At 67.6% G+C, this 57418-nt stretch carries 49 protein-coding genes (2 of these 49 cut by a window edge); 17 read left to right on the plus strand and 32 right to left on the minus strand.

What is annotated here, in order from left to right; all coding sequences use genetic code 11:
• A protein-coding gene (locus B2585_RS11000) for a GMC oxidoreductase (protein ID WP_292022986.1) crosses the window boundary here: on the minus strand, positions 1 to 335 show its beginning. 1438 nt of this gene lie to the left of the window's left edge; 335 of the gene's 1773 nt are visible here — the first part of the coding sequence; its start codon is at positions 333 to 335; its stop codon lies off the left edge, out of view.
• Positions 336 to 472: 137 nt separating this feature from the next.
• Between B2585_RS11000 and B2585_RS11005 the strand changes: the two genes are divergently transcribed.
• Complete coding sequence (locus B2585_RS11005) at positions 473 to 1606, plus strand: DegT/DnrJ/EryC1/StrS family aminotransferase (RefSeq protein WP_292022988.1); 1134 nt, start codon at positions 473 to 475, stop codon at positions 1604 to 1606.
• Positions 1607 to 1613: 7 nt separating this feature from the next.
• On the opposite strand, the gene B2585_RS11010 is transcribed toward B2585_RS11005, so the two are convergent.
• The 9 genes from B2585_RS11010 to B2585_RS11050 all read right to left on the minus strand — a co-directional run bounded on the left by B2585_RS11010 (position 1614) and on the right by B2585_RS11050 (position 9982).
• Positions 1614 to 2606 carry a type II secretion system F family protein gene (locus B2585_RS11010; protein ID WP_292022991.1) on the minus strand — a complete coding sequence of 331 codons (993 nt, stop codon included), beginning with the start codon at positions 2604 to 2606 and terminating at the stop codon, positions 1614 to 1616.
• Between the two features lie 9 nt (positions 2607 to 2615).
• Positions 2616 to 3569 (minus strand): type II secretion system F family protein, encoded by a 954-nt coding sequence (locus tag B2585_RS11015; RefSeq protein ID WP_292022993.1) that lies wholly within the window; start codon positions 3567 to 3569, stop codon positions 2616 to 2618.
• The gene (locus B2585_RS11020) at positions 3569 to 4981 is read right to left on the minus strand and encodes a CpaF family protein (RefSeq protein WP_292022995.1); all 1413 of its coding nucleotides are present in this window, start codon (positions 4979 to 4981) and stop codon (positions 3569 to 3571) included. Before B2585_RS11020 ends, B2585_RS11015 begins: the two co-directional genes overlap by 1 nt.
• A gap of 1 nt (position 4982) precedes the next feature.
• The gene (locus B2585_RS11025) at positions 4983 to 6248 is read right to left on the minus strand and encodes an AAA family ATPase (RefSeq protein ID WP_292022997.1); all 1266 of its coding nucleotides are present in this window, start codon (positions 6246 to 6248) and stop codon (positions 4983 to 4985) included.
• Complete coding sequence (locus B2585_RS11030) at positions 6245 to 6880, minus strand: TadE/TadG family type IV pilus assembly protein (protein WP_292022999.1); 636 nt, start codon at positions 6878 to 6880, stop codon at positions 6245 to 6247. Before B2585_RS11030 ends, B2585_RS11025 begins: the two co-directional genes overlap by 4 nt.
• The gene (locus B2585_RS11035; protein WP_292023002.1) at positions 6877 to 7371 is read right to left on the minus strand and encodes a TadE/TadG family type IV pilus assembly protein; all 495 of its coding nucleotides are present in this window, start codon (positions 7369 to 7371) and stop codon (positions 6877 to 6879) included. The genes B2585_RS11030 and B2585_RS11035 overlap by 4 nt, the downstream gene beginning before the upstream one ends.
• Entirely contained in the window at positions 7371 to 8846 is a 1476-nt protein-coding gene (locus B2585_RS11040; RefSeq protein WP_292023004.1) for a pilus assembly protein TadG-related protein, read from the minus strand. The genes B2585_RS11035 and B2585_RS11040 overlap by 1 nt, the downstream gene beginning before the upstream one ends.
• Positions 8843 to 9670 carry a Flp pilus assembly protein CpaB gene (gene cpaB, locus B2585_RS11045; protein ID WP_292023006.1) on the minus strand — a complete coding sequence of 276 codons (828 nt, stop codon included), beginning with the start codon at positions 9668 to 9670 and terminating at the stop codon, positions 8843 to 8845. The genes B2585_RS11040 and cpaB overlap by 4 nt, the downstream gene beginning before the upstream one ends.
• A 114-nt stretch (positions 9671 to 9784) precedes the next feature.
• Positions 9785 to 9982 (minus strand): Flp family type IVb pilin, encoded by a 198-nt coding sequence (locus B2585_RS11050; RefSeq protein WP_292023008.1) that lies wholly within the window; start codon positions 9980 to 9982, stop codon positions 9785 to 9787.
• Between the two features lie 358 nt (positions 9983 to 10340).
• Here B2585_RS11050 and B2585_RS11055 point away from each other — a divergent pair, with 358 nt between their 5' ends.
• Positions 10341 to 11057 carry a helix-turn-helix transcriptional regulator gene (locus B2585_RS11055; protein WP_292023012.1) on the plus strand — a complete coding sequence of 239 codons (717 nt, stop codon included), beginning with the start codon at positions 10341 to 10343 and terminating at the stop codon, positions 11055 to 11057.
• Positions 11058 to 11060: 3 nt separating this feature from the next.
• Here B2585_RS11055 and xylB read toward each other — a convergent pair whose 3' ends face one another.
• A complete protein-coding gene (gene xylB, locus B2585_RS11060; protein ID WP_292023013.1) occupies positions 11061 to 12509 on the minus strand; it encodes a xylulokinase in 1449 nt (482 codons plus the stop codon).
• A 202-nt stretch (positions 12510 to 12711) separates the two neighbouring features.
• Here xylB and B2585_RS11065 point away from each other — a divergent pair, with 202 nt between their 5' ends.
• Positions 12712 to 13227: a MarR family winged helix-turn-helix transcriptional regulator gene (locus B2585_RS11065; protein ID WP_292023014.1), complete on the plus strand. Its 516-nt coding sequence runs from the start codon at positions 12712 to 12714 to the stop codon at positions 13225 to 13227.
• 3 nt (positions 13228 to 13230) lie between these two features.
• Here B2585_RS11065 and B2585_RS11070 read toward each other — a convergent pair whose 3' ends face one another.
• Positions 13231 to 14970 carry an alpha/beta hydrolase gene (locus B2585_RS11070; RefSeq protein ID WP_292023016.1) on the minus strand — a complete coding sequence of 580 codons (1740 nt, stop codon included), beginning with the start codon at positions 14968 to 14970 and terminating at the stop codon, positions 13231 to 13233.
• 155 nt (positions 14971 to 15125) lie between these two features.
• On the opposite strand from B2585_RS11070, the gene B2585_RS11075 reads away from it, so the two are divergent.
• Genes B2585_RS11075 through B2585_RS11085 form a run of 3 tightly spaced genes read left to right on the plus strand, consistent with a single transcriptional unit; the run spans position 15126 to position 21697 of the window.
• Complete coding sequence (locus B2585_RS11075) at positions 15126 to 17261, plus strand: caspase family protein (RefSeq protein ID WP_292023018.1); 2136 nt, start codon at positions 15126 to 15128, stop codon at positions 17259 to 17261.
• Positions 17262 to 17280: 19 nt separating this feature from the next.
• Entirely contained in the window at positions 17281 to 18306 is a 1026-nt protein-coding gene (locus B2585_RS11080; protein ID WP_292023020.1) for a S1 family serine peptidase, read from the plus strand.
• On the plus strand, positions 18293 to 21697 hold the full coding sequence (locus B2585_RS11085) for a CHAT domain-containing tetratricopeptide repeat protein (RefSeq protein WP_292023022.1): 3405 nt from the start codon (positions 18293 to 18295) through the stop codon (positions 21695 to 21697). Before B2585_RS11080 ends, B2585_RS11085 begins: the two co-directional genes overlap by 14 nt.
• Before the next feature lie 3 nt (positions 21698 to 21700).
• Here the strand turns inward: B2585_RS11085 and B2585_RS11090 are convergent, their stop codons facing one another.
• Together B2585_RS11090 and B2585_RS11095 are read right to left on the minus strand one after the other, a co-directional pair.
• Positions 21701 to 22936, minus strand: coding sequence for a lytic murein transglycosylase (locus B2585_RS11090; RefSeq protein WP_292023024.1), 1236 nt, complete (start codon positions 22934 to 22936; stop codon positions 21701 to 21703).
• A 91-nt stretch (positions 22937 to 23027) separates the two neighbouring features.
• Entirely contained in the window at positions 23028 to 24050 is a 1023-nt protein-coding gene (locus B2585_RS11095; RefSeq protein ID WP_292023026.1) for a LacI family DNA-binding transcriptional regulator, read from the minus strand.
• Positions 24051 to 24206: 156 nt separating this feature from the next.
• On the opposite strand from B2585_RS11095, the gene B2585_RS11100 reads away from it, so the two are divergent.
• From B2585_RS11100 to B2585_RS11135, 8 genes are all read left to right on the plus strand, one after another.
• The gene (locus B2585_RS11100; RefSeq protein ID WP_292023027.1) at positions 24207 to 25265 is read left to right on the plus strand and encodes a sugar phosphate isomerase/epimerase family protein; all 1059 of its coding nucleotides are present in this window, start codon (positions 24207 to 24209) and stop codon (positions 25263 to 25265) included.
• 1 nt (position 25266) lies between these two features.
• Positions 25267 to 26397, plus strand: coding sequence for a Gfo/Idh/MocA family protein (locus tag B2585_RS11105; RefSeq protein ID WP_292023029.1), 1131 nt, complete (start codon positions 25267 to 25269; stop codon positions 26395 to 26397).
• On the plus strand, positions 26394 to 27242 hold the full coding sequence (locus B2585_RS11110; protein ID WP_292023030.1) for a sugar phosphate isomerase/epimerase family protein: 849 nt from the start codon (positions 26394 to 26396) through the stop codon (positions 27240 to 27242). The genes B2585_RS11105 and B2585_RS11110 overlap by 4 nt, the downstream gene beginning before the upstream one ends.
• Positions 27239 to 28750, plus strand: a complete 1512-nt coding sequence (locus B2585_RS11115; RefSeq protein WP_292023032.1) for a sugar ABC transporter ATP-binding protein — start codon at positions 27239 to 27241, stop codon at positions 28748 to 28750. The genes B2585_RS11110 and B2585_RS11115 overlap by 4 nt, the downstream gene beginning before the upstream one ends.
• The gene (locus B2585_RS11120; RefSeq protein WP_292023034.1) at positions 28747 to 29733 is read left to right on the plus strand and encodes an ABC transporter permease; all 987 of its coding nucleotides are present in this window, start codon (positions 28747 to 28749) and stop codon (positions 29731 to 29733) included. Before B2585_RS11115 ends, B2585_RS11120 begins: the two co-directional genes overlap by 4 nt.
• Positions 29730 to 30710, plus strand: a complete 981-nt coding sequence (locus B2585_RS11125) for an ABC transporter permease (protein ID WP_292023036.1) — start codon at positions 29730 to 29732, stop codon at positions 30708 to 30710. Before B2585_RS11120 ends, B2585_RS11125 begins: the two co-directional genes overlap by 4 nt.
• A gap of 44 nt (positions 30711 to 30754) precedes the next feature.
• Positions 30755 to 31873, plus strand: a complete 1119-nt coding sequence (locus B2585_RS11130) for a substrate-binding domain-containing protein (protein WP_292023038.1) — start codon at positions 30755 to 30757, stop codon at positions 31871 to 31873.
• Between the two features lie 72 nt (positions 31874 to 31945).
• On the plus strand, positions 31946 to 32509 hold the full coding sequence (locus tag B2585_RS11135; RefSeq protein WP_292023040.1) for a cupin domain-containing protein: 564 nt from the start codon (positions 31946 to 31948) through the stop codon (positions 32507 to 32509).
• Between the two features lie 10 nt (positions 32510 to 32519).
• Here B2585_RS11135 and B2585_RS11140 read toward each other — a convergent pair whose 3' ends face one another.
• The 10 genes from B2585_RS11140 to B2585_RS11185 all read right to left on the minus strand — a co-directional run bounded on the left by B2585_RS11140 (position 32520) and on the right by B2585_RS11185 (position 43693).
• Positions 32520 to 33077, minus strand: coding sequence for a sarcosine oxidase subunit gamma (locus B2585_RS11140; protein WP_292023041.1), 558 nt, complete (start codon positions 33075 to 33077; stop codon positions 32520 to 32522).
• Entirely contained in the window at positions 33070 to 36012 is a 2943-nt protein-coding gene (locus tag B2585_RS11145; RefSeq protein ID WP_292023043.1) for a sarcosine oxidase subunit alpha family protein, read from the minus strand. Before B2585_RS11145 ends, B2585_RS11140 begins: the two co-directional genes overlap by 8 nt.
• Positions 36009 to 36290 (minus strand): sarcosine oxidase subunit delta, encoded by a 282-nt coding sequence (locus B2585_RS11150; protein WP_292023044.1) that lies wholly within the window; start codon positions 36288 to 36290, stop codon positions 36009 to 36011. Before B2585_RS11150 ends, B2585_RS11145 begins: the two co-directional genes overlap by 4 nt.
• Before the next feature lie 10 nt (positions 36291 to 36300).
• Positions 36301 to 37551: a sarcosine oxidase subunit beta family protein gene (locus B2585_RS11155; RefSeq protein WP_292023046.1), complete on the minus strand. Its 1251-nt coding sequence runs from the start codon at positions 37549 to 37551 to the stop codon at positions 36301 to 36303.
• A gap of 34 nt (positions 37552 to 37585) precedes the next feature.
• The gene (glnT, locus tag B2585_RS11160; RefSeq protein ID WP_292023048.1) at positions 37586 to 38902 is read right to left on the minus strand and encodes a type III glutamate--ammonia ligase; all 1317 of its coding nucleotides are present in this window, start codon (positions 38900 to 38902) and stop codon (positions 37586 to 37588) included.
• 60 nt (positions 38903 to 38962) lie between these two features.
• Positions 38963 to 40282: an FMN-binding glutamate synthase family protein gene (locus B2585_RS11165; protein ID WP_292023050.1), complete on the minus strand. Its 1320-nt coding sequence runs from the start codon at positions 40280 to 40282 to the stop codon at positions 38963 to 38965.
• Positions 40283 to 40292: 10 nt separating this feature from the next.
• Positions 40293 to 40976, minus strand: coding sequence for a protein GlxC (locus tag B2585_RS11170; protein WP_292023052.1), 684 nt, complete (start codon positions 40974 to 40976; stop codon positions 40293 to 40295).
• A gap of 1 nt (position 40977) precedes the next feature.
• A complete protein-coding gene (locus B2585_RS11175) occupies positions 40978 to 41865 on the minus strand; it encodes a class II glutamine amidotransferase (RefSeq protein WP_292023054.1) in 888 nt (295 codons plus the stop codon).
• 198 nt (positions 41866 to 42063) lie between these two features.
• A complete protein-coding gene (locus B2585_RS11180; RefSeq protein ID WP_292023056.1) occupies positions 42064 to 42702 on the minus strand; it encodes a helix-turn-helix domain-containing protein in 639 nt (212 codons plus the stop codon).
• Positions 42703 to 42793: 91 nt separating this feature from the next.
• Positions 42794 to 43693, minus strand: a complete 900-nt coding sequence (locus tag B2585_RS11185) for an oxidoreductase (protein WP_292023057.1) — start codon at positions 43691 to 43693, stop codon at positions 42794 to 42796.
• 163 nt (positions 43694 to 43856) lie between these two features.
• Here B2585_RS11185 and B2585_RS11190 point away from each other — a divergent pair, with 163 nt between their 5' ends.
• A complete protein-coding gene (locus tag B2585_RS11190) occupies positions 43857 to 44978 on the plus strand; it encodes a cobalamin-independent methionine synthase II family protein (protein ID WP_292023060.1) in 1122 nt (373 codons plus the stop codon).
• A 21-nt stretch (positions 44979 to 44999) separates the two neighbouring features.
• Here B2585_RS11190 and B2585_RS11195 read toward each other — a convergent pair whose 3' ends face one another.
• The 8 genes from B2585_RS11195 to B2585_RS11230 form a co-directional block, all read right to left on the minus strand.
• On the minus strand, positions 45000 to 46280 hold the full coding sequence (locus B2585_RS11195) for an MFS transporter (protein ID WP_339717829.1): 1281 nt from the start codon (positions 46278 to 46280) through the stop codon (positions 45000 to 45002).
• Positions 46277 to 46669: a thiol-disulfide oxidoreductase DCC family protein gene (locus B2585_RS11200; RefSeq protein ID WP_292023062.1), complete on the minus strand. Its 393-nt coding sequence runs from the start codon at positions 46667 to 46669 to the stop codon at positions 46277 to 46279. Before B2585_RS11200 ends, B2585_RS11195 begins: the two co-directional genes overlap by 4 nt.
• Positions 46670 to 46745: 76 nt before the next feature.
• Positions 46746 to 48323, minus strand: coding sequence for an FAD-dependent monooxygenase (locus B2585_RS11205; RefSeq protein WP_292023064.1), 1578 nt, complete (start codon positions 48321 to 48323; stop codon positions 46746 to 46748).
• Between the two features lie 3 nt (positions 48324 to 48326).
• Complete coding sequence (locus B2585_RS11210) at positions 48327 to 49760, minus strand: aldehyde dehydrogenase family protein (protein ID WP_292023065.1); 1434 nt, start codon at positions 49758 to 49760, stop codon at positions 48327 to 48329.
• Between the two features lie 8 nt (positions 49761 to 49768).
• Positions 49769 to 50785 (minus strand): amidohydrolase family protein, encoded by a 1017-nt coding sequence (locus tag B2585_RS11215; RefSeq protein ID WP_292023066.1) that lies wholly within the window; start codon positions 50783 to 50785, stop codon positions 49769 to 49771.
• A gap of 24 nt (positions 50786 to 50809) precedes the next feature.
• Positions 50810 to 51595, minus strand: a complete 786-nt coding sequence (locus B2585_RS11220) for an IclR family transcriptional regulator (RefSeq protein WP_292023068.1) — start codon at positions 51593 to 51595, stop codon at positions 50810 to 50812.
• Positions 51592 to 53529 (minus strand): TRAP transporter permease, encoded by a 1938-nt coding sequence (locus B2585_RS11225; protein ID WP_292023070.1) that lies wholly within the window; start codon positions 53527 to 53529, stop codon positions 51592 to 51594. The genes B2585_RS11220 and B2585_RS11225 overlap by 4 nt, the downstream gene beginning before the upstream one ends.
• 11 nt (positions 53530 to 53540) lie before the next feature.
• Entirely contained in the window at positions 53541 to 54494 is a 954-nt protein-coding gene (locus tag B2585_RS11230) for a TAXI family TRAP transporter solute-binding subunit (RefSeq protein ID WP_292023073.1), read from the minus strand.
• A 148-nt stretch (positions 54495 to 54642) separates the two neighbouring features.
• Here B2585_RS11230 and B2585_RS11235 point away from each other — a divergent pair, with 148 nt between their 5' ends.
• A complete protein-coding gene (locus B2585_RS11235; RefSeq protein WP_292023075.1) occupies positions 54643 to 56352 on the plus strand; it encodes a thiamine pyrophosphate-requiring protein in 1710 nt (569 codons plus the stop codon).
• Between the two features lie 181 nt (positions 56353 to 56533).
• On the plus strand, positions 56534 to 57418 hold the beginning of the coding sequence (locus tag B2585_RS11240; RefSeq protein WP_292023077.1) for a reductive dehalogenase. 2325 nt of this gene lie beyond the right edge of the window; 885 of the gene's 3210 nt are visible here — the first part of the coding sequence; the start codon lies at positions 56534 to 56536; its stop codon lies off the right edge, out of view.

Genomic DNA, 57418 nt, shown 5'->3' on the forward strand with positions numbered 1-57418 from the left:
CCCGCCCAGGCCTGCGTCGCGCCGCCGAGCCCGCGCAGGCGCAGGCCGTAAGGCTGCGCCTCGGGGTCCCAGTCGCGCGCAAGGGTGCCGTGATGAGCGGCGCGATAGAGCCGCGCGGCGTCGCCCATGTCATCGTCTTCGATCTCGACCCGGTTCAGCGCCTCATGCGCCGGGTCGGGATCGACCCCGCCGCTTTCCAGCACGACCACGTCGAACCCACGGGTGCCGAGCGTGCGGGCGAGCGTCAGGCCACAGGCCCCGCCGCCAACGATCACAACGTCCGCCGTGATCTGCGTGCCGTCCGGCAGGGTGTCGAGCGACTCCGGCGTCATCATTTCCTTGTTGCCAACAAATTATGGGCCAAAAGTACATATATCGGTTTGACACAAGCACGTCTCGCGCGGTCTGAACAGGAACCGTTGCGGGTGGGCGACGGATCGGTGCAGGCCGGCAACATGGGAGCCGTGAACAGGTGGCGCGCGTTGGGTTGAGAGAATGGCTGGCCGTGGGCCGGGTGATCGCTGCGGGCGATTTGTTGCGCAATTCCGGGCCGTTGCAGGAAGTGGCCCGGTTCGAGCGCGCGCTGTGCGATGAAACCGGCGCGACCCATGCGCTTGCTGTGACGAGCGGCACATCGGCGCTGGTCTGTGCCTTGCAGGCCGCGGGGATCGGACCGGGGGACGAGGTGCTCGTCCCGGCCTATACATGGATGGCGACGGTCGCCGCGCCGCTCCTCGTCGGCGCCGTGCCGGTGCTGGTGGAAGTGGACGAGACGCTGGCGATGGACCCCGATGACCTTGCCGCCAAGATCACGCCGCGCAGCCGCGCGGTGATCCCGGTCCACATGCTCAACCGCCCTTGCGACATGGACCGGATCATGTCCGTGGCCGGGGCGCACGGGCTCGTGGTGATCGAGGATTCCTGTCAGGCGGTCGGGGTGCGCTACAAGGGCCGCGCCTGCGGGACGATCGGCCAGGCCGGAGCGTTTTCCTTCAACCAATACAAGAACATGACGGTGGGCGAAGGCGGCGCGGTCCTGACCAGCGACCCGGACATCCACGCCCGTGCCTTCAACGCGCATGACATGGGCTGGGCCTATCGCGGGGCCGGTGCGCCGGAACCGCGCGGGCCGATGTTCGTGGGCGGGAATTACCGGATCAGCGAGATTCAGGGCGCGATCCTGCGCGTGCAGCTGCGCCGGTTGCGCCGGTCGCTGTCGCGCGTCGGCAAACGGCTCGCCATTATCCGCGATGTGCTGGAGCGCGCCGGTCTTTCGGTCGCGCCGCATAACGACCCGGACGAGGTTCTGGGGCTTGTCGTCACCTTCGACACCGAGGCGGAGGCGCGTGCTTTCGCGCGCCATCGCGGCGTGCATCACCTGTTCGACAATTCCAAGCATATCTATACCGAGTGGACCCCGATCCTTGACGGTCGCACCTTCCACCCTGGGTTCGACCCCTGGACCTGGGCCGGGCGCAATGCGCCGGTGTCGGCGGAGGATTGTCCGAAAACGCTCGACCGGCTGCGGCGCAGTTGCCGGATCGACCCGATGGCGCGTCTGCCGCTGTTCGCCGTGCGCCTGCTCGCCCGCCGCATGACGGCCTGAGCCGCGCTCATTCCCCGAAGACCGAGAGATAGCGCAGAACGGTCGGCCCGAGCGTGATGAGAAAGAGCGCGGGCAGCATCATGATCGACATGACGCCCGACATCTGCACCGGCAGGCGGTTGGCCTTTTCCATCGCCTTCATCTCCCGCGCCTCGCGCATTTCGGCGGCATAGGCGTTGAGCGCGCGGGCGATCGAGGTGCCGTAATCCATCGACTGGCCCACGACCTGCGTGAAGGCCGTGACCTCCTCCACCCCCATGCGTTCGGCCATGTCCGCCATCGCCTGTTTGCGGTCGCGGCTGGCGAGGATCTCGGCCTGACAGAGCAGGAATTCCTCGGAAATCGCGGGGCTGACCGTGTCGAGGCTCTGTCCCACGCGGGTCATGGCGGCGTCGAAGCCCATGCCCGCCTCGGTCGAAATCTGGAGCAGGTCGAGCGCGTTGGGAAAGCCTGCTTCGATCTCGCCCTGCCGGCGTTTGATCTTGCGCTTGAGCCAGAGGGTCGGGGTCCAGAAGCCGATGGCGGTGGAAATCGCAACGATGCGGGAGGCGGCGATGAAACCGAGCCCGCCGACCCAGCTGTCGATGACGAGCGGCAGGCCAAGGGTGCGGTCGAGCGCGACGAGCAGCACCGCGATCACCGGCGCGGCGGTGGCGAGGATCAGGCGCAACACGAAGAAGTTGCGCAGCACATTGGGCCCGTCGAAGCCCGCGCGGCGCAGCTGGTCACGGATCTGGGTGCGTTCGGCGCGTTCCTCGGGCAAGAGCGCCTTTAGCATCCCCTCCGGCACCCGGTCGGGGGTCTTGAGCAGGTCGCGCCGTTTCGCAGCCCGCCCGTAGGTGGCCGAGGCGGCGCGCATCCGCTCGGCCGCCGGGTCGCGCATCGCGACGGTGGTGTAGAGCGCGAGCAGGACGAGGCCCAGCGCCATCCCCATCATCACCAGCAGGAGCACCGGGGAGTTGAGCAGCATCGTCAGGTCGGAGGCGAAATCACCGGGCATATCAGGTCCTCACACGCGGAAGGTCACGAGTTTGCGCAGCAGGAGACCGTTGCCGATCACCAGCCCCGCGATGGTGAAGCAAAGCGGCCAGAACATCGGATCGTCGCGCACGGACGCGTAATAGTCGGGCGCGGTCAGCACGGTCCCCAGATACATGACGAAGGGCATGGCCGAGAGAATAAACGCTGTGATGCGCCCCTCGGAGCTGACGGCCGCCACCCGCCGCCGCATGGCAAAGCGCATCCGGATCACGCGGGCCAGCGTTTCGAGCATCGCGCCGAGGTTGCCGCCGGTCGCGTGCTGGATCTGCACGGCGGCGGCGAGGTAGTGGAAATCCTCGATGTCGATGCGGGCGGCCATGTCGTCGACCGCGTCCGTGAGGCTGTCACCATAGGCCACCTGATCGGCGAGCAGGCGGAACTCGTCCGCGATAGGCGCGGGCAAGGTGCGCGAGACATTCTGGATCGTGACGTTGAGCGGATGGCCCACGGACAGGCCGCGTTTCATCAGGTCGAGCGCCTCGGGCAGTTGTTTCGTCAGCGCCTCGGCCCGTTTTCGCCCGGCCATACCGATCACGACGCCGGGGAGGAGAACCCCCACACCGGCAGCGGCGGCGAAGGCCAGAAGCGGTCCGGTCACGCCCTGCATCACCACGAAAAGCACCGAGGTCACAAGGGCCGAGAGCATCAGGAGCACGCGGGGGGCGAGGCTCATCCCGGCCTGCCGCATCCGGACGGGCAGGACGCGCAGAAGTGGCAGCGCCTCCAGCCCCGATGTTTCGCTCCGTTTGCGCAGACGTTCGGCACCGCCTTCGCTTCGGTCCGCCTGCATCCGGCGCATCCGGTCGAGCCGCGCCTGCCCGGCCCCGCCGGGGCGCAACGCCTGCCAGATCGCGAGGCCAACGAGCATCAGCGCCAGCGCGGCAAGGCCCACAAGGAGCGCGGGGGTTGTGAGGCCCGCCATCACACCGGCTCCGCAGCGGTAAAGACCCCGACGGGGAGCGGGTAGCCCGCGGCCTCGATCGCCTCGACGCAGCGCGGGCGCACGCCGGTCGGGCCGAAACGCCCGATGACATTGCCGTCGGCGTCGCGGCCCGACTGGCGGAAGGCAAAGATCTCCTGCATCAGGATCGTGTCGCCCTCCATCCCGTAGACCTCGGAAATCCCCGTCACCCGGCGCGAGCCGTCCGACAGGCGGTTGAGTTGCAGGACGAGGTGGATGCCTGCCGACACCTGATGGCGCACGGCGGAAAGCGGGAAATCGTTGCCGATCATCACCACCATCTGTTCCAGCCGGCTGATCGCGTCGCGCGCGGTGTTGGCGTGGATGGTGGTCATCGACCCGTCATGGCCCGTGTTCATCGCCTGCAGCATGTCGAACGCCTCGGACCCGCGCACCTCGCCGATGACGATACGGTCGGGGCGCATCCGGAGCGCGTTCCTGACGAGGAGCCGCTGGCTTACCTCGCCCGCGCCCTCCACGTTGGCGGGCCGGGTTTCGAGCCGCACGACATGCTCCTGCTGAAGCTGAAGCTCGGCGGCATCCTCGATCGTCACGATCCGCTGGCGCAGGTCGATGTGGGAGGAGAGGGCGTTGAGCATCGTCGTCTTGCCCGACCCCGTGCCGCCGGAAATCAGGATGTTCATCCGTGCGCCCACGGCGGCGCGCAGGAAATCGGCGGCGGTGCGGCTGAGCGCGCCGAACTCCACCAGCTTGTCCATCGTGAGCTTGTCGGCCGAGAACTTGCGGATCGACAGCGACGGGCCGTCGATGGCGCAGGGCCGGATGATCGCGTTCACGCGTGACCCGTCCGGCAGGCGCGCATCGACCCAGGGCTGGCTCTCGTCGATCCGGCGGCCCACGCGGCTCACGATCTTGTCGATGATGCGCAGGAGGTGCTTTTCGTCGCGAAACGTCGTGGGCGCACGTTCGAGAAGGCCGCGGCGTTCGACGAAGACATGGTCGTGCCCGTTCACGAGGATGTCGGACACGGTGTCGTCGGCCAAAAGCGGCTCAAGCGGGCCGAGGCCGATCACCTCGTCGATCAATTCGCCCACCAGACGTTTGAAGCTGTCCGAGCCCATCTGGATCTGGCGGTCGTTCAGATGGGTGACGACGAGGGCCGAGATCGCGCGGCGCAGCTCCTTGGCGTCGGCTTCCTCGATGAGGGCGAGGTTGACCTCTTCGAGGATGACCTCGTGCAGGCGGTGCTTGAGGTCGAACCAGTCCGCCGCCTCACCCGCCGAAGAATGGGCGACCGGGGCGGGGTCAGGCAGGGGCACGACGTTGGCCGGCGCGGGTGCTGCGGGCACCGGGGCAGGTTGCGGCGCAGGGGCCGGGCTTCGCCGGCTCCGGAAGTCGTTGAAGATCGGCATGTCAGGCCCTCCGGCGGCTGGTGTTGGCGAAATCGGCGCGGACCGCTTCCGTGAGTGGCCCCATCGCGCGCACGACGGCGGAGCGCGGCGCGGCGAGGGCGAGCGGCTGACCGTGGTCGCGGGCACGCCCCGCGGCGCGGTCGTCGCGGGGGAGCCATGTGGCGAGGGGCTGGCCAAGGAAATGCTCGGCCTCGCGCAGGTGAGTGGCCCCCGGCTTTTTCTCGCGGCACATGACCACCTCGACCGGCAGCGCAGCATGGTCGTCGGTGTAGAGGTCGATCATCCGGCGGATCTGGCGCACGGTGTGGACCGAGGTGTCGCCGAGGATGAAGAAGCGGTCGGCGCGGGCGAGCACGGCATCGACCCAGTCGACCAGCGCACGGGGCAGATCGAGGATGACGTGGTCGTAAGCGGTGCGCAGGGTGTCGAGCAGGCGCGCGACCAGGTCGGGCGTCATGGCGTCGAGCGGCGCAAGGGTGACGGGCGCGGCCATCACGTCGAACCCGCCCGGACCGTAGGTCGCGAGCGCGCGGTCGAGGAAGGGCTGGTCGGGATCGGCCTGCCCCTGCAACATTTCGAGGTAGGCCCCGCCGTCTGTCATGTCGATCGAGGCCCCGAGGACGCCGTTCTGGAAATCGAGGTCGACGACCGCCACGCGCGGGGCCGGGTCGGTGGACTTACGCTCGCGGGCGGCGAGGCGCGTGGCGAGGTTCAGCGCAAAGCTCGTCGTGCCAATGCCGCCCGCAGCGCCGGCGACGGCGAGGATCATGCCGTTGTGGCCGTTACCGCCCTGAGTCGCAGGCATGTCGGGGGCATCGTCGAGTGGCGCGGCCTGTGCCATCTGCGGCTGGGTGCTGGCCAGCGGGATCACCTCGGCCACGCCAGCGTCCATCAGATTGCGCGCGGTCGCGAGGGTGAGCGCGTCACCGGTCACGCCGAGGATCTGGAGCGCGTCGCCGAAGTGGCGCTTGAGCTCGCGGATCACGGCGAGGTCGGTGTCGTCGCCGGGCCGGACTTCGAAGACCAGAAGCTCCACGCCGGCCAGATCCGCATCGGCGCGGGTCATGTAGTCGGCGAGCGAATGGGGGCGGAAATCGACGTCGAGGTTTTCGTCGCGGGCCAGGCCGCGCGCGACCATCTCGGCCACGCCCGGCGTGCCGCCCAGCATGAGGGTGCGGGTGCGGCGGGGTGACGGGGCCGCGGCTGGCGAGTCCGCCACGAGGGCGGGTGCGGGGGCGCGGCGGCTGGCGAAGGCTGGGTCGGTCATGATGCGTCTCCATCACGCAGGATTTCGGCGGGGAGCGAAGCGCTCATGCTGGGAAAGGCGAAGCCCTGCCCCACCCGTCCGTCGTCATTGGCCGACAGGAGGGTGGCGAGCGCGCCGATGGGGGTCACGAATTCAAAGCCGAGGTCGATGATCTCGACGGTGACATGCGGCGTGTAGGGGCCGCCGAGGAACCCGAGATTGTCGTCGAAGGCATAGGAAAAGCGCAGGTTCGCGGCGGTGGCATTCGTCGGCAGGAGCGCCTGGATGCGGGCATGGATCGCTTGCCCGGTCTCTCCCGCGTCCGCCGTGCAGCTGACCGGGCCGGGATCGGCGCAAAGCCCGGTCTGGGCGCGGCAGGCGGTGCCGAAGGGCACCACCTGCGCGGCCTGCGGCCCGCGCGTATTCCGGGTCGCAAGCCCCTCACAGGCGGGGCTTGCGACCACGGCAGCACGCACCGCCTGCTCGGTCGCCTTCTGGGCCATCACATAGGAAAATGCGAGGCGGCCAAAGTCGATCAGGCCGAAGGCGAGTAGAAGGAACAGGGGCATCACCAACCCCATCTCGACAAGAGCACTGCCCGCGTCGTCGCGCCAGAACCGGCGCGCGCGCGATATGAGGCGGCGGGCGTTCATGTGCCGAAAATCCTGCCGCTGTCGCGCACTACGGTGTTCGCGGTCGGAAGCTCCAGCCCTGTGAGGCGAAAGACGCGGGCGAAGGGATAGGTGATCTCGAGCGCCGCCGTGACGGTGGCGACCGGCACGACCGACTGGCGGTAGTCGCCCGCGACGCAGGCCACGCTCGCGACCACCGAGGACACGGTGATCGAGGACGGGAAGAGCGGCGTGCCGTCGGCGGCGTTGCGCACCATATCCGTCAGCGCCGGACCCCAGGCATCGAGGTCGGGAGAGGCCGAGTCGCAGATCGCCCCGTCCTGAGCGCGGGTGACGTAGCGCGTGGCATCGCGCACGCCGGCGATGGTCGCCTGGTAGGCCCAGAACGTGCGCGCCGCCTCGATCGACAGGGCAAAGAGCACGAGCATCAGCGGCAGGACGAGGCCGAACTCGGCCAGAACCGCGCCATCCTCGCGCCGGGCGAAGCGCCGGATATGGGACCGGGCGCGCATCAGTCGTACAGTCTCACGACATCGCGCAGCGCGGCGCCCGTCACGTTGTCGGCGGGCGAGGGGCCGATCTGGCCCACGATCTCGACCGCCAGACCGTCGGTGCCGTCCAGCCCGACGGGGGCCATCAGGAACAGCTCGGCATAGCCCAGCACGGGCACGTCGCGCGACCCGGCGGTGACGGCGTTCGCCCCGCAATCGACTACGGCGGCGGAGATGACGCGGCGGGCCGGGTCTTCGGACGTCTCCGGCGTGCAGGTCGGGCCGACGTCGAGGTCGAGCACATCACCAACACCGCCAAGGAGACCGCCCACGAGCCCGCCTGAGCCGGAGCCGGTGTCGCCTTCAAGCGCGGCCTCAAGCTCGGCAACGTAGAGATCGAACCGCGTCTCGGCCTCAGGATGCGGGTCGTCCCCGCCGTAGTTGGCCTCGATGTAGAGGTCGCGCCCCGTGGCCCAGTCGCCATCGCCCAGCACACCGCAGCTTCCGCCCGACTGACAATCGTCAAGCGGCAAGCCGAGGCTCGCGCCAAGCGTGGCGTTGGAACTGGTGAGACAGCTTCCCGCCGAGGGCGCGAAGGAGGACAGCACGTTGGAGGCCGCCGGGTAAAGCGCATCGCCCAAGAGGTCACCCGCCGGCCCGTCGTAGATGTCGAAGGGAATGTTGAGCGCGGCATCCAGGCTGACGGACAAAAGACTGTCGCGCACCGACACCCCGTCGTCGGCAAGGCAGACGGGCTTGTCCGCTTCGCCCGCGATCATGCAGATGTCCAGCCCGATGCCGGACAGTCCCGCGCAAACCCCGTCCAGACCGATGAGATCGGCCACGGGGTCGAGCGGCGCGATGGCTCCCGCAGCCAACTGGCCCGCGTCTGCGGCGAGGTGCAGGTCGAGCGAGCGGCCCACGTTCGCGCTGATGTCGAAGCTCGCGGACGGGGCGCAGATCATCAGCGGGGTCACGTTGCAGGCGTAGCGGGTGAACCCCGCGACCGCGTGAGCCCCCGCCGTATCGCGCCCGGCGGTGTCGCCGCCAAGCGCCGCGAAGACCGCGCCGAAGACAGGGGCGACGCCCCGGTCGTCCAGCCGAACCGAGACGAAGCGGGCAGCCTGTGGGGTGGAGGTCTGCGCGACGGCCCCCTGCGCATCCGGGCGCAGCGCGTAGAAGGCGAGCGTGATGTCGTCCGCATCGAGGGTCGCGCCGCCGTCGCCGTAGGTCTGGAGGTCGGTGATGAGCGTGGTCGCCGCGCGTTCGGCCCGCTCGATAGCGTCGGGTCCGCCGTCGAGTTCGCCGGCGGCGGCGAGGGCCACGGTATCGGCGAAACTCTGCATCTCGGATTGCGTGGCCGCGACCCGGCCGAAGTCGTAGCTCAGCGCCATGATCCCAGCGAAGATCGCGAGCATGAGCGCGAAGACGACAAGGATCGCGCCGCTTTCGTCCGCGAGCGGACGGCAGCGATTGAACGGCGGGCGGCGGGTCATTGGCTCAGAACGATCTCTTCCGAGGCGACGCCCCGGCGGACGCGAACGGTGGTCGGGTCGATGGTGGGGGCCTGCACGACGACCTCGGGTTCCGGTTCCGGTTCCGGGTCGCCCCAGACATCGCGCATGGTGATCTGGTCGGGTGCGTCGGTGCGCTCCTCGGGCCCTTCGTGGCGCAGGATGAGGCTGAGTTGCCCCGCTTCCTGCGCGAGGACGAGCCGCTGGCTGTCGCGGGGCGCGACCTCGACTGTGATGGTGCGGGCCATGCGCGCGCCGCGTGCCTCGGTGTCCTGATCGACGGCGAGGACGCGGGTGTCCTGAAGGATGACGCCGGTGCGCAGCGTGTCGCCGCGCCCTTCGGTGAGGACGATGTCCACGCGGTCACCGGGGCTGACGAAGCCGCCGACGGCGGTGTCGGCGTTGACCCGGATCGCAACGGCACGGGTGCCGGGGGCGAGCGTCGAGCCGATGGTGACCGTGGCCCCGAACTCCGAGACGTTTCGCGCGAGGATCACTTCCCCCTCGCGGATCGTCTGGGTCGCGCGGCGCGGCGCGGTGCCCTCGACCCCCAGAAGCGCCGTGGCGCTGTCATAGGCTTCGTCGGGGACGAGATCGGCGGGCCAGGTCTGCGGCACGAGGTCGTCGCGCCGGATCGCTTCACCGAACCTGATGTCGCGCGCGGCGGCGATGAGGACCACCGTTTCCGGTGTCTCGGCCACCTGCGCGACCGGCGTCTCGGTCCCCAGCACACGCTGGGCGACGACGGCGCAGCCGAGTGCAAGGGCGATGCCGCTGCTGGCAAGGAGGATGGGGGCGATACGCATGAACTGCTCTACTCGTACGGATTGAACACGTCTCCGCCTCATGGATCGGGCGGAGTGAAACGGGCACGCGCCTTACGCCTGTTTCTGCTGTGCGGCGCGTGCCCCTCGGGCGGATCAGCTCGGGGCCGCAGGGGCGTCCGGCAGGGCCGAAGACGCGGCGCCCATCGATTCCGACACGTCGCCGGACAGGGTGAGGAACGCGCCTGCGCCGATGGTGATGGCGAGGGACAGCGCGATCCCGTATTCCACGAGAGTTGCGCCGCTTTCGTCTTTGCGGAAACGACCGAGGGTGGATTTGATGATGTTGAACATGACTGCTCCTGGTTACTGACGAAGCCACAGTGGCCCGCTTCAATGCTCAGAAAGGTGTCGGATTGCCCGGCGGCTTACATCATCCAAACGGATGAGAGATACAACTCTGGGTTGTTCTTGTCCGGCGTCCGGGGGTAGGAGAACCTGTCCTTTGCACTGTTTGGTCACAGAATTGCCGGGCCTCGGACACAATCAGCCCGGAACCGGGACGTTCCGCCCCAAAAATTCGCAATCTGCGACGTTGGCAGGCCCGCCAAAGGTTAACGGCCTCGTCAAAAATACCTCAAATATTCCCCAATCTGGATACACCTTCTTAGTTGAATGGCCCCGTTAAGTACCCAGTTCGGAAGGTTTCCCCATGGTCATGCCAGCCAACCACCGCCGGATCGCGGCGGCGTCCATCACCTCAGACCTCGGCTGTTTCGTGCGAGTCGGTCACATGGCGACCCTCACTTTGTCAGGACAGGCCGACTTCCGTTCGATGGCGGAGGCGATCGCGGTGGCGACCAAGGCGGACCGACTCGCGCTCGTCCGGCTCTATGACGATGCGCCGGAAGCCGAGATCATCGTGGACGTGGGCGGCGTCGACAGCCGCAAGTTGAACGCGCTGGTCGCGACGGCCGCCGAGGGCGAGGTCGGAGGGCTCAAGACCTATTCGGGCGAGTATTTCGAGAAGTTCACGGTCCTGCTCGGCAAGTCCGACGGTCACGCGGACATCCTCTTCATGGCCTGCGCGGACCCGGCTGTGACCGAGCTTCTCGCCTCCGAACTCGCCTTTCTATGGTCGCTGCGCAAGAAGGGGCTGGTGTCGCGGATGCTCGGCCATGTGTCCGACTATGACCCGCGTGCGGTGCTTCCGCTTCTGTCGCATGAGAATCACTTCGACCTGACGCGGGCCGAGGCGCGGGTGTGCCGGTCGTTGGCCGACGGGCTCAAGCCCGCCGAAATCGCGCGGCGGCTGGACTGTTCGATGCCCACCGTGCGCACCCATCTGCGCAACATCTATGCGAAGACAGGGCTGTCGGGCATGATGGACGTGGTTCACAAGCTGCACGCGGATACGGCGCTCGTCTGATCCCTACTGGATGGACCGGATCGCCGGATAGGCCGCGCGAAAGGCCTGATAGGCGCTTTCGTACACCTCGCGAAGGTCGTCCACGGGGTCGATCACCTCGCCCACGTCCGGCGCGGTCATGATCTCCTGCACATCGCGTCCGGTCGCGGCCATGCCGAGCCGGGCCGCGCCCAACGCCGCGCCGAACTCGCCGCCCGAGGGCAGCGCAAGCGGCACCCCCAGCACCGTCGCGATGAGGCGCAGCCAGTAGCGCGAGGCCGCGCCGCCGCCGATGGCCATGAGGCCGTCCATCTGGGCGCCGGTGGCCTTCAGCGCTTCAAAACTGTCGCGCAGGCCATAGGCCACGCCCTCCAGCACCGCGCGGGTCATGTCGTCGCGGGTCGTGGCAGCGGACAGGCCGGTGAAGGCCCCCCGGATGTCGGCGTCGTTGTGCGGTGTGCGCTCGCCAGAGAGATAGGGCAGGAACCGCACCGTGCCGGGGGCGGCGAGCGCATCGCCAAGATCGGCGGTCAGCCCGGCGGGCGTGGTGCCCGCGATGCCCGCGAGCCAGTTGAGGCTGTCGGTAGCCGAGAGCATCACCCCCATCTGATACCAGCGCCCCGGCACCGCGTGGCAGAAGGTATGGACCGCCGTTTCCGGCGCGGGGCGATAGCCGTCCCGCGCGGCGAGGAGGACGCCGGAGGTGCCCAACGAGACGAAGCCCTGCCCCTCGTTCAGCGCGCCGATCCCACAGGCCGCCGCCGCGTTGTCGCCCGCACCACCCGCGACCGTGACGGGCCCGGTAAGGCCCCAGGCTTCGAGCAACTCGGGTCGCAACACGCCTGCGCGGTCAGAACCCTCAACAAGGGCGGGCATCTGGTCGCGCCGCATGTGACCGGCGGCGAGCAGGTCGTCGGACCAGTCCCGCGCGCCGGTGTCGAGCCAGGCGGTGCCGGCCGCGTCGGACATATCCGTGACCGGCGTGCCGGTGAGGAAGAAGTTCAGGTAGGCCGCGGGAAGGAGCACCGTTTCGACCTGCGTGAACACCTCCGGCTCATGGTCGCGCACCCAGTCGAGCTTGGGGGCGGTGAAGCCGGGAAAGACGATGTTGCCCGACGCCGCGCGCACACCCGGCATCCCGTCCAGCCGGCGCGCCTCTTCCGCCGAGCGGGTGTCGTTCCACAGGATGCAGGGGCGCAGCACCGCGCCTTGCGCATCCAGCAGCGTCGCGCCGTGCATATGCCCCGCCACGCCGATGCCCGCGAGGTCGCGAAACGCCGGATGGTTCTGGGCCAGTTCCGCCACGGCCCCTTCGAGGGCGGCGATCCAGTCGGCCGGGTCCTGCTCGGACCAGCCGGGATGGGGATGGCTCACCTTGTAGTGCCGCTCCGTCGCCCCGATAGGTTGGCCTGCGTCGTCCACGAGCAGCGCCCTGAGCCCGGATGTGCCGAGGTCGATCCCAAGAAAAGTCATGCGTCACTCCACCTTGCGCAGGGCCGCGCGAGTCGGCGGCCCGTCCTGTTAGCGCTGACTGTCGCCCGCGCCCAAGTCAGGGTCAACGCCTCCGCATGTCGTCGCCGAAAGCTTCAGCTATATTGTGCATTGGTGGACCCACGTTCCGGCGCGGGGTATTGCGGACCGGTGAATTCGAGTGTGTTGCAGGACGTATCGCGCCATGACCCGAAGCCTTGCCATGACCCCTCCGATGCGCCCTTACATGGACGGCGGCTCGGATGCGGACGACACCGTGGTCCTCGAACGCATCCTGCCCTACCTGCTCAACCGCACGGCCTTTCAGCTCAACCAGCTGCTCAAGTCGGACCTCAAGCCCCACGGAATCTCGATCTCCAACTGGCGGGTGCTTGCGGTGCTCGCGGTCAACGGGTCCGTGACGATGAGCGACATCGCCTCTTACGCGATGATCGAGCAGCCGACGGCAAGCCGTATGGTGGACCGGCTGGTCGCGGACGGGCTTGTCGAGCGGCGCAAGGGCGACGCGGACCGGCGCGTGCGCTCGCTCGCGCTCACGGACCGGGGGCGGGAGAGCTATGCCGCCGTGCGCAACCTCGCCTTCGCGCATACCGCACGTGCGTTGGGGGGACTGAGCGAAGCCGAATGCGCCCTGCTGACCGATCTGCTCCTGCGCATCGAGGCGAACCTTGGCGCACCGCTCACGGATTTCGGGGGCTGAGGCTCACCGGCTCATGAGCCGCCGCACAACGGGAACGAGCGTGGCGCGCAGGGCCGGGTCAAGCACCGTGTCGGCCAGCACCTGTTGGGCGAGGTCGAGGCTCGTGATGCGCCCGCGCCTGATCTTCGTCAGAACCTCGACCAGCGCCTTGTCCGCGCAACTGTCGGCCGCATAGGTCCAGACCGGGACCGCCGCGCTGTCGGGCATACGGGGCGACAGGCCGCAGCGCCGCGCGGGCTCGGCGTTGCTGTAAAACAGCGTCACGAGGTCGGCGAGCGCGGAACTGTCCGACGCGTAGTAGGTATGCGCGAGCATGTCGTCGCCCAGCGCGGACATATCCACGCTGTCGAGGTCTTCGAGGGCGAGGAGGTCGTCGCCCCCCTGCCCCGCACGCGGCGCGCGACCGTGAAGCCGCCGCGACGTGGCCAGAGCGAAATCGCGGTCGGAGGCGTAAAGCGTAAGCCGTTCGGCCAGCGGGCGGATGGTCGGCAGCATGGCCGAGAACAGCCCCGCATCCACATCGGGCGCGGCGAAGATCACCTGATCGAAGGGCGGGGCATCACCCGGCCCGACATCACGGCGCAGCGCCATCAGCTCGAGCGCATCGGTGAGCGCGCGGTTGCCCATCGAATGCGCGACGAGGTGGATCGTCCCGGCCCCGGACCGCGCCACGATATCGTCGAGGAAATGGGTCAGCCGCCGGGCCGAGACCCTGACGGTCGCCGCATCTGCGACATAGGCAAAGGCCGATCCGCGAGAGGGCCAGGAATAGAGCACCGGAACGCCCGGGAACTTCATGTCATGGGCCATCTGCGCCGTGCGCCGCATCCCCTTCTCGAACGCCACGTTGAAGCCGTGGACGAAGACGAATATGTCGTCCGCCGCACGATCTTCGAGCCGGGTGCGCATCCCGTCCCAGAAATCCCCGTCGGTGACCGGCGTCACGCTTTGCAGAACGACATGCTTGGCCGGGTTCGGGCCGAACTGGAGCTTCCAGATCGTCGGGGACTCCACGATGGCGGTCTGGTGATCGTTGGGGATCGTCACCGTCGCGATGCCCAACTCCAGCGTACCGCGCTGGCCGGAATAGAATTCTGCCGGGATGGCCTCGTTCCCCCGCGCGCGGTCGGTGGCATAGAACACTTCGACCTCGTGATAGCCGCCGTCATCATCGACCGACCTGCTTGGGGCGGGCGTAGTCCGGGTGGCCTGCGCCGCCGCTGCGTATTCTTCCGCCAGCGCGGTATCGCCGGTCTCCCGCGCGAGGGCCGCGAGCCGGTCCTGCGTGTCCGCGATGGCATCGGCGCCGGCGCCCGCGTCGCGCTGTTCGCCGAGGATACGCTCCACCGCTGTGGCGGCCGAGGCGAGGTCGCCGGTGTCGCGAAACAGCGTGATGGCCGTTTCGTAAAGCGCGACCGGATCGCGCTCCAGCGTCTCGCGCTCCCGCGCCGCGAAATCGCCGAGCTGCGCATAGAGCAACGCGGCCTCGTCGCGGCGCCCGAGATCCTCGAGCACGTCCGCCTTGAGCATCTGAAGGTCGAAGATGAGCCGGGGATCGGCCAGTGACGCGTCGATCAGCGCCGCGTCGATCCGCTCGATGACCTCCTCCGGGGGCAGCGCCTCCGGGTCCGCGAGGGCGATCTGAAGACCGGCGAGCGCATCCGTGGTCTGGGCCGCGAGGCGCGTGGGGAGATGCAGGGAGACCGCCAGAACGAGGGCGAGGATCAGGCGGAAAACGGACATGGAATAACCTCTGGCGCAACTCCGGCCATGCTAGCTGGTCCGGGGCACCTGTAAAGCCATCCCGGTCGTTTTGGCTTTTCACGAAGCGGGCGTAAGCTGGGACATTGCGAATCGAATTGCTTTTTGAGGAAGGCCCAACAGGGGGGCGGGTGAAGGTGCTCGCGAGGATTACCCTATGCCTGGCTGTCTGGCTTGGCCCCGCCCTTGCGCGGGCCGAGGTTTCGGCGCTTCTTGTCGGCGTGGGGGACTATGCCGAGGGGTCGGGGATCGACGACCTGAAAGGACCGCCGAACGACGTCCGCCTTCTGGGCGAGGCGCTCGCGTCACGCGGCGTTCGCGACATCACGGTATTGGCGGACCACACGGAAGGCGCGGCGCGTCCGACGCGGGCAGCGATCCTTGCCGCGCTGAGCGAGCGGGCCGGACATGTCGGGCCGGGCGACCTCGTCTACGTTCATCTCTCCGGCCACGGCTCGCGCCAGAAAGACCTGAACGGTGACGAGACGGACGGGCAGGACGAGGTGTTTCTGCCCGCGGACGCCACGAACCGGGCGCGGGAAACCGGCCTGTTCGTAAACGCGATCACGGATGACGAGATCGGCGCGGCGCTGGATGCGATCCGGGCCACGGGCGCGGATGTCTGGCTGGTGATGGACAGCTGCAATTCCGGCACCGGGTTACGCGCGGGGTCGTCCGGACTTGTCGCGCGCTACGTCGATCCGCCGACGGGCATCGCGCCGCCGATGCGTGGCGAGGGGCGCGACGAAGCGGGCGGGGCCGGGTTGCCCGGCGGGATCGTCGCCTTTTACGCGGCGCAATCGACCGAACGGGCGCATGAGCTCGATTTCGGCGGTACCGGCGCGACGCAGGATTGGTACGGGCTCTTTTCCTCGCAGCTCGCCGCGCGTCTGGCCGACGGCGGCGACTGGACCTTTCGCCAGCTCTTTCAGGCCGTGCTCGCCGACATGAACGACCGCAGCATTCCCGGCGGTGCGCGGCTTCAGACGCCATTGTGGGAGGGCGACCTGATCGACCGGCCCCTCTTCGGCGCGGCGGACGGCGCATCCGCACGCCGTTTCCCGGTAGAGCGGGGGCGGATCGGCGCGGGACAGATCCACGGGATGCTCGACGGGACGCTCGTGGGCCTTTTGGCGGAAGCGAACGGCCCGGCGGGGGACTGGATCGGGCGGGCGCAGCTGTCAGACCTTGGCGCCCGCGATGCGCGGCTTACGGCGGTGAGCGCGGCGTGCAGGCCGGAGGCCGACGCGCCCTGCCCTGCCACCGGTCAGCTTCCTGCCGACGCGCGGTTCGCCGAGGTGATCGCCCGCCCCGTCGATCTTGCGGTCGTTTTCGCCCCGCCTGTGGAGATCGCGACGGGCGCGCCCCTCGCTGCCGATCATACTGCCCATGTCGCGCTGTTGCAGGCGCTCGACACCCCGGAGCTGTCGCTGCGTCTCGACGCAAAGGATTACGACGTCGCAGTCGGATGGGACGGCGCGTCGCTTTGGTTCGGGCCCCGTGTCGCGATCGAGGGCCAGCCCATCGGCCTGCGCTGGACACCGGGCGAGGCCCCGCTCGCACCGCTCATCGCGCGGATCGCGCGGGCCGAGACGATGGCCCATGCCTTCGGTGCCATTGCCGATGCCGGGTCCATCATGTTCAGAACGCCGGTGCCGGTCGCGGCGCGCGTGGCGCCGGTCGCGTCATCCGACCTCGCCCCGCTCGGCACAAATGTCGACCCGACCGAGGAATGCCTTGCGGCCGTCGCCCGACGCGCACCGGACGCAGCGCGCCCCCTGACGCCACGCGCCGAACTCAAGCAATGCGACACCCTGAGCGTGGCGGCACAGGGCACGATCGCGGGCGCGTATGACGTGAACCGCATCCATATCGACGCGCATTACTGCGTTCACGCGGATTACGCGCGGGTGGAGGACACCGCCGCCGCCGTCGCGCTCGGGCAGGATGTGTGGATCTGTTCGGACTGCGCGGGGAATTACAGCCCCGCAGGTTACAGCGCCGGGGAGGAACGCATGTTCATCGTCGTCGGCGAGGCGGCCGAGAACGCGGCGCCCCTGAACCTCACCGGTCTCGTCGAGACCTGCGACGGCGCGCCCCTGACGCGCGGGGCGCGGGCCGCGGCGGTGGACGACTTTCTGACGCGCCTCACGCGCACCCGCAGCCTGCGGGGCGGCACGGGCTTCGGCGGCGCACCCGACATCTGGGTCGAGGCCTTCGACTGGACAGTCGTGCCCAAGGCCATTGCGCTGGCAGGCGAGCAGCGAAATTGACAACACGGAGGACGAACCATTGAAACTGATCATTCCAGCAACACTCGCGGCGGCGCTGCTTGCCACGGCCGCACCCGCGCAGGACCTCGCCCAATCAGGCGCTGATCCGGCCGGAGAAACCGTGCGCGACTATGTCACCCGAATGCGCGCGATGGCCGAGCCGTCGGGCGACACCCGGATCGTGGGCGGCCAGCCCGCCGAGCCGGGGGCCTGGCCCGCCGCCGTTTCCCTTCACGATCCGGCAAAGCTCGACGACACGGCCGAAGGGGTGTTCCTTTCGCAATTCTGCGGCGGCACGATGATCACGCCGCAATGGGTCCTGACCGCTGCACATTGCGTCGTGGACGAGGACAACAACGCGCTCGCGCCCGAGGATCTTCTCGTGCGCACCAGTTCCCATGTCGTCTATCAGGGCGACCTGTGGGGGGTCGCGCGCGTCATCCCGCACGAGGCCTACGACCCGGACCTGTTCGACAATGACATCGCGCTGGTCCAGCTGGACCAGCCCATCAACGAACCGTCCGGGCCGGTCGGCACGGTGCCCCTTATTCCGCAGGGCGAGATGATCCCGAACGCGCCGGCGATGGTCATCGGCTGGGGCATGCTGGATGACGGCACTTTTCCCGAAGTGCTGATGGAGACGACAATCGACGTGGTCCCGAACGCCACCTGCAACGAGGGGATGGCGGAACAGGCGCGGCGCGAACTGGGCGGCTTCCTTCTGGGTGTGGGGGAGTCCAACGGCATCCCGATGGAGGTGCTCGAGGAGGCGTTCTCGATCCTGTCCACCAACATTAACCCGCGCCTGACCGAGAACATGGTCTGCGCTGGTGTCCCGTCTGGCAAACGCACGTCGTGTTCGGGGGATTCCGGGGGACCGCTCCTGATGCAGGCACCGGACGGCGACTGGGTTCAGGTCGGGATCGTCAGCTGGGGGCGTGAGCCGCTTTCGGCCGAGTCCCGTTGCGCGCATGAAGACCTGTATGCGGTCTACACGCGGCTGTCGTCGTATTTCGACTGGATCGCCGGGCATGTGGGGGGCTAGCAGCCGCGCCGCAGCCCTTGCACTGGCCCTGCTCCTCGCCCCGCCCGCCGGGGCGCAGGGGATCGACGCCCTGAACCAGCAGGCCATCGCGGCCTATCAGGCCGGGGATCTCGCCACGGCGCGGGCGCTGACCGAAGACGCCCTTGCGGTGGACATGGCGGCGGCGGCAGCCGAACCCGAGGCTTACTTGTGGGCCCTGAACAACCTGCTCGTCCTGATGGGCGCGGCGGGCGAGGATGCCGACACCATCCTCGCCACCACGACCCGCGCCGTGGACTTTGCGGCGACGGCGGGCCTTGAAGCGAGTGCGCCGGGGCTGGGCGTGGCGTTTTTCCACGCCTCTGCCCTCGACGCTGCCGGCCACCGGGCCGCCGCCATCGACGCGGTCCGACAGGCCATGACGATGGCGCGGGGCAAGGCGAACCACGGGCTCGCCGCCGCACGGGCGGTCGACCTGTCCTTCGCGCTGGAGGACTACGGGCGGATGGTCGGCTTCATGGAGGAAATGATCGCGGTCACCGGGGGCTATTCCGCGACCACGCTGATCGACACGCTTTTCGAGCGGCAGGAAGCGCTGGAAGAGGCCGGGAAGATCGAGGATGTCGCCCACCTCATCCGCGCGCGCATCCTGATCGCGCAGGTCGTCGTGCCCGCGGATCAGGCCGAGGTCTTCGCGCATACCGCACTGTTCCGGCTTTTCACGCTGAACTATTTCGCGGGGAACTTCGGGGCTGCGGCGGATGCGCTGGGGGAATGGGCCGGGACCGGAGAGGTGACAGAGGACGAGCGTGCGCAGCTTGCGGAGATCGCGGAAAACGTCCTGACCCTGTCGCAGCGCCGGACCTATGGTGCGGAGTCGCAGGTCGCGCTTGGCTATGCGCAGATGGCCGTAGCGCTGGCTCGTGTCGTCTATCCGCCCAACGACGCCCGGGTCGCGCAGGCGTTGCGGGAGCGGGCGGCGGCGGAAGCGGCTTTGGGACAGTATGCCCGGGCCGCCGCGACATTGCAGGAGGCGCTGGCCATCGCGGAGGCGGGCAAGGCGCGCGCGGGCGACCGGGCGTTCCTGCTCTCGGACCTGGCCGCGAATGCGTGGCAGCGCGGGGATCTTGGCCTGTCGGATGCGCTTTATGTGCGCGCGGATGCGTTGATGCCCGCCGGGGAATGGGCCGTGCTTAGCCCCGTCGACCGCATGATCGAGGCAACGAACCGGGCGAAACTCGCGGTGGCGCGCGAGGATGTTGCGACGGCGCGCGCGCATATCGACACCGGGCGCGCGGCGTTGGCGGACGCGCGGGAGGCGGGTCTCGCCCCCGGCGACCGGCCCACCGCAGCCCGGCTGGACGAGGTCGCCGCGCAGCTTGCCCGGATCACCGGCGACGCCCCGTTCGAGGCGGCCTATCGCTGGGCCGCGTCCGTCCGTGAGAACTACCCCGAGGACCACGCCGACCGCGCGCTCGCGCTCTACAACGTGGCAGACCACCTCTATGCGCTCGGCGACCGGGCCGCCGCCCGCGACCTGCTGGACGAGGCCGGGGTGACGGCGGCGGCAACCCTGCCCCCCACCGCGCCGCTCATCGCGAGTATCGCCCGCACACGCGGGATCGACGCGCTGTTGGCAGGCGACCGGGACACTGCCCTCGCCGGACTGGGCGCGGCGGTGGAGATTCACAAGGCGCCGGAGAACCGCGACGCGCTGGCCGACAATGGCTTCGACTTCCAGTTCTACGCATGGCTCCTGCTCGACGCGCCTGCACCGGCGCGCGCCGACGTGGATGCGGCGCTGCGGGCGATCCAGTGGACGCAGGTTAACCGCGCGGCCGAGGCCGTGACGTCGATGGCCGCGCGGCTCGTGCAGGAGGACCCGGCGCTCGCGGTGCTTCTCAAGACCCGGCAGGACGCGCAGGAAGACATCTCGCGCCTCCGTTCCGCCATCGCGCAGGCCTATGCGACCGATGCGGACCTGAGCGGATTGCGGGCGCGGGAGGCGCGGGCCACCGCTGCCCTGGCTGATGCGGACGCGGCGCTGGCCGAATCGGACCTGTCGCTCACCGGGGCGGGCGGGATCGACGCGCTGGGACTGGACGAGATACAGGCGCGGCTTGCGCCCGGCGAGGTTTTCGTGACCTTCAGCCTCCCCGGCCTGTCGCCGGAACGGCTGCCCGGCCTGGACGGCTCCTCCAACCGTGCCATCGCCATCACCGCCGACAGCGTGACGGTCGGACCGGTGCGCGAAGTACGCCGCGCCACGCTGGTCGAGCGGGTGGCCGCGCTGCGGTGTGAAATGGCGGTGAGCGATCCGGGCTGCGGCGCGGCGTTTTCCGGCCCGCTCTTTCGCGGCTCGATGCTGCCACCCACCGCAACGCCGCAGGAGCCGGTCTTTGACTGGGCCGTCGCGCATGACCTCTACACCGACCTTTTCGGCGGGATCGCGGCCGCGCTCGACGGGGCGGACACCGTCATCATCGCGCCGCCGGGTGATCTGCTGAACCTGCCCTTCGCCGCGCTCGTCACGGCACCCGGCCCCCATGACCTTGCCAGCGCACCGTGGTTCATCCGCGACCACGCGGTGTCGGTGCTGCCGTCGATCCCCGCCTTCCGGACGTTGCGGGCGGGCGCGGACGGGCATGTCGGCACCACCTTCCTCGGGGTCGGAGATCCGCTCGTCGGAAACACGGGCGCAATCGCCTGCGCGGCGATCCAGGTCGCGGCGCTGCGCGGGGCGGCGGGCGATGGAGATACGGTCCTTGGGCCGCTGCGCGAGGGCATCCGCCTTGCCGCCCCCGCCGAGTTGCGCAAGCTCGACCGTCTCGCCGACACGGCCTGCGAGGTGGAGGCGATGCGCGCGGCCATCGGGCGCGGCGACATACTCCTGCGCGGCGAGGCCACCGAGCGGGCGATCAAGGCGCGGGATGCGGCGGGCACGCTGTCAGGATACGACGTGATCACCTTTGCCACCCACGGGCTGATCGCGGGCGAGCGGGGCGCGGTGGCCCCCGGTCTGGTCCTGACGCCACCGGAGACGGCCAGCCTCGAGGATGACGGGTTGCTGACCCCGGCAGAGATCGCGCGGCTCACGCTGTCCGCGCGGCTCGTGGTCCTGTCGGCCTGCAATACGGCGGCGGGCGAGACGCCGGGTCAGGCGGGGCTGTCGGGGCTTGCCGGGAGTTTCTTTCACGCCGGCGCGCGCGCCCTTCTCGTGACCCACTGGTCGGTCTATTCGACAGCGTCGGCGCGCATATCGTCGGGCCTTGTCGGGCGGCTCGCGGCACGCCCGGACCTGTCGAACGCCGCCGCACTGCGCGAAACGGTACTCGAGGTGATTGAGGGCGCGACGGTCCCGCTTGAACGTCATCCGAGCTACTGGGCCGCGTTCGCGATCATCGGGGCCTGAGGGTCAGCGGGCGAGCGTGTCCGTCATGTCCGCCTCGGGAAAACAGGTCGGGTTGCGGCCTGTCGCCTCTTGCCAGCGCCCGATCGAACGGCGGGTCTTGTAGCCGGGAAGCCCGTCCACGCCGCCCACGTCATGCCCCTGCGCCACCAGCGCGCGCTGCATGTCGGCGATGTCGGAGCGCAAGAGCCCGCCGACCTCGCCCCACGGCGCCGAAAAGTCGCCCATACCGTAGCGTATGCGGTCGCCCACATGCCCCACGAACAGCGCGTAGAGGTCGCTCGTGTTGTAGTCCTTCAGGACATAGAAATTCGGTGTCACGATGAATGCCGGGCCTTTTCGGCCTGCGGGCATCATCAGGTAGCCTTCGCCTGCCCGCTCATGCTCGGGAAAGGGCCGTCCGCTGACCCGCGTAATTCCCATGTCCGCCCATGCGGCGATGGTGCGGCCCTGATCGGGGCCTTCGAGCGTGCAGCTCACGCTGTCGGGGACGCGCACCTCGAACCCCCAGTCGCGCCCGGCCACCCAGCCGTGGCGGGCGAGGTAGGCGGCGATGGAGGCGATGGTGTCGGCTTCGGAGGTCCAGATGTCGGGGTCGCCGTCCCCGTCGCCGTCGGTCGCGTAGTCGAGAAAGCTGGTCGGCATGAACTGCGGCTGGCCCAGTGCCCCCGCCCAACTGCTTTTCATGCTGCGGGGCGCCCGGTGGCCCGCTTCGGCGATTTCGAGCGCCGCCAGAAGCTCTTGCGTGAAATAGGCCGCGCGGGTGCTCATGAAACCCTTGGTGCCCAGCACCTCGAAGGCGTCATAACGGATCGGCACCCGGCCATATCCGCTCTCACGCCCCCAGACGCCGAGCACGATGCGCCCCGGAACGCCGGTCGCGGCTTCGGCGGCCGCAAGCGCTTCGGCATGGCGGGCGGCCATCACCCGCCCTACCGAGGTCGCGCCATCCAGCCCGTTGCGGTTGAAGTATTTTCCGGGCGACCCGAACTCCGCCTGGCGTTGCGCCTCGGGCGTTTCGGGCGTGGTGCCGGGCGGGACGAGGTCGGGCAGATCCCAGTTGAGGGTCACGCCGTCGAAGGCCGCATCGAACGTCGGCCTCGACACGCCGCGCGACGCGGCTTCGGGCCAGATCGTGGACCCGAGCCATGCGCGGAACTGTCGTTCCACCGCGTCGCGATCCTGTGCGCCGGCGGCGGTGGCGATGAGGCAGAGCGCGGCGATGAGGCGTATGAGGGTCATGGCGCCACCATACATGGCTGCGGGGGCTGCGCCATGCGAGCGATGTCAGGACAGCACGGACCGGCGGGAAACCACCCGCCGCGTGACCCGATCAGGCCGGCGCGCCCGGCTTGCGTTTGGGTGTGCCGGTGCTGGACCGGATAATCAGTGCGGGCTCCAGCCGTTCGGTGGGGAGCGCATCGACATTGTCCGACCCCGCCGCGCGGCCCTCGACCATCTGGATGATGCGCGCCGCCGCGGCCCGGCCCATATCCGCGCGAGGCTGGCGGATCGTGGTGAGCGCGGGCAGGAACCGGTCGGCGAAGTCGATGTCGTCGAAGCCCACGACGCTCACGTCACTGGGCACGTCGAACCCGGCGTGGACGCATTCCGAGATGAAGCCAAGCGCACATTCGTCGGAGGCGCAGAAAACGGCGGTCGGACGGGTCGCCAGCGCCGCCCAGTGCCGCGCGGCCTGTGCCCCGGCTTCCAGCGTGAAGGCACCGGGAAAGACCGTCGCGGTCATCCCGCGGTCAGCGGCGGCCATCAGAAAGCCCTCCTGCCGCTCGACGCCGAGCACGTTCTCGCCCGGGCCGCTGACATGCAGGATGTCGCGGTGTCCGAGGTCGGCGAGGTGATCCACGGCGAGCCGCGCGGCAGCCCGGTTGTCGATCCCGAGGCGTGGCGCGCGGTATTCGTCATTCCATTCGGACAACTGCACCAGCGGCAGCTTCCAGCCGTTCACGACCTCCGGGTCGATGCCCCCGTCGAGCAGCACGATCCCGTCGGCCCGCCCGTCGTAGCCCAGTGACAGCAGACGGTCGCGCCCGATGCGGCTGTCGGAGATCTGGACCGTGAGCCCCACGTCGCTCGCCTCTTCCTGGATCGCGGCGAAGATCTTGCCGAAGAAGGTGTTGGACAGGTCCGGGGCGAGGATCAGGATGGACCGGGCGCGGCGCTGGCGCAGGTCGCGGGCGGCGGCGTTGATGCGGTAGCCCGTGGCCTTGACCGCCTCCATGACCTTTTCGCGGGTGGCCGGTCCGACGGTGTCGGGCGAAGACAGCGCCCGGCTTACCGTGGCCGTGGAGACGCCAGCGAGCGAGGCCACGTCCTTGATCCTTGCGCGTGCTCTCATGTCGTCTCCTGAACCCCGTGGCTTGTTAATCGATTACATTTTTCATTGCAAACGAGGAGTGAATCAGATGTAATCGATTTCATACATTGCTGCGGTGCCGGGAGGACGGTGCCGCCGCACAAGGCCCTGCGGGAGACGGGGCCGTTGGGAGGTTACATGAAGACGATTCAGGGTCCCGCCCTGTTCCTGGCGCAGTTCGCGTCGGACGAAGCCCCGTTCAATTCGTGGCGCGAAATCACACGCTGGGCGGGCGACTGCGGCTATGACGGCGTGCAGGTGCCGAGCTGGGACGACCGGCTTTTCGACATCGAAAAGGCTGCGACCTCGCGCGATTACTGCGACACGTTCAAGGGCGAGGCCGCCGAGAACGGGATCGTCGTGACCGAGTTGTCCGCCCATCTTCAGGGCCAGCTTGTCGCGGTTCATCCGGCCTATGACATCGCCTTCGACGGTTTCGCGGACGCCTCGGTCCACGGTGATCCCAAGGCGCGGCAGGCATGGGCGGAGCGCCAGGTGAAGCTGGCGCTGGATGCGTCGAAGAACCTCGGCCTCACCGCACTGGGCGCGTTCTCCGGGGCGCTGGCCTGGCCATACGTCTATCCGTGGCCGCAGCGGCCAGAGGGACTGGTCGAGGCCGCCTTCGATGAACTGGCGAAACGCTGGCGTCCGATCCTCGACCATGCCGAGGACAACGGTGTCGACATCTGTTTCGAAATCCATCCGGGCGAAGACCTGCATGACGGCGTCACCTTCGAGATGTTTCTCGACCGGGTGGATCAGCACGCGCGGGCCAAGATGCTTTACGACCCGTCGCATTACGTTCTGCAATGCCTCGACTATATCGCCAACCTCGACGACTACGCCGAGCGGATCGGGATGTTTCACGTCAAGGATGCCGAGTTCAATCCGACGGGTAAGCAAGGCGTCTATGGCGGCTATCAGTCCTGGGCGAACCGTGCGGGGCGCTTCCGCAGCCCCGGTGACGGACAGGTCGATTTCGGCGCGATCTTCTCGAAGCTCACGACGATGGGCTTCGACGGCTGGGCGGTCGTGGAATGGGAATGCGCGCTGAAACACCCCGAGGACGGGGCGCGCGAAGGGGCGCAGTTCGTGCGCGACCACATCATCCGCGTGACCGAACGCGCCTTCGACGATTTCGCGGATGGCGGCGCGGATGACGCGGCGAACCGCAGGATGCTGGGACTGGGGGGTTGACATGGCGAACGCACCGATCAGGCTTGGAATGGTCGGCGGCGGCGGTGATGCTTTCATCGGCGGCGTCCACCGGATCGCCGCGCGGCTCGACGGGCATTACACGCTGGTCGCCGGCGCGCTGAGTTCCACGCCCGAGCGGGCGCGGGCAAGCGCCGAGGCGCTGGGGCTGGCCCGCAGCTATGACGACTTCGCGCAGATGGCCGAGGCCGAGGCGGCGCGCGACGACGGGATCGAAGCGGTGGCCATCGTCACCCCGAACCATGTTCACGCCGACGCCGCCATCGCCTTTCTCGAACGCGGAATCCACGTCATCTGCGACAAGCCGCTGACGGCCACGATGGAGGATGCCGCGCGACTGGCCGAGGCCGCGCGCCACTCCGACGCGCTGTTCATGCTCACGCACAATTACACGGGCTACCCGATGATCCGTCAGGCGCGCGAGATGATCGCGGCGGGCGACCTGGGCAAGCTCCGGCTGGTGAATGTCGAATATGTGCAGGACTGGATGACCGGTCCGGCCGAGGGCAAACAGGCCGAGTGGCGCGTCGATCCGGCACGCTCGGGGGCCGGTGGTTCCATCGGCGATATCGGGACACATGCCTACAACCTCGCCTGTTTCGTGTCGGGCCTGACGCTCGACCGGCTGGCCGCCGATCTGGATGCGTTCGGCGCGGGCCGCACGCTCGACGACAACGCGCATGTCATGTTGCGCTGGCAGGGCGGCGCGAAGGGCATGCTCTGGTGCAGTCAGGTGGCACCGGGCAACGAGAACGGGCTGCGCCTGCGCGTCTTTGGTGACGCGGGCGGGCTGGAATGGTCTCAGGAAGAGCCCAATACGCTCTGGTTCACGCCTTTCGGCGAACCCAAGCGGCTTCTCACCCGGAACGGCGCGGGCGCGACGGCGGGAAACACAACCGCGAGCCGCATCCCCGGCGGGCATCCGGAGGGCTATCTGGAAGCCTTCGCGAACCTCTACACCGCGGCGGCGCAGGCGATCCAAGCGCGGCGGGAAGGCGCGCCGTTGCCCGACGACCTGCTTTTTCCGACCATCGAGGACGGGCTGGACGGGATGCGGTTCATCGAGGCCTGCGTGCGGTCCTCGGCAAATGACAGCAGCTGGGTGACACCATGAAACTGGGTATCAACCTCCTCTGCCTCGGCGGTCACATCGAGGACGAGCATCTTCCGCAGATCGAACGGATCGCCGAGATCGGCTATGACCATGTCGAGATCCCGGTGATGCGCGGCGACCCCGACCATTATGCGTGGCTCGGCGGCAAGCTCGACGCGCTGGGGCTGAGCCGGGCGCAGACCTCGATCGTGCCGGACCCGGACGCGAACCCGCTGTCGTCGGACGCCGCCGTGCGCCAGCGCGGGCTGGACCACCTGTCATGGATTCAGGACTGCGCCGAGGCACTGGGGTCCGAGACCATCGGCGGGCCGTTCCACGCGCCGATGGGGCATTTCACCGGACAGGGGCCGACGGAAGACGAGATCGCTTGGGGGGTCGAAGCGCATCGCGCGATGGCCGAACGTGCGGCGAAGGGCGGCTACATCCTCGCCCTCGAACATCTCAACCGGTTCGAGACCTATTTCCTGAACACGATGGATCAGGCGCGGGCCTATGCCGACCGGGTGGGCCACCCCGCCTTCGGCATCATGTACGACACCTTCCACGCCAATATCGAGGAGCGGGACCAGCACGACGCGATCCGCCATCTGGGCGACAAGTTGCATGTGCTGCATGTCTCAGAGAACGACCGCGGGGTCGTGGGCCGCGGACAGATCGACTTTACCGGAATTCTGAAGACGGTACGGGACACCGGCTTCGACGGGCATGTCGTGGTCGAAGCCTTCGGCGCGGGCGTGCCGGAGCTGGCCGCCGCCACCCGCGTCTGGCGTCCACTGTTTCCCGACTTCGAGACGCTGTTTCGCGAAAGCCACGACACCATCCGCCGCGCGTGGGAGGCCGCATGACCGACCCCGTGATCGAAATGCGCGGCATCACCAAGACCTTCCCGGGCGTTCGGGCGCTCTCGGACGTGAGTTTCGACGTGCGGCCGGGTGAGGTGAACGCGCTCGTGGGGGAAAACGGGGCGGGAAAATCGACGCTCATCAAGATCCTGTCGGGCGTCTATCACGCCGACAGCGGCGCGGTGCATGTGGGCGGCGAAGCGGTCCATTTCGCACATCCGGTGGAGTCGTTGCGCGCCGGGATCGCCGTGATTTACCAGGAATTTTCGCTGCTGCCCGAACGGACCGTGGCGCAGAACCTGTTTCTGGGGCGTGAGCCGCGCACCCGTTTCGGCCTGATCGACGGGGCGAAGATGCGGGCCGAGACAAAGGAAGTGCTTGCGCTCTTCGCCGCCGCCGGGCGCATCGACCCGGACCGCACGGTAGGTGAGCTGGACGTGGCCACGCAGCAGGTGGTCGAGATCGCGAAGGCCGTTTCGACCGGTGCCCGTGTCGTCGTGATGGACGAGCCGACCGCCGCGCTGAACGAGGCGGAATGCGAGGAGCTTTTCACCACCGTCGATACGCTGCGCGACCGTGGCGTCGCGATCATCTATATCACCCACCGGATGCGTGAGATCACGCGGCTGGCCGACCGGGTCACGGTTCTCAAGGACGGCGAGGTCGCGGCGCGGTTCGACGCGGTGCCCGCGCCGGATGCCATCGTGCGTGCGATGGTCGGACGCGACATCGAGGATTTCTACGCGCCGCCCGCCACGCCCGAAGAAATCGGCGAGACCGTCCTCACCGTGCGCGGCGCTGGGAACACGGTGCTGCATGACATCGACCTCGACGTGCGCGCGGGCGAGATCGTGGGGCTTGCCGGGATACAGGGCGCGGGGCGCGTCGCGCTCGCGATGGCGCTGTTCGGTGAGACGCCCTTCGACCACGGCGAGGTGACGTTGAACGGCGCGGCGGTGTCCTTTCGCAACCCGCGGGCGGCAATCACCGGCGGCGTCGGCCTGTTGCCGGGCGACCGCAAGAGCGAGGGCCTCGTCCTCATGCAGTCCGTACGGGACAACGGGATGCTGACATCGCGTGCCTTCGCGCCGCTCTGGGCAAGCGACCGGCGCAACGCGAATGCCGATACCGGGCGCATGGACGATCTGCTGGATCACATGGAGATCCGCGCGGCGTCTTACGATCAGGACATCCGCGCGCTGTCGGGCGGAAACCAGCAAAAGGCCATCGTTGCCCGCTGGCTGTCGATGCGCCCCAAGCTCCTGATCTTCATCGAGCCGACGCGGGGCATCGACGTGAATTCCAAGGCGGGCATCTATCACCTGATGCGCGACCTTGCCCGCGAGGGCGCTGGCATCCTGATGATCTCGTCCGACCTGCCCGAAGTCATCGGCGCCGCCGACCGCGTGCTGGTCATGCAGGAGGGGCGCATCACCGCCGAGTTCGGCCACGGCGCGAGCGAGCAGGACATCATGCACGCCGCGACCGGCGAGGGGGAGGTGGCGGCATGAGCATCGCCGAGGATGCCCCGCCCCGCAAAACCGGCTTTCGCTTTGAACGCTGGGCGCCGCTCATCCTGTTGGTGGGCGCGTTCGTCATCTACGTCGGCATCGCGCTCGCCACCGATCAGGCGCAGTACCTGACCTTCGACAATCTCATCGCCATTCTCGGGCGCTCCATCGCGCTTGGGATCACAGCCATCGGCCAGACGTTCGTGATCCTCGTGGCCTCCATCGACCTGAGCGTGGCGAGCCTGATCTCGGCCACCGCCGTTCTGGCCTCGGTCGTGATGGACGGCTCGCCCGCCATGATCGTGCCCGCCGTGCTGGCGGCTGTCGCGCTTGGCGGGGTGGTCGGTGTGACCAACGGGCTCGTCGTGAGCGGGCTCAAGGTGAATCCGCTGATCGCGACGCTGGGGATGAGCCTTATCATTCAGGGGTGCCTGTCGGCCTTCGTGTCGAACTTCGCAGGCGAAGTGCCGGAGGCGTTTCAGGTCTTCGCCTATGGCGAGGTCGGGCCGTTCCCGCTGGCGCTCCTGTTCCTCGCCGCGATGGCGGTGATCGCGTGGGCCGTGCTGAAATTCACCAAGTTCGGCTCCGACATGTACGCGGTCGGCGGCAACGAAGAGGCCGCGCGGTTCGCGGGCATCAAGACCGGGCGGATCGTGGTCCTCTCCCACGTCATCTGCTCGGTCTGCGCGGCCATCGCGGGCCTCTACCTCGCCTCCCGCCTGCGCTCGGGCGCGCCGTGGATCGGGTCGGACGGGGTCTATGACCTCGAAAGCATTGCGGTCGTGGTGATCGGCGGCACCGTGCTGGCCGGTGGACGTGGCGGCATCTGGGGGACGATGGCGGGGATGCTGATCTTCTCGCTCATCGACAGCGTCTTCAACATCGCTGGCGTCGACAGTTTCGCCAAGCAGGTGCTGCGCGGCATCATCATCGTCGCCGCCGTGGCGTTCTATGCCATCCGGTCGAAGAGGATCGTGGCATGACGGACCGGCCCGACACCCAGAACGCAAAGCGGCGCCTGCCGCAGATCAATCCGGTCTGGATTCTGCTGGCGGCCCTGATCGTCGCGATCATCTTCATGAATCCGGGGTTCGTCGAGCCGACGGGTTACATGAATTTCCTCAAACGCGCGGCACCCTTGGCGATCCTTGCCGCTGGGCAGGTCTATGTCATCACCTCGGGCGGCTTCGATCTTTCGGTCGGCTCGCTCATCACGCTGGTCGTGGTCGGCTCCTCGATGCTCACGAACAACGATCCGACCGCGACCTACTGGGTGATCCCGGTAATGCTGGGGATCGGGCTGGGCGTCGGGGCCTTGAACGGGCTGATCGTGTGTTTCCTGCGCGTGCCGTCGCTGATCGCCACGCTGGGCATGATGATCACGCTCAACGGCGTGGCGTTCCTGTGGTCCGGCGGTGCCCCGCGCGGCTACCTGCCCGACACGTTCCGCTTTTTCGGGCGCGAGCTGATCCGCGACGTTCCGCTGGTCCGGTTCATCCCCATATCGGTCATCGTGCTGGTGGTGGTCGTCGGCCTTTTCGCCTGGCTCATGCACCGCACCAACCTTGGCCGTCATGTCCACGCCATCGGCGACAACCCGGTGGCCGCGCGGCTGGCCGGTGTCGCCGTGAACCGCGTGCGCGTCACCGCCTTCATGCTTTCGGGCCTGTCGGGCGCGATCGCGGGCATCCTTCTGGGTGGCTTCGCGGGCGTGTCGACCGACGTGGGCACCGGATACGAGCTTCAAGCCATTACGGCCGCCGTGTTGGGCGGCGCGCAACTCCTGGGTGGCAGGGGTTCTGTTCCTGCCGCCGTCGGGGGCGCGCTCGCGCTCACCGCCATTTTCACACTTCTGAACTTCCTCGGCCTGCCGCAACCCGTCCGGCAGGTGGTGCAGGGCCTTATTCTGATCGCGGCCGTCGCGCTCGCCATGCACCGAAGGAAACAGACGGGAACCTGAGGGGTGCGCCTGTGTGCGTCCCCCCAACCACTAGGGAGAGAGAGATGAAACATTTCCTGATGGCGACGGGAGCGCTGGCCCTCAGCCTTGCGCCCCTTCACGCCCAGAACTTCGACGACCCGGAGGAATTCGCAAAACAGCAGGAGCAGTTGCAGGCCGAGCCGATGGGCCCCGAAGGCCAGCCGTGGCTTCAGCATATCGGTGACGGCATGGTCGAGACCGCCGATCTGGGCATCGAAGGCCCGGCGACGGTCTGCTTTTCGAACGCGGGGGTGAACAACCCGTGGCGGGTCGTGGGCTATACCAACATGACCGAAGAGGTCGAAAACCACGACTCGATCGCCGAGTTCATCCATGTCGACGCCGAAGGGTCGGACGACAAGCAGATCGCCGACATCGACGACCTGCTCGCAGGCGGTGACTGCGACGTGATGATCGTGTCGCCCAACACCACGGCGGCGCTGACCCCCGCGGTCGAACGTGCCTGTGAGGCGATGCCGGTCATCGTCTTCGACCGAGGCGTGAACACCGACTGCCCGGTCACGTTCGTGCACCCCGTCGGTGGCTACGGCTTCGGCATTCAAGGCGCCGAGTTCATCGCCGAGAATGTGGAAGAAGGGGCGGACGTCCTGATGCTGCGCATTCTTCCGGGCGTTGACGTGCTCGAGACCCGCTATTCCGCCGGTCGCCGCATTCTCGACGAAGCCGGTCTGAACATCGTGGGTGCCGAGTTCACCGATGGGGACAATGCCAAGACCAAATCCATCGTGGAAGACTACCTGATGCGCGGCAATATCGACGCCGTGTGGATGGATGCGGGTGCGACTGCCGTGGCCGCCATCGAAGCGTTCGAAGATTCCGGCTACGAGATCCCCGTCTTCGTGGGCGAGGATCAGCAGGACTTCCTGCGCAAGTGGCAGGACGAGGGCCTCACCGCCATCGCGCCGACCTATCCGACGTTCCAGTGGCGCACTGCGGTTATCGCCGCGGCCCGTGTGATCGAGGGCGAGGCGCTGCCGGGTCCGGAGTGGGTGCTGCCGCAACCGGCCATCACGCAGGACAACCTTGACGAGTACGTCAACCCGGCGATGCCGCCGCTGCACTACGCCATGTGCGGGTGCGAGGACATGGCCAACTACCCCGGCGCCTGGGGTGGCAACTGATCGAATGACAAGGGGCGGCGCGAGTCGCCCCTTGTCGTTTCCATGTTACGCATGGGTAAGGGGAGGACATTCATGACCAGCAATATTGAAGTACATACATCGATGCCGCGAGGCCGCGTGCCCAACAGCCGCTTTCCGCTGCTCATCCATCGCGGCGGCGTTCCGGGCGGCGGCATGGACGCCGTGCGCGGCCGGTTCCAGACAAACGGGTGGCTCAACAACTGGCACTATCCGGGCATTTACCTTTATCACCACTTCCATTCGACGACCCACGAATGCCTCGGCGTCGCCGACGGCTGGATGGAGCTGGAGCTGTTCGGCAAGGGCGGCACGCAGGTCCGGGTCGAGGCGGGCGACGTGGTGGTGATGCCGGCGGGCGTATCGCACGCCATGACGGGCAATTCCGACGACGTGATGGTCATCGGGGGCTACCCCGAGGGCCGCGACTGGGACAACATCCAGGAAGAATTCGTGAGCGACGCCGACTTCCGCGCCGCCGCCAAGCTCATCATGTCGCTGCCCATCCCGGCGACCGATCCGGTGACGGGCGGGCCGCTCCAGCACTGGCTGGACACGCCATCGTCCGTCGATGCCGGGTGGAACGACTTCCGCGACGGGCTCGACGTTTCGGGCTGACGCGGGCGGTCTAGCGGGCCTGCCGTCCGGCGGTCTCGGCCAGCGCGTGCCAGGCGGCGCGCGCGAAACTGCGCATGACGAGAACCGAAAGCCGGTCCTCGGCCCGTCGCAGGAGAAAGACCGTCAGGTGATGCATGGCGGTGCGGGTCGCCTGCCCCGGGCCGAACGTCCCGGGGTCGACGTTCACCAGCATTTCCATGAGCGCCTCGAGCGGGGCCGCGCCCGCGTCGGACGTAATCTCGACGACCACGAAACCGTCGGTCTGCTCGGTGACGATGCAGCCCGGCGCTTCGTCCCGCACCCGTGCTGCGAAATCCGCCTCGCCCTGCCCCGGCCCCTCGATCATCCATTGATCCGGCCCGGTCCAGAAGGCGGACGCCGTCTTGCCCGTGACCGCCCGTCCCGGTGCGGGCAAGGTCAGGCCGAAGGGCGTGGGCACGGCCTGCCCCTGCCGCAGCGCGAGCGAGGCGAGGCCGACATCGGGGACCTCGGTGATGGTAAGCGGGCCGAAGCTTTCACGCCGCGCGGTCGAGGCGCCGAGGGCCGTTACGGGGGTCAGGTCAGTCACGCAGACGCACTCCTTCAGGATCGACGAAATCGGGCGAGACGACTTCGACCGCCATTTCCTGCCCTTCGAGCGGGTTGGCCGCGACGATCCGCTCGCCCATGCGCGTGTCGCCGTGTTCGAGGTAGCCGAGCGCGATATGGCGGCCGAGATTGGGCGAGTAGCAGGCCGATGTGACCCAGCCCTGATCCGTGTCCAAGGTGCGGACCGCACCCTCGGTGAACAGGTGCGACCCGGCCAGGATCGGCCCGTCACCCCCCACAGGTTTCAGCCCCACCAGTCGCCAAGCCTCAGCCGCCAGCCCTTCGCGCCGCGACATGACCGCGCCGAGGGCGTCCTTCTTGGCCGAGACCATCCTGCCCAGTCCGAGCATCGAGGCGGTGGTCTGCCCGGTGATCTCGGCCCCGGTGGCGTGGCCCTTCTCGATCCGGAGCACCCCCAAAGCTTCGGTGCCGTATGGTGTGACACCGAGGTCCGCCCCTCGTTCGGCCAAGCGTTCCATGAGCGCATGGCCGTAGCGGGCGGGCACGGCCAGTTCATAGGCCAGTTCGCCCGAGAACGAGATGCGAAAAAGCCGCGCGCGAAGGCCGCCGCAGATTGTGAGCGCGGCACAGGCCATGAAGGGGAAGGCCTCGTTCGACAGGTCGGTGTCGTCCACGATCCGCTCAAGGAGCGCGCGCGACTTGGGCCCGGCCACGGCGATCTGCGCCCAGGCATCGGTGGTCGAGATGAGCTGAACGTCCAGGTCGGGCCAGAGGCACTGGCGGGCGAATTCCATGTTGCGATAGACCGCGCCCGCGTTGGCCGTGGTGGTCGTGACCACGAAGTGATCTTCGCCCAGCCGGGCGCAGGTGCCGTCATCGTAGAGATGCCCGTCCTCGCGCAGCATCAGGCCGTAGCGCACCCGCCCGACCTTCAGCGTCGCCATCATGTTGGCGTAGACGCGGTTGAGGAACTCGGCCGCATCGGCCCCCTGCACGTCGATCTTGCCCAGTGTGGTCACGTCGCAGATGCCGACGGCGGAGCGGACCGCCGTGACCTCCCGATCCACCGTTTCGCGCCAGTGGCCCTCGCCCGCGCGGGGAAACATCTGCGCGCGCATCCAAGGTCCGACCTCGACGAAAGTCGCACCCTGCGCCGCCGCCCAGTCATGCGTCGGAGTGAGGCGCGTGGGCCGGAAATGCTTGCCGGTATCCCCGCCGCCTAGCACCGACAGGGAGACGCCGGTATAGGGTGGGCGGAAGATCGTCGTTCCGGTCCCGGGGATCGTCTGGCCGGTCTGCTCCGCCATCACCGCGAGGGCGGCGATGTTGGACGTCTTGCCCTGATCCGTCGCCATGCCCAGCGTGGTCCAGCGCTTGAGATGCTCCACCGAGCGCATGTTTTCGGTATGGGCGAGCGCGATGTCCTTGACCGTCACGTCATTCTGAAAGTCGACCCAGGCACGGCGTTTGCCGGGGACGTGCCAGAACGCGGCCTGCGCGTGCGGGACATCGCTGGCCTCTGGAAGCGCGACCTTGGGGGCGGTCATGCCGATATCGGCAAGGGCCGTCGTCGCCGCGCGAACCCCATCCGCCAGCGCCGAGGCGGTGCCGCCCCGTCCTGCGACCGCTCCGGCCGGGAAAAGGCCCTTCGGCCCGTCCGCACCCGGCACGAAGGCGAGGAGATCGGCTTTCCAAACGGGCCGCCCGCGATGGTGCGAGGCGAGGTGGACATTGGGGTTCCAGCCGCCCGCGACGCCCAGCGCGCCCACGTCGTGCCATGTGGCCGTGGCGCCGCGCGTGATCTGGATCGCGCGCAACCCACGCCGACCGCGCGTGCCGGTGACGGTCGCGCCCCGGAAAACCTCGTAGTCACCAAAGGCCTGCGCATCTTCGCGCGTGTCGACGACGCCCAGCACAGGCACGCCCTTGGCCACGAGGTCGCGCGCCGTGCGGTGCCCGTCGTCGCCATTGGTGAACACCGCGACAGGTGCGCCCGCGCGACCCGGCAGCGTCGCCCAACGGTTCGCATAGGCCCGCATCGCACCCGCAAGCAGGATGCCGGGCCGGTCGTTGTCGGCAAAGGGGATGTGCCGCTCGATCGCGCCTGCCGCCAGAACCGCGCGTTTCGCGGTGATCCGCCAGAACGTCTGGCGCACCCCGTCACCGGGTGTGGGCAGGTGGTCCGCCACCCGTTCCACCGCACCGTAGATGCCGTGATCGTAAACGCCGAAAACCGTGGTGCGCGGCATGAACCGCACGTTCGGGAAGGACGCGAGTTCGGCGCGCACCGCCCGGACCCACTCGTGCGCGGGGGCGTCGTTCAACAAGTCGCTCTCGGCCAGCAGCCGCCCGCCGGGCCGCATATCCTCATCCGCGAGGATCACCTTTGCCCCGGCCCGCCCCGCCGTCAACGCGGCCATCAGCCCTGCCGCACCCGCGCCGATGACCAGTAGATCGCAATGCAGGAACCCCTTGTCGTAAGCGTCCGGGTCCGGCTCCATCGACAGCGCACCCAGACCCGCGGCGCGGCGGATCGCCGGTTCGTAGAGCTTTTCCCAGAAGGTGCGCGGCCACATGAAGGTTTTGTAATAGAACCCCGCAGCGAAGAGCGGCGACAGGAGGTCGTTCACGGCCAGCAGATCGCGTTCGAGCGACCCGACATGGTTTTGCGAGCGTGCCGTGAGGCCCGCATAAAGCTCCGCCACCGTCGCCCGCGTGTTGGGTTCCGCCCGCGCGCCGTCGCGCAGGGTGACGAGGGCGTTGGGCTCTTCCGACCCGGCGGAGAGCACGCCGCGCGGGCGGTGATACTTGAAGCTCCGCCCGATCAGGTCCACGCCGTTCGCCATCAGGGCGGCGGCAAGCGTGTCGCCCGCGTAGCCCGAGTAGGACCGCCCGTCGAAGGTGAAGTCGAGCGGCTTTTCGCGGTCGATCAGACCGCCGGTGAGCCGGGTCATGTCTGCGCCCCCCGCTTCACGTCCCGCGCCAGTTCGGCACCGAGGATTTCATGGGTGACCGTGTCGCGCGTGACCACCAGCCACGACCGGTCCCCCTGCTCGTGAAACCAAAGCTCGCGGTGCACGCCCGCCGGGTTGTCGCGCAGGAAGACGTAGTCGCAGAAGGCCGCCTCGGCCTCTGGCCCGTTCGGGTCGGGACGGTCCATCAGGGACGCGTCACCGAGGTAGGTGAACTCCTGCGCATCGCGCGCTCCGAGCAGCGGGTGAGGGATCAGCATGGATGCCTTCTCAATGCAGGTTGGGTTGGGCGCCGACGCCCTTTTCGTCGATCACATGCCCGCGTGCGAACCGGTCGAAGCGATAGGCGCGCGCGGTTTCGTGCGGCGTGTCGGTGGCGAGGAGATGGGCGAAGGCATAACCGGAGGCCGGCGTTGCCTTGAACCCGCCGTAGCACCAGCCGCCGTTGAAATAGAGCCCGTCGATATGGGTGCGGTCGATGATGGGCGAGCCGTCCATCGACATGTCCATGATCCCGCCCCATGACCGCAAGAGCCGCGCCCGTCCGATCATCGGCATGAGCGCCATGCCCCCCTCGATCACATCCTCGACCGTGGGCAGGCCGCCGCGTTGGGCATAGGAATTGTAGCCGTCGAGATCGCCGCCGAAGACCAGCCCGCCCTTGTCGGACTGGCTGACGTAGAAATGCCCGGCGCCGAAGGTGACGACGCCCGGGATGGTCGGCTTCAGCCCTTCGGAGACGAAGGCCTGCAAGACGTGGCTCTCGATCGGCAGGCGCATTCCCGCCATCGCCATGACGCGTGAGGACGATCCGGCCACGGCGACGCCGACCTTCCCGGCCCCGATGGTGCCGCGTGTCGTCTCGACCCCGGTGACGCGGCCACCCTCCATCCGGAAGCCCGTCACCTCGCAATTCTGGATGATGTCCACGCCGCGCATATCGGCGGCGCGGGCATAGCCCCACGCAACGCCATCGTGACGCGCCGTGCCCGCGCGGCTCTGCATCAGCCCGCCTTTGATCGGGAACCGCGCGTTGTCGAAGTTGAGGAACGGCACCTTCTCGCGCAGTTCCTCGCGTGTCAGAAGCCGCCCGTCCGCGCCCGACAGGTGCATCGCGTTGCCGCGGCGGCGGTAGGCGTCGCGCTGTCCATCGGTGTGAAACAGGTTGATGATCCCGCGCTGGCTGACCATCGAGTTGAAATTGAGGTCCTGCTCCTGCCGCTCCCACAGCTTCATCGAGAACTCGTAGAACGGCTGGTTGCCGGGCAGGAGGTAGTTCGACCGGATGATCGTCGTGTTGCGTCCGATGTTGCCCGAACCGAGCCAACCCTTTTCCAGCACAGCGACATTGGTGATCCCGTAGGTCGCGGCGAGGGTGTAGGCGGTGGCGAGGCCATGACCCCCGCCGCCCACGACGACCACGTCATAGGAGGGCTTCGGCTCCGGATTGCGCCAGAGCGGTTTCCAGCCCTTGTGGCCGGTCAGCGCCTCCTTCACGACGCGCAGTCCCGAGAATGTCATGGGTCTTCTCCCCGGCAGGGCGCACTCCCCGCGTTCAGATGTCGAGCGTGTTCTCTTTCTCCCAGCGGGAGAAATGCGAGACGAACGAATTCCACTCCTGATGCTTCATCTTGACGTAGGAGGCGGCGAAACCGTCGCCCAGCATCGACTTGAGTTCCGCGTCATTGTCGAAGGCGCGCACCGCGTCGAGCATGTTGAGCGGCAGGCGCGGCGCGTCCGTGACGGTATGGCCCTCGGCATACATGTCGATGTCGTAGCGCTTGCCCGGATCGGCCTTGGACTTGATGCCGGATAGGCCGGCCGCGATGATGACGGCTTGCAGGAGATAGGGGTTCGTCGCCCCGTCCGGCAGGCGCAGCTCGAAGCGCCCCGGCCCCGGCACGCGCACCATGTGGGTGCGGTTGTTGCCGGTCCAGGTGACAGTGTTGGGCGCCCAGGTCGCGCCGGACATGGTGCGCGGCGCGTTGATGCGCTTGTAGCTGTTCACGGTCGGGTTGGTGATCGCCGCCAGCGCCTCGGCATGTTTCATGATGCCGCCGAGGAACTGACCGCCCTGCTCGGACAGCCCCACCTCGCCGATCTGCCCGCCGCCGTCGCCGGCAAAGGCGTTGGTCTTGCCGTCCATGTCCCAGACCGAGATATGAGCGTGGCAGCCGTTGCCCGTCAGCCCCTCGATGGGCTTGGGCATGAAGGTGGCGCGCAGCCCGTGCTTTTCGGCCACGCTCTTGACCATGAACTTGAAGAACGAATGGCGGTCGGCGGTGACGAGCGCGTCGTCGAAATCCCAGTTCATCTCGAACTGCCCGTTCGCGTCCTCGTGGTCGTTCTGGTAGGGGCCCCAGCCCAGCTCCAGCATGTAATCGCAGATTTCCGCGATCACGTCATAGCGGCGCATCACCGCCTGCTGGTCGTAACAGGGTTTCTCGGCGGTATCGAACGGGTCCGAGATCGTGACGCCCTCCGGCGACAGGAGGAAGAATTCGGCCTCCACCCCGGTCTTGACCCTGAGGCCGGAGTCTGCTGCGGCGGCCACCATACGCTTGAGCACGTTGCGCGGGGCCTGATCGACCGGCGCGCCCTCCATCACGCAATCGGCCGGGACCCAGGCGACCTCGGGCTTCCACGGGAGCTGGATCACCGCGTCGGCATCGGGCACCGCGAGCATGTCAGGATGGGCAGGCGTGAGATCGAGCCATGTGGCGAAGCCTGCGAAACCGGCCCCGTCCTCCTCCATGTCCGCGATGGCGGCGGCGGGCACCAGCTTGGCCCGCTGTCCCCCGAACAGGTCCGTGTAGGACACCATGAAGTATTTCACGCCTGTCTTCTTGGCGAATGCCGTGAGCTTGCTCATCGTCTTTCCCTCTTTCCCTGTTGGTCGCGGGCGGGGCCAGCGACCCCGTCCGCGGTCGTCCTAGAAGCCGGATTTGCCGGGGTACCAGTTGGTGCCGGCCAGCGGCACCTGCGCCATCGCGGCGGCTTCCATCGTGAGCGCGCACAGGTCCTCGGGTTCAAGGTTGTGCACATGGTTGTGGCCGCAGGCCCGCGCGATTGTCTGACATTCCAGCGTCATCACGTTGAGATAGTTGCGAAGGCGTCGCCCGGTCGCGGTCGGGTCCAGCCGCTTGGCCAGTTCCGGGTCCTGGGTGGTGATGCCCGCCGGATCGCGGCCCTCGTGCCAGTCATCATAGGCGCCGGTGGTGGTGCCGAGCTTTTGGTATTCTTCTTCCCATTGCGGGTCGTTGTCGCCCAGCGCGATCAGGGCGGCGGTGCCGATGGCCACCGCGTCGGCCCCGAGGGCGAGCGCCTTGGCCACGTCCGCGCCACTGCGGATGCCGCCGGAGACGACGAGCTGCACTTCGCGGTGCATTCCAAGGTCCTGAAGCGCCTGAACGGCGGGCCGGATACAGGCGAGCGTGGGTTGGCCGACGTGTTCGATGAACACGTCCTGCGTCGCCGCCGTGCCGCCCTGCATCCCGTCGAGCACAACGACATCCGCCCCGGCCTTCACGGCAAGCGCCGTGTCGTAATAGGGCCGCGCGCCGCCGATCTTGATGTAGATGGGTTTCTCCCACCCCGTGATCTCGCGCAGTTCCATGATCTTGATCTCGAGGTCATCCGGGCCGGTCCAGTCCGGGTGGCGGCAGGCCGAACGCTGGTCGATCCCCACCGGCAGGTCACGCATCCCCGCGACCCGCTCGGTGATCTTCTGACCCAGAAGCATCCCGCCGCCGCCGGGTTTGGCGCCCTGCCCCACGACCACCTCGATCGCATCCGCCCGGCGAAGGTCGTCGGGGTTCATGCCGTAACGGCTGGGCAGGTACTGGTAGACGAGTTTCTCGGAATGTCCGCGCTCTTCCTCGGTCATGCCGCCGTCGCCGGTGGTGGTCGAGGTGCCGGCCATCGTGGCGCCGCGCCCCAGCGCCTCCTTTGCGTTGCCTGAGAGCGCGCCGAAGGACATGCCCGCGATGGTGATCGGGATCTTGAGCTCGATGGGCTTCTTGGCGAACCGGGTGCCCAGCGTCACGCTCGTGTCGCACTTCTCGCGGTAGCCCTCCAGCGGGTAGCGCGACATGGACGCGCCGAGGAACAGCAGGTCGTCGAAATGCGGCACCCGCCGTTTCGTCCCGCCGCCCCGGATGTCGTAGATGCCCGTCTCGGCCGCGCGGCGGATTTCCGAGTTGATGTCGTTGGAGAAGGTCCAGGACTGTCGGGGCAATGTCTGATGGGTCATGGTCCGCTCCTCAGTAGGCGTCGACGTTGTCGATCTTGAAGTTGTAAAGCTGGCGCGCCGAGCCGTAGCGCCTGAACTCCTCGGGCTTCGCGTCCGCGCCCGCGCGGTCCAGCAGGTCCTTGAGGATGTCGATGTGTTCGGACCGCATCTCTTTCTCGATGCAGTCGGCGCCCAACGATTTGACCGACCCGCGCACGAACAGCCGCGCCTCGTAGAGCGAGTCGCCCAGCGCGTCGCCGGCGTCGCCCAGCACGACGAGGTTGCCCTTCTGCGCCATGAAGGCGGACATGTGGCCGATGTTGCCATGCACGACGATGTCGATGCCCTTCATGGAAATGCCGCAGCGCGACGAAGCGTTGCCCTTGATGTTGAGAAGGCCGCCATGACCCGTGGCGCCCGCGTATTGCGAGGCGTCGCCCTCGATCACCACTTCGCCGGACATCATGTTCTCGGCCACGCCCGGCCCTGTCGATCCCACCACCCGGACCGAGGCGGTCTTGTTCATCCCGGCGCAGTAATAGCCGGTGGACCCCTTCACAGTGACCGACAGCGGCCCGTCGAGTCCGACCGCGACGGCGTGCGATCCGCGCGGATTGGTGATTTCGTAGGTCGCGTTGGCTTGCGATTTCGCGGCGGCCTGCAAGGTCTCGTTGACCGTGCGCAGGTCCACGGAGGACATGTCCAAGCTCTGCATCTCAGCGCTCCCAGAAATAGACGGTGGCGGGTTCCGGTTCCCACACCCGCGCGGCGTCGATGCCCGGCAGGTCGGCAAAGGCCCGGTATTCGCTGGCGAAGGCGACGTAGTCGTCGGTCTCGGCCATGACGGCGGGTTTGCAGGCAATGGGGTCGCGCACGACGCCGAAGCCGGTCTTGGTGCCGGTGACGAAAGTGAAAAAGCCGTCGAGGTCGTCGATGGTCCCTTCCAGCGCCTCGCCCAGCGTGGCCCCCTCGGCGATGCGCGACGAGATATAGGCCGCGCCAACCTCGGTGTCGTTCTCGGAACGGGTCAACACGCCCTTGCGCGCGAGCTTGCGGCGCATCTGGTTGTGGTTCGAGAGCGAGCCGTTGTGGACGAGGCACTGATCGTCGGCGGTCGAGAACGGGTGCGCCCCCATCGTCGTCACGGCTGACTCGGTGGCCATCCGCGTGTGGCCGATCCCGTGGCTTCCGCCCATGTCACGCAGGCCGAACCGGGCGGCGACGTCGCGCGGCAGGCCGACCTCCTTGTAGATTTCCATCGTCGATCCCACGCCCATGATCCGAAGACCGCGCGCTTCGAGCCAGGCGACGGCGGCCTCCTCGGCTTCGGTGGGGAGCGTGACGACCGCGTGGGTGTCGATCACCTTCAGGGAGGCGGCGAAGCCGGCCTCTTCAAGCGCATCCTCGAGACCGGCAAAGGCCGTCTCGGGCGCATCCGCCTGCACGGTGACCTTGATGCGCCCCTCCGCCTCGTCGCCATAGATCGCGATGCCCGCGCTGTCTGGGCCGCGGTCGGTCATGGTGATGAGCATATCGGTCAGCATGTCGCCCAGCTTGGGGCGCAGATCGTCGGACTTCAGAAACAGGCCAACAATGCCGCACATGGGTAGTCTCCTCGTGACGTTGCCAAGACGCGATTCCGCGTCGTCGCACCTTCATTAGAGGGAAACCTAGTTTCTCATAAAGAAACTTTTGACCGTCAGAGGAAAATTCCGGGAAGCGGTCCCGCGCTGCTCAATCCCTGCGCAGACTTGCCACGCCGCCGGGACAGATGCTCAAAAACCGGGCACTTCGCGAACGGGTCAGCGCGTCTGTGGATAGGTGATGATGGAGAGATAGCGGAGCGGCGTCGCCCGGATGTCTTCGGGCCCGTGCGGCGCGTCCGAGTCGAAAAAGAGCGAGTCTCCCGGTTCCAGAAGGTAGCGCTGATCGCCGTGGCGATAGTTCACGCTGCCTTCGAGAATATAGAGAAACTCGATCCCCTCGTGCTGGAACGTCTGGAAATGCGAGTTCTCGTCGAGCGTGATGAGATACGGCTCCACCACCACGCCCGAGTTGTTCGACCCGATATGGCCCAGAAGGTTGTACTGGTGGCCCGCCCGCGTGCCTTCCCGCGCGATCTCGGCCCCCTCGCCCGCCTTGACGTGCATACAACCCCGCGTTTCCTCGTAGCCGGAAAAGAGCTGGATCAGCGGCACGCGCAAGGCGTGGGCCAGCGCGGAGATGGTATTGAGCGAGGGCGAGATGACGCCGTTCTCGATCTTGGAGAGCATCCCGACGGACAGCCCCGTGAGCCCCGCGAGGTCGGCCCCGGTCATGCGCTGACGCTTGCGCAACTCGCGCACCTGCCGCCCGATGGCGACCTCGAGGTTCTTTTCGCGCTGCTCCCTGACCGCGTGGGGGTTCTGACGCAGCGCGACCTCACCTGTTTTCTTGACCACCTGCTGACCCGTCCTTCTGATCCACGGCTTCCCGCCCGGCTCCTATTCTTGGCCGCTCCGCATAAGGAATGCAAAAGGCACGCGCTGCGGCTCAGGCCGCGAGGTCGTAGGAAACACCGGTGCGCTCGGTCGATACGGCCCAGAGTTCGGCGGCGAGGTCACGGTCGTTGGCGCGCGGAATGGCCGTGGCGTGTTCGGGATAGCCGCGCATTCCGCCCATCTTCGTGGGGCCGTAGTATTCGCCCGAAGTCGCAGTCGGGTCGGTCGCGGCGCGCAGCGGTGAGAGCGCACCCTGCTCCGGCTTCATCGCAAAGACGTGGTTGAGCAGGTTGGCGACCTCCGAGTGCCGCTGAAGGTCCGTGGCGGTCCAACCGGGGTGGGCCGCGATGACGCGGGGACCCTTGCCATCGAGACGCCGGTCCAGTTCGAAGGTGAACAGGAGGTTGGCGATCTTGGAATCCCCGTAGGCCTGCCACGCGTTGTATTTGCGCTCGGTCCAGTCGAGGTCGGACAGGTCCGGGTCACCCTGCCGGTGGGCCATGCTCGAAGTCACGACCACACGGCTGTCAGGCGTTTGCCGAAGCAGCGGCAGGAGACGCCCGGTCAGCGCGAAGGTGCCGAAATGGTTGGTGCCCATCTGAAGTTCGAACCCGTCCTCGGTCTTGCCATAGGGCGGCACCATCACGCCCGCGTTGTTGATGAGCACGTCGAGCCGGTCGAAATCCTGAGTGAACCGGTGTGCGAACGACTCGATCGAGGCGAGGCTCGCAAGATCCAGTTGGCGCATCTCGATCTTCGCGTCGGGACGGGCCTCGCGGATGCTGCGCACCACGTCGTCGCCCTTGTCGGTGTTGCGCGCGGCCACGATCACCTCGGCCCCGGTCCCCGCAAGGATTTCAGTCTCGGTCCTGCCCAGCCCCGAGGTGCCTCCCGTGATCAGAATGCGTTTGCCGGTCATGTCCGGGATGTTTTCCTTGGTCCAGTTGCTCATCGAATTGCTCCTTGATCCGTCGGGGCCCCAACGCCGCAGTGCAGCACCACGTTCCGTCATCCGGTATCCGCGCGCAAGGGCGAGCGCCTTCGCCGGTTGTCTTCCGCGCGGCGCGGTGGTCAGATGGCGCCTGACGAAATCGGATGCCAGACGGGACCTCATCATGACCATCGAAACCACCCATGTCGGAAGCCTGCCGCGCGGCGATTACCTGTCCGGGCTTCTGCTCGCCAAGGACAAGGGCGAGCCCTATGACCCGGCGGAGTTCGAGCAGGCCGTGCAGGCCGCGATCAACGAGGCGGTCCGGCATCAGAAGGAGGCCGGCGTCTCAGTCGTCTCCGACGGCGAATTGGGCAAGGTCGGCTATTCCACCTACATGCAGGAGCGTCTGAGCGGGTTCGGCGGACACATCGACCGCAAGCCGGCCAAGGACCTCGCCGCGCACCCGGCCCTCGCCAAGAAACTGAGCGCGATCATGGGCAGCCAGGAGTTCACGCGCGCCTCCTGCATCGACGAGGTGAAGCTTGTCGACCTGCAACCCGCGCTGGACGACATTCGCCGTTTCAAGGAGGCGCTGGAGGCCGAGGGCGACGGCACGCGCGCCTTCATGAACGCGGCCTCGCCCGGCCTTATCACGGCGTTCCAGGTGAACCGCTATTACCCGAGCCACGAGGCCTATCTCGAGGCGCTCGTCGCCGCGATGCGCCCGGAATACGAGGCGATCCTCGACGCGGGCCTCGACATTCAGTTCGACTGCCCGGACCTCGCCATGTCCGCTCACACCGGCTACCAGGACATGTCCGAGGACGAGTTCGTCAAGATCGCTGCGGCCAATGTCGAAGCGCTGAACGCGGCGACCGAGGGGCTGCCCGCCGACCGGATGCGGATGCATCTGTGCTGGGGCAACTACGAAGGGCCGCACGATCACGACATCCCGCTCGAAAAGGTGATCGACGTGGTCCTGTCGGCGCGGCCGAACACGATCCTGTTCGAAAGCGCGAACCCCTGCCACGAACATGAATGGGTCGTCTGGCGCGATGCGGATATCCCGGCGGACAAGGTGCTCGCGCCCGGTGTGATCGACACCTGTTCCAATTACGTCGAACACCCGCAGCTCGTGGCCCAGCGGCTCCAGCGCTTCATCGACATCGTGGGCGCGGACAGGGTGGTCGCCAGTACCGACTGCGGCTTCGGCACCTTCGCAGGCTACGGCAAGATCGACCCCGAGGTGACGTGGAAAAAGCTTCGCAACCTGCGGATCGGCGCGGACCTCGCCTCTGCCTGAGCCGGTGGACTGCGAAGCGCCTCAGCCCTCGGTGTCGAGGATGCGGCGCGGCATGACCATGACCAGCACGATCGCGGCGATCTTGAGCACGCAGGGCACGATGGCATAGCTCAGGTTGAGGGCCGTCAGCGCCTCCGCCGTGTTGGGCTCACCCGGGCGGAATCCGTAGAACTGGAGCGTGGGCAGGATCACGCCGGCGGCGATGGCGAGCGTCGCCTTGGACGAAAAATTCCACAGCCCGAAGGCCTGCCCGGCCTGAAGCCCCGCCCGTTGCAGGTTCGCCGCGAACAGTGCCGACAGCACGACCATGTCCGCCCCCAGCGCCACGCCCGAGGCGACGCAGATGACCGCGAACGCCAGCGTGGCGCCGGTTGGCAGCGCGAAGGCCCCGATGAAGGCCACGATGGCGAGGCTCATGGACAGCGGCAGAATGCGCCGGGCACCGACGCGCTGCGTGATCCGGCTCCAGAACGGCGCGCTGATCCCGGCGGAAATGAAGAAGAGGATCAGGAAGGGACCGGCGAAGTTGGGCACACCCAGCCGGTCCTCGACAAAGAACAGAAACAGCGTCGACGTCACCGCGACCGGCAGGTTGTTGATGAAGGCCAGGACCAGAAGCCACGCCCCGCCCGAGCCGATGAACCCCGACCAGTTCAGCCGCACGTTGGCAGGCTGCGCCTTGGACCAGAGCGGGCGCGCCACCACGAGGGCCACGAGGGCCAGAAGGGCGATGGCGATGCCGAAGGGCGCATAGCCGTCTCCGGATGCCGACACGCCGGACAAGAGCGCAGGCCCCGCCGCACCGAGCGTGACACCCACGAGAATCCCCATCTCGCGCACCCCGGCGAGGCCAAGCTGCGCCCCCGGCTGCGCGGTCGCCGTGAAGGCCGCGCTTTGACCGTAGAGCAGGATGGTGCCGAGGCTGTAGCCGGTAAAGGTGACGAGCAGCCCCGCGGTCAGCCACAACGCGGCCGGCCCTATGGGCTCGACCGCGAAGACGAGGATGCAGCCGACCGCCAGCGCGATCAGCGCGGCGCCGGCGAACTGACCGACCCGGTGCGACCACCGATCCGTCATCCAGCCCAGAAGCGGGTCCTGCAGGAAATCCACGATCCGGATGAGAAGCAGAATGGTGCCGACCTCGGCCAGCGACAGGCCAAGCCGCGAGGCGGCGAAGCTTGGAAGGTGGATGTAGATCGGGATGCTCGCCATCGCGAGCGCCATGGCGAGGAACCCCACGCGCCAGTAGTCGCGGCGGGGCGACGCTTCGCCCGTGGCGTGGGCCGGCGTGGTTTCGGTCATCTCCGGCGCTCCCGCGACAGCAGGACGAAGATCTTTACGATCAAGGGCCGCGCGAAAAGGAACCCGCGATAGGCGAGCTCCATAAGCCCCCGGATGCCCGGCAGTCGCGCAAAGCGCGCGAGCAGGTGCCATCCCGGCAGGCGCGACCAGAGCTCCGCAAAGGCCGCGGCGCCCGACAGGATCTCGCCATCCGCCGCACGAACGTGGAACCGCCCGAGCGCCGCCTCGCGGCCAAGACCCTCCGGCAAACGCGCCGGGCTTCGCCGCACATCGACGAGGTCGATTGCGCCCGCCCCGTCATGGCGGCGGTAAAGCGCGATCTCGGCCCGGCACAGCGGGCACTCGCCGTCGTAGTAGACGGTGGATGGATTGGAAGCGGTCTGGCTCAAGGCGGATATCCTGCTGTCTTCCACCTCTTACGCATCCGGCACCCCGGCGGATCGGTTTTAAACCCGCGACTGTGGCTCAGTCGACCGCCTGCTCAAGGCCCGATACAGTCGCCAGCGCCGCCACGCAGTCCGCCGGGTCGTCGCCCGCCCAGGCGACATAGTGGTCCGGGCGCACGAGGATCAGGGATGCGCCGTAAGCCGTGTCGGCGCTGTCCTCGACGATATCGAAGGGAATACCAGCTTGCTTCGCGAGATCGGCGCAGCCCGCCCCGGCACCTGGCGCACCGAAGTTCAGCAGCGTGTATCCGTCGCCCAACCGCTCAAACACGTTCGCCCCGTCCGACAGCGTTTGCGGGGCAAGGTGATGACCGGCCCGCGCCGTGAAACTGTGGGTGCCTCGCGCACTCGGGCTGCCTGCCGGGTCCGCCACGATCGGCGACCCCTCGTAGTTCGGTTCAAAGTTGGTCACGGCGGCCCCGGTCGCCGCACGTTTGGCCCAGGCATTCTCGAACGCGGCCCTGTCCTGAGACGGATCGTGGGTTTCGAGGAACGCCCGGTCTTCCTCGATGAAATATTCGATGAAGTCCCGCGCCGTCGAGGCGAAGACCGGCCGCCTCTCGGCGTCGTAGCTGTCGAGCAGCGCTTCGCTCCCCCACCCCTGAAGGCGGGCCGCGAGTTTCCAGCCCAGGTTGCGCGCATCCTCGAAGCCGGTGTTGATGCCGTAGCCGCCATAGGGCGGATGGCTGTGCGCCGCATCGCCCGCGACGAAGACACGGCCCGCACGGTAGCGGGTCGCGATGGACACGCGGAGATCCCAGAACCCCACATAGTCGATCTCGAGGTCGACGGGCTGGCCCACGACCTGCTGCAAGAGCGCTTTGAAATCGTCTGCGTCGGTCGATCCGTCAGGAACCGGGGCGTGGAAGAAGAAGCTGCCAATGTCGACGCGACCGAAGAACTGCCAGTATCCCTTCAGATCGGGGTGGAGCACGTTGTAGAACGCCTTGCCCGGATAGCGTTTGAGAAGCTCGTGCAATTCCATCGACCGGAACACCAGCAGTACCATCAGCTTGTCATGGTCCGACTGAATCTGCGGGATGCCGCCGGTTTCGCGCACCGTGGAGCGGCTGCCGTCGCACCCGACGACGTAGTGCGCAGTGAAGGTCCGGCGCGCGCCGCCCTCCCGCTGCGTCGCGACCACTTCGACATGATCGCCCGTGTCCGACACCGCCTCGACGCTCCATCCATACCGGATGTCGATGCAGTCGATCTGCGCGGCACGGTCACGGAGCACCCGCTCGGTTTCGTACTGCGGCAGACGCTCGTTGGTCGTGTAGTAGTATTCATTGACGCTGGCCCGGTTGAGCCAGTCGTAGTGGTAGTCGCTCATCAGGTGGCCGTAGAGTGTCAGCCCGCCGATCCCGACCGAATCCGGGATCGAGCGCGCGGCCCGGAGTTCCCGTTCGCAGCCCCAGAAATGGAGCGTTTCGGTCGTGCGCTGGGTCAGGTTCTGGCCCTTCGGGATCGGCTGCGGCTCCGGATACCGCTCGATCACCAGGACCGGGATGCCGCGCTGGCCCAATTCGATGGCGAGCCCCATGCCCACCGGCCCGCCGCCCGCGATGATGACGTCGTATTCGATCCGGTCCGCCATCGCTCAGATCATCCCCTGTTCGAGGTAGATGTGCTTGGTCTCCATGAAATCATGCAGGCCCTCCGGGCCGTGGAGCCGGCCGAGCCCGGACTGGCCGAAGCCCCCCGTCTCGGCTTCCGCCGCCAGTCTCATGTGACTGTTGAGCCAGACGGTCCCCGCGCGGATCGCACGGCTCATCCGCATGGCACGCGACAGGTCGGTGGTGAAGACGCTGGCGGCGAGGCCATAGGGCGTGGCATTCGCCTTGGACACCGCCTCCGCCTCATCCGCGAAGGTCTCGATCGACACGATGGGGCCGAAGAGCTCGTCCTGCACCAGCGATGAGGCGACGTCGTCGATGCGAAACAGCGTGGGGGTGAGGAAGGCGCCGGTGTTCAGCGCCTCGCCCCGCAGGACCATCTCGCCCTCATCCCCCGCACGTTCGATGATCGCCTTGAGACGGTCGAGGTTCGCGCGGTCGATCAGGCTTCCCATGTCACTGTCCGGGTCCTTGCCAGGCCCGACCCGGACGGCGGCGAAGGCGGCCTTGATCCGGGATTCAAAGTCCGCAGCGATGCCCTCGTGGACGAGGAACCGGGCGGCGGCCACGCAGATCTGCCCGGCCATGGTCAGCGCTCCGTGGGTCAGCTCGGTCACCGCCTTGTCGAGGTCTGCGTCGGGGAAGATGACGGCGGGCGCCTTGCCGCCCAGCTCCAGCCCGACCCGCTTCAGGGTCGGCGCGGCGGCGGCCATGATGGCCTTGCCGGTTGCCGACGACCCGGTGAAGGAAATCGTGTCGACGTCGGGCGACGACACGATGGCCTGCCCGACCTCGATCCCGTTCTCGTTGATGGAATTCACGACTCCGGGCGGCAAAGACGGGCAATCGGCCAGACACTGCATGATCAGCGCATGAACCAGCGGCGTCTGATGCGCGGGCTTGATGAGGCAGGTGCAGCCGGCCGCGAGCGCCGGGCCGAGCGACCGCACGAGAAGCGTGACGGGCGCGTTCCACGGCACGATGATCCCGGCCACCCCGGCAGCCTCCCGGTGAAACAGCGACATCTGCCCCGGCATCACTTCCTGCATCGTGCCGCGCAGGTTGCGCGCGAGGCCGGCGTAGTAGCGCACCTCGGAAATCGAGCCCATCGTCTCGCCGAAGGCCTCGGCCCGCAGCTTGCCGTTCTCCGCCACGATCAGGTCGACGATCTCGTCGCGCACCGCCTCCATCCGGTCGGCGAACTCGAACAACGCCTGCGCCCGTTGGCGCGGGGCATGTGCCCAGTCGGTGCCGAAGAACGCCGCCCGCGCGGTGCGTGCCGCTTGTGCGACAAGAGCGGCGGACCCGGCATGATACTGGCCCAGAACGCTGTCGTCCGCCGGGTTCACGCTGTCGCCCAGCGCCCCGTCCGTGACCCAGGTCCCGTCGATGAAATGGCGTGCTGTCTGATCGGTCATGGCGGGCCTCAGAGCGTCAGGCCGAGGAGCTTCACGGCGTTGTCCTGATAGATCTTGCGCCGCGTCTCGTTGGACAGGTCCATCTCGTCGAGGATGCGGATGGTCTCGCGGATATACATCGGGCCCGCCTCCGGATCGAAGGGCGCGTCCGAGGCGAACAGGACGTTGTCCTCGCCGAAGAACTCGATGGAATGGCGGATCGCGCTGGCCGAGCCGAAGGTCGCGGTATCCGCCTTGAAGTCCTTGAAATACTCAAGATGCGGACGCTTGAGCGCCTTGCGCACCGCAGCAAGGTCACGGTCGGTCGTGCGCGCGCCCATCTGGTCCCAGCCGGGGCCGACGCGCCCCTCGAAATAGGGCACCATGCCGCCCGCGTGGTGGGTGACGACGTTGAGGCCCGGATGACGGTCGAAAAGCCCCGAAAACACCAACCGCGCCATCGCGACCGAGGTTTCGTAGGGCCAGCCGAAGGTCCACCAGATCTCGTATTCCGAGCGGTCTTCGGTCAGGTAATCGGGGAAATTCGCGCCGCGTGCGGGGTGCAGCCAGACCGCCTTGCCACTCCCCGCCATGTATTCGAAGAATGGCTCGAACTCGGGCAGGTCGAGCGGCTTGCCGTCGACGTTGGTGAAAATCTGCATCCCCACCGCGCCAAGATCCTCGACGTTGCGCCGCGCCTCCTCGACCAGGGCATCGGGGTTGTTCATCACCGCCGAGCCGATGAAGCCGGGAAAGCGGTCCGGATACTGCTGGCAAAGCTCGGCCATGCTGTCCGAGGCGATCCTGGCAAGGTCGAGCGATTTGGCCGGGTCCGCGTATTTCTCGAACGGCGGCGAGGCGAGCGACAGGATCTGGCAGTAATCCTCACCGAACATATCCATCACCTCGAACCGGCGGTCGAGGTTCGTCATCATCGGCACCGCTTCCGAGCGGCGCGTGATATCCGTGGTCTCCCCGACATGGTCGATCAGCGCGTCGTGAAAGGGCTTCGGCCAGATGTGGTTGAAGATGTCGATCTTTTTCATGTCGCTCACTACCTCTTGGTGCGTTCAGAGTTCTCCGAGGACGACGTCCTCGACTCGCATATGCGTCAGGGCATCGCTCAGTTGGGTTCCAGCCGCCCAGATGACATCGGACAGCTCCTGCAATTTGCGGTCGTCAAGCGTGTCGCGGTCGACCGTCATGCACAGGACAGCGACAGGCGCGCGGCTCGCGTCGAAGACCGGTGCCGCGATGCCGACCACACCGTCCGTCACCTCGCCCCGCGCGACGAGCGCGCCGCCCTTGCGCATCTGGCGCAGGGCTTCGGCGATTTCGTCCACCGTGTCGCCGAGGCCGAGTTCGCGCAGGTCGGCCAGGTTCTCATGGATCTTGGCGAGCATCTGACGGCGCGGCAGGTGGGCCAGGATCGCCCGGCTGATCGCCCCGCGCGCCAGCGGCATCGGCCGCCCGCGCGGATAGCTCGACTTGGGTTCCGGCGTGGACACTTCGGAGGCCACGCAAAGCAGCTTGTTGCCGTACCAGCGTACCAGAAGCGCGGTCGACGGGTGGCGGGCCGCGAGTTTTTTCAGCACCGTGCCGCCCTCGAGGAGCAAGGCATCGGATTTGCGCATGAGAAAATCGAGTTCCACCACGCGTGGGCCGAGAGTCAGCCCGTGGGGGCCGTTCTGCGTCAGAAAGCCCGCGTCCTTCAGCGTCTTGATGTAGCGATAGAGCGTGGGGCGGGTATAGCCGAGTTCGGCCATCATCTCGTCCGGCGTCCATTCGAGCCTGTTTTCGGAGAACAGGTCCAGTATGCCCAGAATACGCTCCGCACTTCCGGCGCCTGCGCTCATGCCTGCACCTCCGCCGCGTCGCGGTCACGCCGCATCTCGGTGATCATCAACACGATACCTCCAACAACCCCGAGCGCGTCGGAATAGATCGCGCCCTCGAACATGCCTGCGGGCACGAGGGCGGCCAGACCGAAAGCCGCGAACAGCCCCCGTTTCACCGGGCTCAGGCGTTGCGAGAAGTAGCCCGCAAGGGCCGACGACACCAGCCAGACCCCCATAATGGCCGTCACCAGAGCGAGCGCGATTTCCAACGGCGCGCCGATCAGGATCAGGGTCGGCGAGAAGACGAACAGCACGGGGATGACATAAGCCGACCAGCCAAAGCGCATGGCTGCCCAGCCTGTCGCCATCGACGGTGACTTCGCGATGGAGGCGGCCGCGAAGGCGGCGAGCGCGATGGGCGGCGTGATCATCGACATCATGCCGAAGTAGAGCACATACAGATGCGCCGCGATCGGCTCGATCCCCACCTCGACCAGCGCCGGGGCCACGAGGGCGGCAAGCAGGACATAGACCCCGAGCGTAGGCAGGCCCATGCCGAGGATGATGCAGACGATGGCCGAGAGGGCGAGCAGCACCACCGCGTTGCCACCGCCGATCTGCACCAGCAGATAAGTCAGGTTGAAGCTCAGGCCGGTCACGTTCAGCACGCCGATCACGATGCCCGAGGCCGCCGAGATCAGCAGGATTTCCACGACCCCCAGCCCGGTGCGCGACAGCGCGGAAAAAATCACGCGCAGGCTCGGGCGCAGACCGTCGTAACCGATGGCCAGCGACGTGCCGATCAGGGCCAGCGCCGCCCAGAGTGCCGCGCGCTCGGGCTGGTAGCGTTGCCAGAACAGCAGGTAGATGAGCACCGCGAAGGCGAGCGCGAAGTGCACACCGACCAGAACCTTGCGCCGGCTCGGGATGTCCTCCTTCGGGATGGCTCGGATACCCAGTTTCGCGGCCTCGAGGTCGGCCTGAATGAAGAGCGCGATGTAGTACAGGACCGCCGGAACCAGTGCCGCGAGGACGATGGACGAATACGGCACCGCCAGGAACTCGGCCATGAGAAAGGCCGAGGCCCCCATCACCGGCGGCATCAGCTGACCACCGGTCGAGGCCACGGCCTCGATCGCCGCGGCCTTGTGTCCGGGGTAGCCGTCGCGCTTGATCATCGGAATGGTCACAACGCCGGTGCCGACGACGTTGGCCACGGCCGAGCCGCTGATCGAGCCGAACAGGCCCGACGCCAGCACGGCGATTTTCATCGACCCGCCGCGATAGCGGCCCATGCCGATGATCGCCGCGTCGGTGAAGAATTTCGAACCGCCCGTGAGGTTGAGCAAGACCCCGAACAGGATGAACGCCACCACGACGGTCGAGGCGATGGACATCGGCAACCCGAGGATGCCGTTGGAATCGAACGCCATGTAGCCCGACAGAAGTTGCCAGTTCTGCGGACGCCCCTGAAGGCGGCCCGGAAAGACGTCGCCGAACAGGGCGTAGAGAATGAAGACGCCGATGATGATGACGAGCGCCCAGCCCGTCGCGCGTCTCAGCGCCTCGAGCGTCAGCAGGATCGCGATCAGGCCCGGAAGCCAGACCTCGAGCGGGCGAGCGAAGATCATCAGGACGAGTTGCGGATACTTGACCGCGATGAAGGCGAAGGCGGCCATGGAGGCGAGGGCGAGCACGATGTCGTAGTAGGGAACCCTCGTGCGCACGCTCCCCTGTCTGGCGGGCAGCGTCAGGAACGCGACGGGCAGCACGAAGACCAGCATCGCCGCGAAGAATTGCTGCGGGTAGAGACCGAGGCCGAAGTACCGGTTCACCGACAACGCCCAGCAGATCGCCGTGATCGTCATCAGTGCCGCCAGCACGTTGGCCACCGGCCGCCAGACCGAAGGGGGGAGGCCGGACCCGGCCTCCCGTTCATCCATAGCCGCCATCGGAGGGGTCCTCAGTTAATGCCGACTTCTTCGAAGAAGCGCAGCGCACCCGGATGGAACTCGGCAATACCGGGATCGCCCATCATGTTCTCCGGCTTGAAGGCCCGCATCGGCGGGAATGTCTCGCCCATGACCGCAGCCTGCTCATACATCGCCTTGGCCATCTCGTAGACCACGTCGTCGGAGACGCCGGCATGAGTGAACACGACCTGCGGGAACGCGATATAGGTCGTGTCTTCCAACACGCCCGGCATCGCACCCTCGGGCAGGACGGTGAAGAAGGCGGTCGGCCAATGCTCCCGCGCCGCTGCCAGCGCTTCGTCGCTGTCGTCACCGACGCCCAGCGCGCGCAGGCCGCCCACGGCGGCATCCGCTTCGCGCACCTTGCCCGCGCCGTGGGCGAAGATGAAGCCGACCGTGTCGCCGGCCATGAACGCATCCGCGCCCGCGACCACCGAAGCGACAGACACCTTCTCGACGTCATCGCGGGTCATGCCCGCTGTCGAGTAGAAGGCCGCGAGCTGCGGCAGGATCGTGTTCTGTGCGGTGTAACCGTCGGTCATCGGCTGACCCTTCAGGTCCGCCACCGACATGATGTCGCTGTCGGCGCGCACGAAGATCGCTTCGACGAGCGGCTGAAGATGCCCGACGATGCGCAGGTTCGGGTTCTCGACCCCGTTCCACCATTCGCCGCCGTTGATGGCGTAGTTCACCTCCTGAAGGTTCGCGACGCCGAATTCGATCCCGCCGGAATTCACGAAGGGGATGAACTGGTTCGGACTGGTGGCGGGCTGAATCGTCGTGTTGAGCCCGTTCTTGTTGGCCGCGTTCGCGACCGAGGTTCCGATGTTGTGAAATAGCGAGCCGGGGTTCGACGTGGCGATCCCCACGGTCTGTGCCGCGGCCATGCCTGCGCCGACCACGAGGCCGGCGGCCACAGTTGCGGTCGCAATGAGTTTACGCATTTTCTTTCCTCCCTGTTTGCGTCGCTCCCTCCCAAGAGCGAACCAAAATCTCACAAAATGAGATTCGCGCTCAGTTTGCGGTTGCTAAAGTTGGATGACAAGAACAATTTATGGGCACGTTCCGGCAACGGACCGAGGGAGGAAACTGATGGACGACGATGATACGGCCACGCCGCAGACCGGGGCGCAGGCGCTCCTGGCAGGGCTGAAGGCGAGCGGGATCGACTATCTCTTCGCCAATGCGGGAACCGATTTTCCCTCGGCAATCGAGGCACTTGCAGGCCGAGACGCGGGCGAGATGCCAACCCCCGTGACCGTCCCGCACGAGACTGCGGGCGTGGGCATGGCACATGGCTATTACCTTGCGACCGGGCGGCCCCAGTCGATCATGGTTCACGTCAACGTGGGGCTCGCCAATGCCGTGATGGGCGTCCTCAACGCCGCCTCCGACAACGTGCCGCTGGTGATGATGTCGGGCCGCACACCCCTGACCGAAGTGGGGCACGAAGGCAGCCGGATGACGCCGATCCAGTACGGGCAGGAGATGTATGACCAGACGTCGCTCGTGCGCGATGCAGTGAAATTCAACTATGAAATGCGCTATGCGGATCAGGCCGGTGCGCTTGCCGCGCGCGCGGTGTCGCTTGCCCTGTCCGAGCCGCGCGGACCGGTCTACCTCAGCCTTCCGCGTGAGCCTCTGGCCGAAACGATCGAGGCCCCGCGCCGCTCGGACCCCTCCCCGCGCCCTGCCGCGACGGCTGCCGCACCGGACCCGGACGCGGTGCAGACGGCGGCCGACATCCTGTCCTGCGCAACGAACCCGCTGGTGATCTGTCAGCGCGGAGATCCCGAGGGCCGTCTCGCCGCCGCGCTGTCAGAGCTTGGACGCACGCACGGGATCGGCACCGTCGAACCCTTCGTCGTGCGCAACCTGCTGGCCCATGACGACCCCGCCGCACTTGGCCATGCGCCCAATCTGACGCGGGAGGCCGACGTGATCCTTGTGATCGATTCCGGCGTGCCGTGGATCGAGGCGACCCAATCGCCGGACCACGGCGCGAAGATCGTCCATGTCGGGGCCGACCCGAACTTCACCCGGATGCCGGTGCGCGGCTACCACTCCGACCTTTCGATCACCGGCGACCCCGCGGCCACTGTCGAGGCCATCACGCAGGCGATGCAGACGGACCCGGAGGTGCTGGAGTCCCGCCGCGCCACCCTGCGAACCAAAGCGCAAGATCGCGCCACCCGCCGCGACGCCCTGATCGCAGAGGCCCGCGCGAGCGAGCCGATGGGTGCCGAATGGCTCAGTCATTGCCTGTCGGAGGTCATGGATGACGACGCGGTCATCTTCAGCGAACTGGGCCTCGTTCCCGCCGCGCTGCGCATGAAGGGGCCGAACCGGCTGTTTTCGAACCCCCATTCCGGCGGGCTGGGCTGGGCGCTGCCTGCCGCGCTCGGGGCACAGCTGGCGCGTCCGGGCAAATTGACCATCGCGGCGATGGGCGACGGGTCCTACATCTTCGCCAATCCCGTCGCCTGCCACCAGATCGCCGAGTCGCTGGGCCTGCCCGTCCTTATCATCGTGAAGAACAACGCGATGTGGAACGCGGTGCGCCGCTCGGTCGTCACAGCCTATCCGGAGGGCGACGCGGTGCGCGCCAACGAGATGCCTCTGACCTCGCTCGCACCGACCCCCGATTTCGCGGCCATCGCGGGGGCGAGCCGCGCCTTCTCTGAACGTGTCGACAGCGCCGAGGATCTTCCCGCCGCACTCAAACGCGCGCTTCACGCGATCCGCAACGAAGGCCGCGCGGCGCTTCTGGATGTGGCGGTGGCTGTCTCGGACCAGCATTGACCCGCGCGACATTGGCACGCACGCTTGGCGGCGCACTAGTCTTGGGCCGCTTCGACGCAGTGTCGAAGGCGGTCCGCACTCGGAGGCGATGGTCGGGACTTTCGGCGCTGATGCCGGCACGCGCCGGAACGTCGCTGCGACGGCCCGACCAGCCCCCGCGCTTGGAGGAGAAGAGCAGGCGATGACCATCCGTTTTTTCTCGGACAAGAACCGTCCGGTCCACCTTGGGCCCTTCCCGCTCGAACGGCTCGCGCGGGGACCGATGCCCGACCTCGCCTCGGTGCCCCCCTACCGGCCACTAGACTTCCGTCGGCCCGATGCACCCACTTCCATCGTGAACGCTATGGGTGACTATCAGGCGATGATGGATGCGATCCGCGACGGGCTCGTGAACAAGACGCGGGCCGAGTGCCCGGACGACCCGGCGGAGCGGGCCAATCACCTCAAGGCCTTCGGGTACTTCTCCGATGCCGCGATGGTGGGGGTCGGCCCGCTGCCGGACGCAGCGCTCCTCGACCAGCCTCGGATCAATCCGGATATCGAGCGCCTCGCCCACGACCTGCGCACAAAGCAGACCAAGACGCTGGCCTCGGGCATCGACATGATCATGGCCGACCTCAAGGAGTCGATGGAGGCCCCGCCCACCACCATCGCCGGACACAAGCACACCATCGTCTTTCTCTACGACCATCCGCGCGACCCGCGACCGGACGAGAAGGGCTGCGAATGGCTTGCGGATGCGCAGGCCCATCGCGCCTGCCTGCGCGCCACGGAAACCGCCGTGGTCATCGCCAACTACATCCGCCTGCTGGGCTGGGACGCCAAGGCACATTCCGCGACCTGCACGGATGTCGACCTGAACGTGCTGACCGTGGCCGCCGGTCTGGCCAGTGTCGAGGGCGGGCGTCTCAAAGCGCCCTACCTGGGCGACCGCTTCGGCGTGGCCGTCGTGACCACTGACCTCGACCTGCACCACGACGGCGCGCTCCTGCCTGCCGCCCGCCAGCCCGCGTTTCGCACCAAGGGGCCCGCATGGTGGCTCGGGGCCGGGTTCCGGCGCTCGGCG

The sequence above is a fragment of the Maritimibacter sp. UBA3975 genome (genome assembly GCF_002384975.1).
Lineage (GTDB): Bacteria > Pseudomonadota > Alphaproteobacteria > Rhodobacterales > Rhodobacteraceae > Maritimibacter.

Excerpts from the sequence above, each read along its gene's own strand:
- B2585_RS11150 (WP_292023044.1), bottom strand. The coding sequence starts at position 36,290 with ATGCTGATCCCTCACCCGCTGCTCGGAGCGCGCGATGCGCAGGAGTTC.
- B2585_RS11025 (WP_292022997.1), bottom strand. The coding sequence starts at position 6,248 with ATGACCGACCCAGCCTTCGCCAGCCGCCGCGCCCCCGCACCCGCCCTC.
- B2585_RS11170 (WP_292023052.1), bottom strand. The coding sequence starts at position 40,976 with ATGCAGAGCTTGGACATGTCCTCCGTGGACCTGCGCACGGTCAACGAG.
- B2585_RS11030 (WP_292022999.1), bottom strand. The coding sequence starts at position 6,880 with ATGAACGCCCGCCGCCTCATATCGCGCGCGCGCCGGTTCTGGCGCGAC.
- B2585_RS11185 (WP_292023057.1), bottom strand. The coding sequence starts at position 43,693 with ATGAGCAACTGGACCAAGGAAAACATCCCGGACATGACCGGCAAACGC.
- B2585_RS11165 (WP_292023050.1), bottom strand. The coding sequence starts at position 40,282 with ATGACCCATCAGACATTGCCCCGACAGTCCTGGACCTTCTCCAACGAC.
- B2585_RS11035 (WP_292023002.1), bottom strand. The coding sequence starts at position 7,371 with ATGCGCGCCCGGTCCCATATCCGGCGCTTCGCCCGGCGCGAGGATGGC.
- B2585_RS11015 (WP_292022993.1), bottom strand. The coding sequence starts at position 3,569 with ATGGCGGGCCTCACAACCCCCGCGCTCCTTGTGGGCCTTGCCGCGCTG.
- B2585_RS11090 (WP_292023024.1), bottom strand. The coding sequence starts at position 22,936 with ATGACCCTCATACGCCTCATCGCCGCGCTCTGCCTCATCGCCACCGCC.
- B2585_RS11125 (WP_292023036.1), top strand. The coding sequence starts at position 29,730 with ATGACGGACCGGCCCGACACCCAGAACGCAAAGCGGCGCCTGCCGCAG.
- B2585_RS11115 (WP_292023032.1), top strand. The coding sequence starts at position 27,239 with ATGACCGACCCCGTGATCGAAATGCGCGGCATCACCAAGACCTTCCCG.
- B2585_RS11110 (WP_292023030.1), top strand. The coding sequence starts at position 26,394 with ATGAAACTGGGTATCAACCTCCTCTGCCTCGGCGGTCACATCGAGGAC.
- B2585_RS11070 (WP_292023016.1), bottom strand. The coding sequence starts at position 14,970 with ATGTCCGTTTTCCGCCTGATCCTCGCCCTCGTTCTGGCGGTCTCCCTG.
- B2585_RS11205 (WP_292023064.1), bottom strand. The coding sequence starts at position 48,323 with ATGGCGGACCGGATCGAATACGACGTCATCATCGCGGGCGGCGGGCCG.
- glnT (WP_292023048.1), bottom strand. The coding sequence starts at position 38,902 with ATGAGCAAGCTCACGGCATTCGCCAAGAAGACAGGCGTGAAATACTTC.
- B2585_RS11175 (WP_292023054.1), bottom strand. The coding sequence starts at position 41,865 with ATGTGCGGCATTGTTGGCCTGTTTCTGAAGTCCGACGATCTGCGCCCC.
- xylB (WP_292023013.1), bottom strand. The coding sequence starts at position 12,509 with ATGACTTTTCTTGGGATCGACCTCGGCACATCCGGGCTCAGGGCGCTG.
- B2585_RS11105 (WP_292023029.1), top strand. The coding sequence starts at position 25,267 with ATGGCGAACGCACCGATCAGGCTTGGAATGGTCGGCGGCGGCGGTGAT.
- B2585_RS11095 (WP_292023026.1), bottom strand. The coding sequence starts at position 24,050 with ATGAGAGCACGCGCAAGGATCAAGGACGTGGCCTCGCTCGCTGGCGTC.
- B2585_RS11135 (WP_292023040.1), top strand. The coding sequence starts at position 31,946 with ATGACCAGCAATATTGAAGTACATACATCGATGCCGCGAGGCCGCGTG.
- B2585_RS11155 (WP_292023046.1), bottom strand. The coding sequence starts at position 37,551 with ATGACATTCTCGGGACTGCGCGTCGTGAAGGAGGCGCTGACCGGCCAC.
- cpaB (WP_292023006.1), bottom strand. The coding sequence starts at position 9,670 with ATGCGTATCGCCCCCATCCTCCTTGCCAGCAGCGGCATCGCCCTTGCA.
- B2585_RS11065 (WP_292023014.1), top strand. The coding sequence starts at position 12,712 with ATGACCCGAAGCCTTGCCATGACCCCTCCGATGCGCCCTTACATGGAC.
- B2585_RS11100 (WP_292023027.1), top strand. The coding sequence starts at position 24,207 with ATGAAGACGATTCAGGGTCCCGCCCTGTTCCTGGCGCAGTTCGCGTCG.
- B2585_RS11020 (WP_292022995.1), bottom strand. The coding sequence starts at position 4,981 with ATGCCGATCTTCAACGACTTCCGGAGCCGGCGAAGCCCGGCCCCTGCG.
- B2585_RS11145 (WP_292023043.1), bottom strand. The coding sequence starts at position 36,012 with ATGACCCGGCTCACCGGCGGTCTGATCGACCGCGAAAAGCCGCTCGAC.
- B2585_RS11190 (WP_292023060.1), top strand. The coding sequence starts at position 43,857 with ATGACCATCGAAACCACCCATGTCGGAAGCCTGCCGCGCGGCGATTAC.
- B2585_RS11225 (WP_292023070.1), bottom strand. The coding sequence starts at position 53,529 with ATGGCGGCTATGGATGAACGGGAGGCCGGGTCCGGCCTCCCCCCTTCG.
- B2585_RS11130 (WP_292023038.1), top strand. The coding sequence starts at position 30,755 with ATGAAACATTTCCTGATGGCGACGGGAGCGCTGGCCCTCAGCCTTGCG.
- B2585_RS11210 (WP_292023065.1), bottom strand. The coding sequence starts at position 49,760 with ATGACCGATCAGACAGCACGCCATTTCATCGACGGGACCTGGGTCACG.
- B2585_RS11220 (WP_292023068.1), bottom strand. The coding sequence starts at position 51,595 with ATGAGCGCAGGCGCCGGAAGTGCGGAGCGTATTCTGGGCATACTGGAC.
- B2585_RS11055 (WP_292023012.1), top strand. The coding sequence starts at position 10,341 with ATGGTCATGCCAGCCAACCACCGCCGGATCGCGGCGGCGTCCATCACC.
- B2585_RS11040 (WP_292023004.1), bottom strand. The coding sequence starts at position 8,846 with ATGACCCGCCGCCCGCCGTTCAATCGCTGCCGTCCGCTCGCGGACGAA.
- B2585_RS11215 (WP_292023066.1), bottom strand. The coding sequence starts at position 50,785 with ATGAAAAAGATCGACATCTTCAACCACATCTGGCCGAAGCCCTTTCAC.
- B2585_RS11010 (WP_292022991.1), bottom strand. The coding sequence starts at position 2,606 with ATGCCCGGTGATTTCGCCTCCGACCTGACGATGCTGCTCAACTCCCCG.
- B2585_RS11120 (WP_292023034.1), top strand. The coding sequence starts at position 28,747 with ATGAGCATCGCCGAGGATGCCCCGCCCCGCAAAACCGGCTTTCGCTTT.
- B2585_RS11195 (WP_339717829.1), bottom strand. The coding sequence starts at position 46,280 with ATGACCGAAACCACGCCGGCCCACGCCACGGGCGAAGCGTCGCCCCGC.
- B2585_RS11050 (WP_292023008.1), bottom strand. The coding sequence starts at position 9,982 with ATGTTCAACATCATCAAATCCACCCTCGGTCGTTTCCGCAAAGACGAA.
- B2585_RS11235 (WP_292023075.1), top strand. The coding sequence starts at position 54,643 with ATGGACGACGATGATACGGCCACGCCGCAGACCGGGGCGCAGGCGCTC.
- B2585_RS11230 (WP_292023073.1), bottom strand. The coding sequence starts at position 54,494 with ATGCGTAAACTCATTGCGACCGCAACTGTGGCCGCCGGCCTCGTGGTC.
- B2585_RS11085 (WP_292023022.1), top strand. The coding sequence starts at position 18,293 with ATGTGGGGGGCTAGCAGCCGCGCCGCAGCCCTTGCACTGGCCCTGCTC.